The sequence below is a fragment of the Paenibacillus sp. HWE-109 genome (genome assembly GCF_022163125.1).
In the GTDB taxonomy this organism is placed as follows: domain Bacteria; phylum Bacillota; class Bacilli; order Paenibacillales; family NBRC-103111; genus Paenibacillus_E.
The window spans coordinates 2,537,547-2,595,217 of the sequence record NZ_CP091881.1 but is presented as its reverse complement, the minus strand read 5'-3'; the positions used below and the strand labels follow the sequence as shown (position 1 = coordinate 2,595,217).

Below are 57,671 nucleotides of genomic sequence, written 5' to 3'. Positions count from 1 at the left end.
TGATTTTCAGAGAATGGCCGAAGCGTTCTTTCAGCATTTTCCCCAGCTCAAATCCGTTCAAATACGGCATCGAGATGTCCATGACGAGCACGTCCGGCCGGCAGTCTCCAATTTTCTCCAGCAGCTCGCGAGGATCGCCGAACGTTTGCGGGACCTCGATGTCCGGCTCTTTTTCGAGTCGATTTTTCAGCCCTTCGAGCACAAGGGGATGGTCGTCGAGTAGCACGACTCTTATTGGGTCAGGCATGGGCATGCGCCTCCGTTCCAAGTGGCAATTTGATCGTGACGACCGTTCCGTTTCCAGGGGAGGAGTCGATGTCCGTATCCCCGCCGAGGTGGCGAATTTGGCTGTGCACGGACAGAAGGCCGAAACTTCTTTCCCCCTCAGGAGAAGGATACAAAACCGACGCGATGTCGAATCCTTTGCCGTTATCGGCAATTTCACAGCAGATTGTTAGCCGATCCATCCATAATCGGATGGTCATGTCGGTCGCTTCGGAATGCTTGAAGGCGTTATGGACGATTTCGCGGATAGCCCGGAATAAATTCGTTTTGATCAGCTCGTTGGCCGGTTCTCCGGGAGAAAGCCCGTAATCGAGTTCCATTCGGATATCTCCTTTTTCCTGCATCGTGCGCATGAGCCAATGCAGCGCCTCTTTCAAATCGCCTTTATCGATAATATGAGGATACAAATCGTCGCATAGCGTTCGAATATCGCGCTGCGAATCGTAGACGCATTTCAGCCAAACGGCGATTTGCTCTTTGTCCGCTGTCCCCGTATCGTGCAGTTCCTCCAGGTCACGCGACAAAAAGATCAAATTTTGCAGCAAATGGTCGTGCAAATAGTACGTGGTGCGAATGCGTTCGGACTGCTGCGCCTCGAGCAGGATTCGATTGTACGGGATCATGTCACCCTGTGCATGCGGTTTGATCCCTTTCTCCGCTAGCTGCTTATATAGCTGAAGCTTTTGCCGTTCCAGCCATTCTGCTTGCCGCTGGGATTTGCGCCGATAGCGCTGCAAGCATTTCTGATAACCGAAAGTTAGCAGGGCGAACAGCACAAAAAGCAGATAGAGCGCGACAGCTGGCTCTTTGGAAGCGAAAGTGAACAGCGCGAACGAACTGCCCAAATACATGCCGTGAATGAGCAGCCGTGGAAAATAAAGCCGGATATCGAGCATGCTCCTGTCGATGAGCAGGTAAGTGATCGCGCCGGAAAATGGAATGAGACCGATGAGCGTATATTTGATGAGAACGATAGGTTCCTCCCCGAGGAGTATCGGAATGGCGTATAGAAACGTGTATGGCAGCAGGCTTAAGAACAGCCCGCTAAACAGGACGAGCAGCTGGTTTTGCTCTTGCCGGCCGAACGTTTTCCAGTAAACGAAGGTGATACCCGCCAGCAGCAGGAGTGTGCCGACAACCGTCAAATTGAGTATGTTCACGACCCAATTGTACACATCTTGGCCGACCGCGATAAAGTAAACGAGCGATAGCGAGAGGACGATCGAATAAACCAGATAGCCTGCAAGCAGCTTCTTGAACCGGGTAAGGACCGTTCGGAACACCAACAGCAAATAAAAAGAAAGAAGCAGATGCGGCAGCCAAATCGAGCATAAAATGATGATCAGTTCAGACACCGTTTTCTCGTCTGAAAACTGACTCAGCACGCATAGCGCCATCAACCCGTTCAGCATGTAAAACTGGCGGATAATGCGCGATTCCGGCTTCATCCGGACGGCAAAGACACCAATGCCGAGCAGCATCACTTCTAAGCCGGCCGAGATCATCATCTGGACGATGTCGCTCGCGCGTGGCGTGCTTCGGAACTCGAGCCGCGTTCCATCTTGCTTCTCCACATCGATATAGCCCGCTCTGGTCAAGAGGGTCCCCGAATCGGTCTCGATCAACTTCGGACGGGGATTTCCATCCATAGCTACGATCTTGTCGCCCGGCCGGATATTCCAAAGCGCCGCCTTGCCGCTTTCGTCGATCGATTCGACGGGCCATCCGGTACTGGAGGATTGCCCAAGCTCAATGCCGAGGTAAGGTGCATTGAAAGAAACGATATGTATGTAAACGGCAAGCATAAGGTAACAAACGATGGTTGCGGCAATCCATCGGCCATTTTTTTGTTTTGTCTGCAAACGTTTAAGTCCGTTCATTGTATGCGATCACCCGTTTCAAGTATAGCATGCATGTCGCAAGAATAGAGCAAGCCTCGCCGTCAAAGGGAGGTTTGCTCTATGTCAACAACGACAGCTTTATGGAAACCGATAAAACATAGCGGCCGCTTCTTTGCGCAGCATCGGCTGTTTCGACCGGTAGTCAACCGCGCCGGTTGCATCCGGAACGACCTCCGGGCCGTAATAGCCTCTGGCGACGACGGTTTGCACACCTTCCAGCGCCCAGTCGTCGGTCTTTCCTTGCAGCGCAGCTTCGAGCGGAACGGCTCCGGCCGAGCCGAAGCCAAGCAGCAGAGCACGCGCCATGATGACAGCGGCTTCCTGGCGGATGATCGGCCGGTCCGGTTCGAAAGCGTCGCCGGTCGTACCATTGACGAGGCCTAACGCAAGAGCCGTCTGGATTTCGGACGCATACGGACTTTGCGCGGTGTCGGCGAACGACACTGGTTCCGGGGACAATGGGATATCCGATAGTTTCAACAACTGCCCGACGAATTGGGCGCGGGTGATCGGCTGGTCCGGGTTAAACACCAGGCTGTCTTCTTTCCCGAGCAAGCCCTGCTGCTGAACATAGTAGATGAATCTCGCATAGGGGTGATTGTCTGGCACATCGGAGAAAGGTATCGGGCCAGGCAGCTTCTCTGACCAGCTGTCTGCTTTATTATAGGAAAAGTACAGCTTGCCTTCGCCGCCATCCTTGAAAGCCGCTTTTCTGCCGTCAACATCCTCGAACAGCAGCTCCTTGATTTGCTTCAAGCGATGCGTCCCGTAAGAGTCAGTGATAAGCAGTCCGCCGACTTGTGCGACTACATCGTAATGCCACATCGGAAGCCTTAAATCGCGGTAAAAGCCTTCCAGACGCCTAAGCTGATCCTTCGTTTGGCTTATGGGGGACACTGTTTCTTGCGGCGGGTTTGGCGATTCCGGAAAATAATGATCCATGAACGCTTTGAACAGCTGAGAGCGGATCGTTCTCGCTTGCTGCGCACTGTTCAAAGCGATGAACAATCCTGTTTTGCGTTCGGGCAGCAGCCACATTTGCGCTTGAAAGCCTGAAGAAACGCCGGCCTTATCAACGACGGTTTGCCCATTCGCGTACTCTGGGAACGAGGATTCGAAGCCGTAGCCGACGCCAGGAATGTCGGGATGAATCGATACGTCTAGCTGCTGCATGTCGCGAATGGACTGCGCGCTCAGGATAGACGCTTCTCCCAGCTTTCCGCCGTTTAGCTCAGCCTGCATGAACCGGGCCATATCGGCGCCTGTCGATATCAGGCCTCCGTCTGGCGAATTATTCGGAAACGTAGCGTACTGCGGAAGCGGTTCGCCGGCTCCGTCATGCGGAACGGCAAGTCGTTTTTGCACGTCCGGTGTGAGGGTTAAATAGCTGTCGGTCATACCGAGCGGCGTGAATATGCGATCAACGACGACTTCGTCGAACGGTTTGCCAGAGACATTTTGTACGATAAAACCCAGCAGGTCGTATGCGTAGTTGTCGTAACGGAACGCTTCTCCCGGCTTTCGGATGACAGTAGGAAGGTTGTCTTTGACGAAGGCTTCCAGCGGATAAACATCCTGCGGAGCGCCCTCGTCCGTTTCCGCCTCCGTTTGATCGAATCCGCTCGTATGCGTCATCAGATGCTTAAGTGTCAGCGGAGCGCCTGTAATGTTCGGAATCCGGAGTCCGTTCAAATAGCCGCCGATATCGCGGTCCAGATCGACTTGGTGCTGCTCGGCCAATTGCATGACGGCGGTGGCGGTAAACGTTTTGGAAAGGGAGGCTAGACGGAACAGCGTTTGGTCTGGATCGACTGCTGTCTGACGCTCCGCGTCGGCGTAGCCGTATCCTTTGGCAAGCAGCGTCCGATCGTCCTTGACAACGGCGATAACCGCACCCGCGAGTTTTGCTTGAATGTCCGCCCGGTTGAAGAAGCTATCGATGAACGCCTCCGTCTCTTTTGGATCGGAAGGTCCGCCTTTCTGCTCGGTCGCATAACTGGCTGGCGGGATGAACAGTGCTGCGTTCAACAAAGCTGCAATCAATAAAGCCAAAAGCGATTTGCGGATCTTGGAAGCGGAGAAAGCTGAGTGAATGTACATAGGTATCTCCTTTGCCTTGAGATAGGATAGTGACTTAACGTCCATCCTTACCGTAGCACATTCTCTCAAGTGACAAATCCGTATCGCTGCGCGGTATCCGCGCCGTTCACGCATTTGTATTGCGTGATCGCGCCAAACTAATGGAGTATGAGACTGGATTCACGACAGACCTCAATTTTAATGCTGCTGGCTACCTATAGGGCTGCGGACGGTTTACGAAGAGTCATTCTAGCTGCCTTGAGCGGAGATGGAGGGAACTACAGTACGCTATTTTAGCAAAAACTGGCATTATCGCGAGGTTGGGGGAACTACAGTACGCTATTCTGCTGTTTCATGGGCAATTTCAGCGTTTTTCGTGGAAATAAGACCCTGTAGTTCCGCTATGTCCTTCGCATCCCTCTATTTTCCTAAATAACGTACCAGAGTTCCTTTTAATCGGGTTTTTCGCTAATATAGAGACCGATTCCTCAGGCCGGCAAAGCCGTATTTCTCGGAATTACCGGATTTTCTTATTTTTCTCATCTTCACTCATCTTGTCTCGTTTTTTCGTCATTTCTCATCTTCACTTGTCTTGTCTCGTTTTTTCGTCATTTCTCATCTTCACACGTCTTATCTCGTTTTTTCGTCATTCCCCCATCGTCCATTCTTGCCCTTTTCGCCCTTTATCGTCCATTCCTGCCCTTTTTCACCTTTATCGTCCATTCTTGCCCTTTCGCCCTTTATCGTCCATTCCTGCCCTTTTTCGCCCGTTCTCGTCCATTATTGCTCATCTTTCACCATTTTCCGCTTTTTCGTCTATTCTTGCCCTTATCCGCCCATTCTCGTCTATTCCCACCCCTTCTCGCCTATTCTTTGAACCTCTCTTTCTTATCCTCTTCTAACAAATCCTTCGTTCCCTGTCTAAACTCTTTTATCGTTGTGCCGAGAGCACGGCCTAATTGCGGAAGCTTCGTAGGGCCAAATAACAGCAGCGCAACAGCAAAAATGATGATAACTCCTGATACACCGATGCCAGAAAGCATGTTTTCATCATCTACCTTTCATGTTTTTTAGAATTTGACCATTAAGGCCGTCACATACATAATGAGAATTCCAGCTGATAAGCCTCCAAAATTCAACCAAGAAACGGGAGAAAGTCCCTTCTTCTCCGATTCTTTAAGAATCATTTTAGAAATCACATAAATGACCTGTAAAATAGCACCAGCACCTATGCCAAAGAATAACGCAGCCAGTGTATCGTTAAATATGAATCCTCCGGCCCAGGTTCCAATAATGGCAGGTCCACCAGCTATCAAAGCTAACTTAACAAAGGTCTTCCAATTTGGACGTTCTTTAAGTAGTGGCGACGCAATTCCTACGCCTTCTGTGATATTGTGCAGGGTAAATCCAATGATGAGAAATGTGCCTAAAGCTGCCTCTCCAACTGCAAATGCAGATCCGATCGCAAGTCCTTCGCCTAAATTATGCAAGCCAATGCCTGTGGCAATTTTGGCAGCCACCCTTCTTCCATCGCTTTTATTGCTCAACTTGCGCTCATTGGACTGATCCACAGCAATCAAGAAGAGACAACTAAGTAGTGCTCCAAACCATACTAACCCAGTCCCTTGAAATACGCCTGGCGCTTCCGTAGCCATTTCAAACCCTTCTTGAAAGGTATCAATAACTAGAAAGAATAACAGGCCAATCGTCATTGCGAGAATTGCATGCATTCCTTTAACTGAAAATCTACGTAAGAATGGATACCAGAGTAAACCAAGTCCAACAGGAATAACCCCAACATAGAACCCAATTAAAGCATACTGCCAAAAGAGTTTGCCACTCGGTTCCGGCGTTGCGGCTGCTGCAGCCACTTCCCCCGTGAAGATTAAACCGTTCGAGGTAATAAATTTAATTTCATGAGGATCCCCTTGTACCCATGGGTATGGAATTTTCACAGTTCCTTGTTCAAACCTCTTTAAGGTATCACTTGGTGAAAAACTTGCGTTCCAGAAGGCTCCATCAACGACAACTTGAGCAATGGTTATTGCCTCAGGTCCTGAGTTTAAAACTCTAACTTGAATGCCCTCGTCATTGAGAGTGATTTTTTCAACATTCAAGACTTCAATTGGAGCAGCAGGCTCACTTTCAATTCCAGTCCCTACTTTGGCTATCGTTATGATAATTGCAATTAATAATACCAATGGAAGAATGCCCCAAAGAATCGCTTTTAACTTGTTAGAAGATGTCTTTTCTACGATATCATTGTTAATACTCATAGCAATCGTTCGCCTCCTTTCTTATTCTGCAATGAAGAATCCCATCCATCCGAGCTCTGCAAATTCACTTTGATGGGCATGAAACATATATCGTCCCGGTGCTGGGAAAACAATTTCAAGGATGCCACGTTCACCTTGACACTGCATAATCGTATCCGTGAAATTGGGGCGTGCTTCTGGATCTGCTCCAGTTGCATAATAGTTAAAGAAATTGGCATGCAGATGAAAAGAATTAATGAGATCAAACTCCGTTAAATTACTTAGATAAATACGGACAAGTTCTCCGACTTTCACTTTGATCGGCTCTTGCTGATATGCAAAGGCATACCCATTCACGGTATAAATTTCATTTTCACCATCAAGGTCAAGATCATAGCCATTCATAAGCATATTGAATTCCTTGGCAACAGCTCTTGGTTTCTTAGGATCAATGATGAAGTTTCCGTACAGTCCTTTATGAATATGTCTGGCAAGAGGGGCTACATGACAATGATAGACATGCATGCCTGCTGGTTTCGCTTCGAATTCATATGTAAAAGAGTCCCCTGAATTGATCGCTTCCAGCCCATCCATATTCGTAGGGTGCATGCCATGGAAATGGATCGAATGCGGATGGCTCGTTGCGTTGGAAAAATTCACGCGAAGGACATCCCCTTCTGTACAGCGAATCGTTGGGCCAGGTATTGTACCATTAAAAGTCCAACCGGGGAATTTGATCCCTTTCGCAATCTCAACGTTTGCTTCATAGGCAGTAATCTCATATTCCCGCAGGGTTCTTCCGTCCGGCAGCTTGCTCACCTTCCCATAATCAAATGTGGTGAGTGCTTTCTGCGCTGCTTTAAAACCCTCCGTCACTTCACCACTGGGTACATATCCATGCTTCATGCCTTCGTGCAGTTGTCCCTTCATAGCCTCATGAATGTCATGCTTACCCGCCGCTAATGTTGATTTACCAAACAAAGAGGACGGATTCAATAATGTACTGCCAATGACAGCAAAAGCCCCTGCCGTTCCCATCTTCAGAAGATTGCGTCGCGATACCTTTTTATCTTGTTTCTGAAACATCTTTTGGCCCTCCCAACAATTATTGCTTGTTTACAATTTTTTTGACCTAGGGAAACATTTAGCACAAAAATTTGTTTCCAATGGGACAAAAAGTTTACCAAAGGAAACAATGTAATTTAACTATAAGCTGAAAGTTATGGTTTGTAAACCTATTTTTAACTTGGAAAAGCACATAAATTTTGAGCATCCAAAAACGCTGCGCGATAGGAACCTATCTAACTTCTACAACAATTGGATCAAGCAATCGGCCATGTACATATGGCAGCAAACGCCAACGTCCAACTTCTGGCATCATCATCATCATCGTAGGCGCATGACGATCCGATCCGTTTAGTTCTCCAGCCAATGGATTTGAAGAGAAGACATCGATAATCTTATCTGAACCTTCGCCTGCTCTTGCATTTGGCTGAGGAGCGATAGAAAACAACAAACGTCCATGATCGTAGTATTCTTTCCGCTCACTCAAACTTACATTGGCCTTATGTTTATTCAGAAAACCAGTACCTACTGTCAAAGCTTCATCTAGTTAAAAAGCTTTCTCTATTCTGTAAAAAAATGACGTACAAACTGTTGACAGTTTGCACGCCTTTAAGGCAACTACATCATTCGTACTTACTCGTACCGTTGCAGCATGAAGATTTTGATGTTTTTAATTGGGGCGCTGGTGAACAACAAGTATTGGTGACATCGGCTCTAATACTGCATACCCCTGTTTCCGGCAGTCTAAGTTCCACTCTCTCTGCTGCTTCGCGATCTCCTGCAATATAGGAGACAACGGAACGCACTTGTTCATACCCTGTGGCCATCAAAAAAGTTGGTGCTCTGCCATAGCTTTTTGCTCCGACAATGTAGAGGTCCTTTTCTGGTTGACGCAGTTCCTTCTCTCCATGTGGTCTCACAGTACCACAACTATGAACATTCGGATCGATCAAAGGTGCCAGTTCCATTGCACTTTCTAGACTAGGATCTGCCAAAACCCTAACTTCTCTTAGAAAGGAGAAATCTGGGCGAGAACCGGTATTGGCAACAATTTCATCAATCCCATCGATCCGTTGAAATTCACCATTCAAAGTTCCGATGACTTGAATTTTATCTTTATTCTTTTTTACCTCTTGCACATAAAATGGCGTTATTACTTTCACATTGCCTGTTCCGACAAGTTTTTGAATCCGTATTCCAAGTTCTCCTCTTGCCGCAAGTTGATCTTGCTCCCTTCCTCCGTAAACATCCTCCAAGTTAGATTTTCTCAAGAGCCAGACAATTTCAGTTTCCGGTACTTGCTCCTTGAGCTCTCCAAGTTCTAATAATGTATTAATCGCAGAATGACCACTGCCCACAACAAGCACTTTCTTTCCACTATAACGATCTTTATGCTTATGAAGAATATCAGGTATCCCGTAGGATATTTGCTTACTGAAAGCTTGTTCTTCTGTTGTCCATACACCTTCAGATCGGATTGGATTGGGATTCGTCCAGGTCCCGGAGGCATCAATGACGGCTTTGGCCTTTACGATGCTACGTTCACCATTCATTTCAACGTGCAAAACAAACGGAAGATCCTCCCGGCCATGCGTTTTAACTTTGTTTAAGCCTTCACGGCTCACAGCAACCACTTTGGCACTCAAGTATAGGAATGGTTTAATTTCGGGCAATTCAGCAAAAGGTGTCAAATAGTCTTTAACCATTTCTAATCCTGTGGGAATATCTAACGGATTCGGAACATTCCAACCGTGTGAAATAAGCAATTGTTTAGCTGCTTTATCGATATTGTATTCCCATGGTGAAAAGAGGCGTACATGAGCCCATTGAAGGATGCTAGCTCCCACCGCATGACCAACATCAAATAGTACAAACGATTCCCCACGAGTAACCAGATGGGCTGCCGCGGCAAGACCTACAGGTCCAGCACCTATAATGGCTACTGGCAGTTGTGCTTTGGACAAACTAGAATATTGATTCATCATACTACCTCCAGGTTATAATTCAGTTCTATTAATCAAGAAAATTTGATTTATTAAACAAAAAAAATTAAGATCCGCTCGGTTTAAAAATGCAGCACAATTGTTCTGAAAGCAGTGCATTAACTTCACTCGAATGGATTTCATAGTAACTCCAGGTGCCGATGATTTCTTTTGTAATAAGATTGGCATCCAACAAGATTTTTAAGTGATACGATAATTTGGATTGAGCCATCTCTACGATATCGCATAGATCACAAACACATGTTTTTCCACGTTGCGTTAGCTCATACATAATCTGCAGTCTCTTGCGGTCTGCTAACGCTTTAAACTTTGCTTCAAAGGTTTCGAATAATGCCTCATTTGAAGCAGTTTTGACTGTTTCCTGATTTAAAGGAATGACGGTTTTCATTATTCGCACTCGTTTCATTAATCAATTTTTTTTGATATAGATACAATATATCCCACTCTACACTCAAATGCAATCTAAATTCCGGATTCCCTTCCCCGCGATTCGTTGCCAAATAACGGATTAAGGATCCGGTTTACACTGTCCTCAACAAACACACGTTGTCGAAATATGAGAAAAGCGGCATTGCCGACCTAAGAGATAAGCGTCTTCATGACGGTTTTCAACAATCTAGCGGATTGTAGTTCCCTTTGGGCTGTGCAATGACAGAGAGCGTCGTGTGAAAAGGAACTATGATCCTCTATATGGCAGGAAATGGGGTAAACGTAGCATGAAAGGGAACTGAGATCCGCTATTTCAGCGGAAACTGCTGATTCTAGCCGGGAAATGGTGGAATAGCGGACCGTAGTTCCCTCTGGCGTGTAATATGGCGGTTTTCAGAATGATAGCGTACTGTAGTTCCCTCAAACTCGCTATCCTGAGACATTTTGCTAGTAACGCGGTTTGACGTTCCCTATTCTCCGCGCGATAGCAAAGCTAGCGGATCTCATTCTGCCAAATAGCTTATTTATACCTCCAAACCAGCAGCCACTCGAACAAATACGTACGTTTACAGCTACCTTGTTCTCGTCACACCGCATCAAACCACTCCATCGTGCTGGGGCGGCCTACAACCCAAGTCTGGAGACTGGCGTCAATCTCCAACATTTCACTTCAGCGCAAGCTTCACTCACCCCAACCATCGACATGTCTCTTAAACCTTCGTCGATGGTCAAGATAACCTGTCGATAGTTGACTTGACATACGTCCACAGACAACCCCCGGCTCCACTCTCCCGTTTCTCCGCATGAACACGTCGTGCAGAAACGTCCCTTGCACCGATAAGGCACCACCTTAAGATCGTGGCACACCAATCACATGCAAGCAGCATATATCCTTTCTTCGGGTCTCCCCAATCGCGAAATGCAGTGGGGCGCAAATAACATAGACCTAGCCTGCGGCTAGGTCCATTAAATACAAGTGCTCGATGATGATTTAGCAAGCTAGTGCTTATTTCTGCTATCGACACAAAGTAATCTCGTCATTGAAATTAACTTAATACATATCCGCCATCGGGAAAGAGCGTACTCCCCGTCGTATAGCGGTTAGTCATTAAGTAAACAACGGAATGAGCAACGTCTTCGACATCCCCCACTCGCTTCAACAGACACATCCCTTTATAGGCCTCGTAGGCTTCCGTCCGTTCTTTCTCTGTTCGGATGGTGCCAGGAGCAACCACATTAACCCGCACTGGAGCCAGCTCAATGGCCAGCGCTTTGCCCAGACTCTCAATGGCGCCATTACAAGCTGCATAGGAAGCAGCGCCAGGAATGGGTCTTTGCCCGGCTGCGCCTGACATCAGCACAATAGAACCACTCTGTGAGATATAGGGAACCGCATGTTTGGCAGCATAATACTGTGGCCAGAACTTCCCATTGAAACTGCTCTCAGCAATGTCCGACTCTGCCGTTATAGGTCCGAGTACATACGCGGCTCCAGGTGTGAACAGATGATCGAAATGCCCCACCTTTTCAAAAAAAGCTTTAAGCGCTTCCTCATTCTTGTTATCCACTTGTATCACCTGAAGAGCATCACTATTGATTTCTGCTTTGGCTTTCTCCAATTTCTCTAACGATCGTCCTGCAATGACAACACTGGCGCCTTGCTCTATAGCTGTCTTAGCGGTCGCCAAACCGATGCCTGTGCTTCCGCCGATAATAATTACGCGTTTGTCTTTCAGTGTCATTATGATCCTCTCCCTCACTTGTATGCTCTGAAACTATAATTCAAATATAACAAGAAGGGCCCTGCCCTCCTATGGAGTAGGACCCAAAATAGATGGCCTCCATTTGGGCAGCGTCACAAAAAGCAGCGTGTTACTTCCCTCTTGCCCGTTTCAACTTCCAAAACCGAATCGCTAATACAAGTCTCAAATGAACCTCGGCGTCACTCAGATCTTTTTGCAAAATCTCTCTAATGCGCTCCAAACGGTACAAGACCGAATTACGATGGATAAATAGCTCTTCGGCCACTTGTTTCGTATTACTTCCCAATCTTAAGTAGGCTTCCAAAGTAATTAATAAATTCGCTCCGAATTCCTGATCATACACTTCCAATGGTGCAATGAACTCTTCATACAATACGTTTAATACGTGGTGATCAGAGGTATCCATTAGCAATTGTTCGACTAAAACATCCTTAATATGAACAACCATTTGCTTAGGCAAACTGATCTCACCGATGGCCAAAGCCTTCTGAGCCTCTCGACAACTGTCAGAAATCTCGCTAATCTGCTCCCGGAAACTCCCCATTCCGCAAACGAAACGTATATCTTCATTGAAGCCATGATGATTCGCTTTGGTCAAAAGGTCCTTGACGAACTGTTCGGTTTCTTTGCGCTGGTTATCTATGTCCTTATGAACCAAGTGGCATAAGATCAAGAGCTGCCCGTTAATCTCTATCCCTTTGCGCGCAAAGCTTCCCGGGTTGTTAATCTCGCGCAGCAGCCAATGATTCAAATTATTGATCTTTTCATTGTCCATAGCTATTGAGCTTGAATGCTTCATGACAATGACATAAGGAAAGGGGCCAAGTGGGATACCAAGGCGTTTGGCCCGATAATTCAGCAGCTCTTCCTGATGATTGGACCCCGACAACAGCTCGACTAGAAAAGCCTCCTGTTCCCGCTCCAGATGCAGCTGCTGGGATTGCCGTATTGTAAATTCCAGAGCTAATACGGTAACCGCATGTTCCAGACAGCTTATCTCGAAATGATCCTGCTCTCCCAGCTTGCGCGTGATGGCCAAATACCCAAACTTACGACTGCCTACGCGTACATCATGCTTCTCTGCTATGTTCGCTTTGGCAAAATGGAGCGTGCCGCTTTCTATTTCTTCCTGGCTGTTGACTACCGCGGCTTCGCATTGCAGGAGCTGACCAATCAATATAACAAGTTCAGTCGTCCTTCGATTCAAAACTAAATTCGTAAACTGCTGATTCACTTCACGCAGTTCGCGAAGCATATAAGCTTGTCGCTGAAGAATCTGATCTAGAATGGATCGAGTCATGTCCATGAAAGGAACTTCAAGTGGAATATCAAATAATGGAATGTTATATAAATTGCTTTTGTAAATAGCTTCCTCAGGCACCTCTTGAAGAAACCGCCTCGTCTTAATGCCAACCGCAGAGCCGCCGACCCTATGCATCTCATCAAGCAAACCGCACAGCATAGTTGGCTCGTGACGGAAAGAATATCCTGTCGTGAGGATAAGCTCATTGGGTCGCAGCCAACCTGTCAGATCCGGCATCTCCATACTATCGATATAATAAATTTCATTCGTTACGCCGGCTTGCCCACCGATAATTTTGGCTTCTCGGAACAAGGGCATTTGCAGCAAATGCTGCACAGTAAAAGGGGTGTTCTCCATACGCTCACCTCAAGTAAATGGTTAACTCGATGTTACCACACTTTCAATAGAAAGCTAGATTGATCCTATTGGCGGGTGAGCAGGTTGGTCAACGCGTTGCGATTCCTTCCGAATGATAAACATTTATGGGTTTGCCAATAACCTCTTCAATTGATTGCAGCAAGTCAGGTTTACTCATTGTAGTGCTTAGAAGCAGCTTACTTTTGGGCGCATGAATGATCGCGACGGCTTGGCCCTTGGTAATGGCTGCAGAAACAAGGGGTCTTGCCGTATTCGCATCAAGCGTCATGATTAAATCGGGAAAAGTCGCTAGCCGCTGCCCCTTATGTTCCAACGTCATATATTCGTTCCAAAATGTGAGCTCCCAATGATCCTCGATCGTCACATGCCCAACATCGAAGCCTCCGTCGGTCTTCAGTGTAAAGGCAGTTACAGCACCTGACATGATAACCGTTCCGCCCAGTTTAGCGCATACAGCCTCAATGGCAGATTCACCCTTATGGCTCAGAAGTGTTTCACCCAGTTCAATCGCCTGACTGATGGCTCCTGGCGCGCCGTTTGCTGTCGCATAACCTACCGTCACCGGATTACGTGCGACAGCAACTAGTCCACCCGCGTCAATAGATACTCTCCTAAGTAATGATGAGGCTTGCTCGATCGTTCCTGACACGACTACCTCCGTATAACGGTTAGCCCACCCACCAACAGCTGCTTGATGGGAAACATATCCGAGTCTTTCGTGAAGGTTCATTGCTCCCATGATCGAAGTAGGATGAGCGCGGCCATTACATGCCAAATCGACAACTGGAAGCCCTGTCACGACCGCCTGAAACCAACCATTCACTGTCGTGTTAGCGCCATTCTCGTTGGTGATGATGCCGTTAATCGGCTTTTGAAGCCTGCCCGACATTAGTTCCATAGCCCTGACATAGTGAATAGGTTTCACAAATTTCTCCTTCGCAGCCGGCGCGCCGACAAGCGATGTCGTAAGGAGCATGTCTTCCTCCATCAGCTCATCTACTGAGAAAAGTTGGGGTGAGCCTACTTCAAGTGCCAATTGTCCCAGTTTCAGACCGTCTTGGATCCACCCGCCTCCGCCTCCGCCAAGAATAGCGCCGCCATATACAGCGAATTCCATCATCCGTTCATCCAAATATGTCTTCGCCATTTGTTTTCCCTACTTACTTTTATATTTTTGAAGCCAACGACTGTATGCCATCTAAACGATATTAACAACCAAACAATAATCACAACCAAACTATATCAAAAGCCATCTTTCCTTCCTATGGAAAGCCTCCCAAATGCAAGACCTCCTTTTTAGGCGTCCCCACAATGACCAAGAGCCTGGAAACTGTGCAGCCGCACAAGTGAACGTAACTACGTTTGTTCGTTACAATATATTAAATTGTTCACACAAATTTTATAATTCAGAGGAAACTACAAACGCTGGAGGATGATTGTAATGACCCAACATGCCCCTAAAACAGATGACTTCTCTCTTGTAAGGGTACCTGCCCATGCCAGATTGCCGATGTGGGAAGTTCTGCTTGTTCGAATTGGCGCGCTAACTTGTATCTCTCAATTCATGCTTGGCGCTGCCCTTGGTTATGGTATGACATTTTGGCAAGCTTTTTGGGCGACTATGTTTGGCAGTATCATCCTGCAGGTCGTTAGCGTACTGCTTGGCATTGCAGGAGCCCGTGAAGGATTGTCAACCAGTATGTTAGCCCGGTGGGCTGGATTCGGAAAATACGGCTCGGGTTTAATAGGCGCTATATTTGCCATCAGCCTCGCTGGCTGGTTCGGCATTCAGAACTCCGTATTTGCCCAAGGCGTCGATCAAGCCCTGGGAGGCAAGCTCGGATTTCCTTTATCCGCTGCCCTAACTGGGCTATTTGTAACCATCATCGTTATTTTCGGCTTCAAATGGCTCAGCTGGACAGCGAAAATTGCCGTCCCGGGATTTCTGCTTGTGATGGCCTATGGTATTTACAAAGTTTTGGAAAACCACTCCCTTTCAAGCCTGATATCCTCGCCAGCTCCAGGTCCCGCACTATCGATTAGCGCAGCTACAACGATCGTTGCTGGCGGCTTCATCGTAGGCTGCGTCATCACCCCCGATATCAGCCGATATTGCCGTTCCAGCAAAGATGTATTCGGAATGACCGTGATAGGCATCTTCCTCGGTGAACTGGGTGTCAATATGATCGCCGTACTTATGGCCCATGCCATAAAAAGCAATGACATTATGACAATCGTTCTCCAGCTAACCGGCTTGTTCGGCGCCGTTCTGGTTACTTTTGCAACCATCAAAATTAATGACATTAACCTTTACTCCTCTTCGCTCGGCTTCACCAATGCCATCCATACCTTGTTTAAAGTTAAATCTAACCGAGCCATCGTCACATTAGTCGTAGGGATATTTGGAACCGCTTTATCAATCATGGGAATCTTGGATCAATTTATCGGCTTCTTAATCCTGCTAGGTATATGTGTCCCTCCCATTCCTGGAATCATAATAGTCGACTATTATATTCTCAAACGCAGTCGCAAAATTCTGGACGAGAGTCGCCATCTAGGCACATTGCCTTCAGAATCTGAGAACTTCCATCCAATTATGCTCGTGGCATGGGGGATTGGCATCCTGGCAGGATATTACATTGACGCAGGTATTCCATCGGTCAATGCTATCCTGGCCACTGGATTATCTTATTACATCGGCATGAAGCTGCTTCAAGCATTCAATCAAAGCAAGATCAAAGTAGAAGAAGTCGTTTAGCAGGGACTGCAAGATTGTTGACGCGAAGAGGCTGTCTCACGAGGTTAAAAACCAAGGAGGCAGCCTCTTATTCTTATATCCAAACGATTACGAGTCTTTAGAAGCTCTTATACGTGCCAAAAGCTGCTCATATTGGGGAATAGGAGCCTTTGGGGGCTCTTAACTCCAACCAATACACTCAAAATGCCCCCAAACGAAGAAAATAAAAGCCCCTAGCAGCTCTTATACACGCCAAAAGCGGCTCATATTCGGGAATAGGAGCCTTTGAAGGCTCTTAACTTTCATTGTGCTAATTCCAGAGCACTCACCAGCATCATTCAACCCAGGATTCATCTTTTCGTTCATAATAAATGCATCTTTCAAGCAAACTAATTGCAATGACTTCTATTTCTATTTCATATTCGCTCAACGATCCGTTTCGCACGAACAGCAACTTGCTTTAAAAGCTCATCTTCATCGATCGTCATTAATTTCCGGTTTCTCATAAGCACTTTTCCATTAACTATCGTTGTATCAACGTCGGCTCCATTAACACTGTAGGCAAGGAGCGATCCAACATTATGAATAGGCTGTAAATGGGGTTTGTTCATATCTATGAGTATGATGTCCGCTTTTTTCCCAATTTCAAGTGTGCCGACTTCATCTCCAATGTTTAACAACGAAGCACTTCCTGTTGTCGCCATTTGCAAAACTTGTCTGGCAGGCAGCACAGTTGGACTTCCATAATCTAATTTCTGCAACCAAGTAGCTGCCTTAATCTCCTCAAACATATCGATCGTTGTGGCACTTCCTGCGCCGTCCGTTCCCAGACCAACCGTAATTCCCTGATTCATCATTTCAAGCACTGGTGTTATCCCGCACCCTAACTTTAAGTTACTTACTGGGTTATGAGACACACCTCCACGCATGCCTTTCAAGAGTCTAATATCCCGACGGTTTAGATGTACACTATGAGCTAACAGAACATGTAATTTTGCAAAAAGACCTTCATTATATAAATACTCTGTCGGCGTTTGGTTATATCTTTCCTGAATTTTTATTACTTCTTCTTTTGTTTCAGCCAGATGGATATGTATTGGAAGCTTGAGTTCTTCCGCAATATTCACAATATTTCTTAATGCTTCTGGCGGACAAGTGTATGGCGAGTGGGGTCCCAACATGGTTGTGATTCTACCATCAGCTTTACCATTCCACTGTTCAACCAGTTCCAGCGCTTCTGTTAACCGTTTGCCACCATCGTCTTGAAGAAAAACCAATCCTCGCGTTAAAGAAGCACGCATACCAACTTCTTGAACAGCTAAAGCAATTTCATTCATCTGGATATACATATCAGCAAAAGCCGTTGTTCCTGACTTAATCATTTCTGCCATCGATAGTTTGGCACCCCAATATATATCTTCTGGCGTCATTCTGGCCTCTGCCGGCAGCATTTTTTTCTCCAGCCAATCCATTAACTTCAGATCATCGGAAAAGCCTTTAAGCAAACTCATGGGAGAATGTTGATGAGCATTAATCAAGCCAGGCATCGCAATCATGCCTTGGCCCTGTATCACTTCATCTACCTCATCCGTAATTGGATTCCCTAACTTTCTAATCTTGTCATCTTCAACGAGAATATCGCCTGTGATTGGTTGCTCCTCGCCGACCATCGTAAGGATAATTACATTCTTAATTAATATTTTCATAAAAAAAACCTCCTAATATGATTGATAATAGGAGGTTAAACTATGACGTAAGGTGAATGTCAATCGTTAGCAGATATTTTTTTGAAATAATAACTTCGTTTGGCATAGGGGGTAAATCCATTTTTCTCATACAAATTAATCGCTTTAGTGTTAGTCGAACTGACACTTAGGATTACTTCTTTAGCACCTGCCATTTGTAACCTATCTATGATTTCCAAAAGTAAATATGTTCCTATACCTTGACTTTGAGCATCTCGTCTAACAGCAAGCGTTGGAATTTGGCCTACTTCCCCAACTAACTTCGCAGAAATGAACGCCACAGGTTCACCCTTCATGTTACATGCCAACACATACAATTTAGAATTAAAGTCAGAACTATTAAACTCATGAACCACACTTTCAGTCGTTTTTTTGCCATTAAATGCATCATTATAGATTGCTGCCCATGCCGCTGCATCCTTAATTGTAGGTGAACTAATGTAGCAGCCACTCTTTAAATGAGAAAGATTAGGCCTAGTGAGTTCTTTATTACTGAGTACCCAATAATTTGCTCATGGCTGACAGCTACAAATGTATGGTCTCGACTCCTGGCTCCAGGATCATCTAAATATCGTTCAAATTCTTGGATGGTCATGCCTTTTTGCAAATTATATTCATCTTGATTGATCAAATTGACGATGGGCGCGGCGTCGGAACTGTCATATTTACGTATAGTTATATTCATCATTTTTCACATCTCATCATCTTCATCGCTGAACAAATCATTCAGAACCGATTTTCTGTTTTCGAGAAAACGTCTTGTTAGGATGTAATGCAACGTGTCCTCATAGCGTATTTCAGCAACAGGATCTACATCAAAGTTAATAATCTGTGCATCCGGAAATCCAAGAAGTATCGGGGAATGCGTCGCAATGATGAACTGAGCTTCTTTCTCTAAATCCTTAATTACCCGCATTAATGCCAATTGCCTGGCAGGTGATAATGCCGCTTCGGGTTCATCGAGCAAGTAAATCGCCTTTTTCCCAAAACGATGTTTAAAAAGCGAAAGAAATGCTTCACCATGCGATTGCTCATGCAAAGAACGGCCGCCATAATACTGCAGGCTTTCGGGCAAAGTATCCAAATGAGAAGCAAAATGGTAAAAGGTTTCAGCTCTTAGGAAAAAGCCATTTGTGATCTTAGGCATCCACGAAAGTCGTATGTGATCCCCCAGAATGGAATGGGCAGCATCCACATCATAGTAGTTGTTCTTCCCGCCGCCAGCCGTATTAAAGCCGCTTTGATAGGCGATTGCTTCAAGAAGCGTTGATTTGCCCGACCCATTTTCCCCAACAAGAAAGGTGACATTTGTTCGAAATGTTAGTGTATTCAAAGATTTTATGGCAGGTATGGAAAATGGATACGTTTTCGGATTCGTTTGTTCATTTTTTAGTATCTTAATGCTTCTCAAGTACATGAATTTCAACTCCAGATAGGACTTTATAAATTAAATTCTTGTTCTTTTATTGTTTAAGTTTCTTTATGGATGTTGATATCTTATCGTAAGTGTTTACTGGAAAATCGTAACTCCATCTTTCTTTAAACTCTTCCATTCCTAGATCCTTCATCTTAGTTAATTCTCTATAGATCATTCTAAGTAATTTAATAGTATGTACATGTTCACTTATTAATAATTTGCCTTTAAAAAGTTCTTCAGAACTGAAATTATCATCCATTTCATATAACTCAAATAGAATCAATTCTCTCGAGATCTTTGAGTATTTAATTCGGTATTCTCCAGGTTCAGTCTGTATGGATATTAAAAATTCATTTGCATGTTCAAGCAAATTTGACGTTTTATCCGTAAGATCACTTATCGCGTCAGATAAAAAAGAAGCTGGAATCTCAATCTCAGTGCCTTCATTACTAGTGATAACAATATCTAACCATCCGTGAGGTTCAAGACTCATTCTGAAATCCATCATTTCACCTTACTTTTGCATTATTCTAGGTTTCTTTCGCATCTTCTCTTAATTATATAAACTTCAACACAACTATGTAAGTAGTCAAACAGAAAAACCAGCAAACCATTGGGTTTGCTGGCACTATTTCAATATAATTAATTACTGATAAATTCCTGAACCCACTCACCATTGTAATAAGCGACACCTATTTGGGTAAAGTTGGGGCTTAGGATGTTTTGACGGTGACCCGTGCTGTTCATCCATGCTTTCATGACGGCTTCAGGCGTTTGCTGCCCTTTTGCGATATTTTCACCTGCATAGGAATAACGAATGCCATAAGTGCTCATCATATCAAAAGGAGAGCCATACGTAGGCGAGGTATGATCAAAATAGCCATTATTGTACATATCCTTCGCTTTATCCAAAGCCATCGTTGTAAGTGCGCTATTGCTGGTCAAAGGACTAAGCCCCGCCTTCGCACGCTCCTGATTCACAATAGTAACGACCTGGCTAGCAAATGTTGCTTGCGATGGTGCTGTAACAACCGGTGTTTGGGGAGCTGGGGTAGTGCTTGGGCCTCCAGGTATGTTCAATTTCATACCTGACCAGATCACATTGGGATTGGCAACCTGAGGGTTAGCCTGAATGAGTGATGTTAGACTGATCCCATACTTTTGGGAGATTAGCCACATCGTATCGTTGCCGGATACATGATAAGTCGATGATGCGGCCATCGCCGCGGTCGAACCCACTAGAAGGCTTAATCCTAATGCGCCGGTTACCATAAATTTTTTGTAGCGTTTCAACATACATCTCTCCTTTTTACGGCCTGCGAGGTTAGCTGTCGGATTCGGATCAAAGAGTAATCACCCGGTCGCTCACGCGACTTCACCCCAAAGAATGGTTCCCCCGTGCTTCATACTAAAGCTTCGGCCTTCTAAGTTTTTTTGATCCAAAATGGATCCTATAAATTGTAACACGTGAAAACGATGAAATCATGATGCAATATTTCCCATTAAGGTTGTTTTTCATTCTTATAAATGAGAAAACCCTCTCATATACAGCTTTAACGATGATTTGCAGCGTTAATGCCTCGAAAAGGTTAATCTCCAGTATAGTTCCCTTATGTTAACGTTGTTTTTCACCCTTACAGATACGAAATCTCTCGCTTTTACAATTTTAACGATGATTTTCAACGTTATTGCCACAGTTTCTTTTCTGTATAACGACGACGACAGTCGTCGAATTAACTATGCCCAAGCGCCTCTAGAACGAAGCGGATATGCACGCCTGCGCCAATGATAAGGGCCGACTCGTCCACATCAAAGCGAGGATGATGCAGCGGATGAACAATACCAAGCTCTTCATTGCGTATTCCCAGGAAAGCGAAGGCACACGGGATCCGCTCTGCATAGAGCGCGAAATCTTCCCCTGCAAGACTTGGAGCCTCCAGCCACTCAACTTCTACGCCTCCGGTCACCGCTGCGTTTGCTGCCATCTGTACGATTTCCGCATTATTCAGGAGTGCCGTGCCTAGGCGGTAGCGGGAGGTGTACGTCCCTCCGAAGGATTGGGCGACGGACTCGGCACGCGTTTCAAGCAAACTTTTCATCCGCTGAACAGCTTCATTGCCAAATGTGCGGAAACTGCCCGTCACTTTCCCCGCGTCAGCAATCGCATTCAGCACCGTTCCCGCTTGCATCGTGCCGAATGAAAGCACGGCTGGGACCAGCGGATTCCACTGTGTGGCTGCTGCTGTCTTGGCTTCGATGACGAACTGTGCTGTCATCACCAAAGCGTCCACCGCCAGATGCGGTGTAGCATGATGACCCGAGAGTCCGTGGAACTCGTATGTAAAATGCGAAGAGGCGGCCATGATATAGCCTTCCTTAAGCCCGATTGTCCCAGTGGGAAGGTCCGGCCAGACATGTAAAGCAAAACCTAGCTCAACTTCGTCCAATACGCCGTCGTCGATGAGATCCCGGCTGCCGCTGACGAGGCTGCCGTCTTCGGGACAGGGCCGAGCGCCTTCTTCGGCAGGTTGGAATACAAAAAACACAGCTCCACTCAAGCTCTTCGCTTCCCTGCTAAGCGCATACGCGGCGCCGAGAAGCATCGCTGTGTGCGCATCATGCCCGCAAGCATGCATGAAGCCATCTCTAAGCGAGCGGTACGGCGTCTCCGTTTGCTCCTGGATAGGCAAAGCGTCCATATCCGCTCGCAGCATAATCGTGCGCCCGGGCAGTCCGCCTCGGAGGATGCCGACAACCCCGGCCTTGAAGCGCTTGCCAACATTGCGTCTTACCTCAAGTCCCCATTCCTCCAACTGTTGTGCGACAAGTGATGCGGTTCGTTCCACATCGAACATGCTCTCGGGATTACGATGCAAGTCGCGCCGTACCGTAATCATTTCGTTGTCCCAATTGTCCAAATGCACTTTCAAGCGCTGTGAGAGATTCATAGGTGAACCTCCTCTGCTCGGCTTAGGTAGCTGTTGGTTGGAATCGCAAGCTCCAAGTTCCCCCGCAGAGTGTCTTTTTCATACTCAGTTCGGTAGATGCCTCTCTCCTGCAAAATGGGCACGACCTGCTCAACAAACGCCTCCAGCGCCTTAGGTGTAACCGTTTGAATGATGAAACCGTCCGCGGCACCTTCCTCGTGCCAATGCTGGATCAGATCAGCGATATACAAAGGTGTGCCGACGAACTCGCCAGGCGGAGTTACAGCGCGAAATGCAACCTGCCTAAGCGTTAATTTCTGTTCCTCAGCCATACGCTTGATTCGCCCGGTGATACTTTGGTAGCTATTGCTGCCAAGGTCGCCCAGATCAGGGAACGGCGCATCCAAAGGATACTGTGAGAAGTCGTGATGCTCAAAAAATCTGCCCAGATGGGCGATTGCGCCTTCAATTGTAACCAGATTCGCTATTTCCTCGCGTTTACGCTCTGCTTCTTCCTGGGTTCGACCTATAATCAAGCCGATGCCATGCATAATAGCAATATCATCTTCCGAGCGTCCATAAGCCTTGGCTCGAGCTTTTACATCACGGTAGAACTCCTTCGCTTTCTCGATGTCCTCATGCTCAGTTAACACAGCATCGGCTGACTTGGCAGCCAGATTTCTGCCAGCTTCCGACGAGCCTGCCTGGAAAATGACGGGCTGACTATGGAACCCATCTTCCCATGTGTTCCACAATCCTCTAGTTGCCTGCAGATGTTCCTCCGCTATGCGATAGCGCTCAGCATGGCTCGGGTGCTGTCCTTTGTTGAAGTTGCGGGCTGAACCTTCAAGCGGTGAGGTGACGACATTCCACCCTGCCCTGCCTCCGCTGATATGATCAAGAGAAGCGAACTGCCTGGCTACGCTGAAAGGCTCGCTGTAAGAGGTTGACAGCGTGCCAACTAGTCCAATTCGGTTCGTCACAGCTGCTAGTGCTGAAAGAATCGTAATCGGCTCGAAGCGATTCAGAAAGTGAGGAATCGACTGTTCGTTAATATAGAGGCCGTCAGCGATGAAGACCAAATCAAATTTCCCTGCTTCCGCAATTTGAGCTTGGCTCTTATAGAATTCCAGACTAACGCTGGCATCCACCTGTGCGTCCGGATGCCGCCATAAGCCAATATGGGCGCCAACTCCTTGTATCAGGGCACCGAATTTGAGCATTTTTTTCTTGGACATTTGTTCCCACGCTCCTAGTTGATATGACAGATCTAACTATTTTCGCCCTTTAACTTACTTATCCTATGAAAATAATAGGAATAATACTTTGCCTATCTTAGCACCGCCTCTTCGTTGCGGTCTAATCGATTTTTTTATTTAAAACTTGAAAAATAATCGAAAAATTTAATGATATTTTTAAAGGCAAATACGCTTAGATAATTTTTATAGTTAAGTTAAACCATTCATATACCTTCATATATGTATGTTACATCGGGACATTATTTTATAAAATTATTGGTTACGGTTTGTTTCTATATGCATCAAAAAAAAGCCATCCATTGAGCAACACCAGCTCATCGGATAGCCAATCAACATTTAATAGGAACTCTACTTAATTTTTTGCCCCAAGTTTTGCAAGATTGGTGAAGCTGATCTCCAGACTTTCAAAGGGATTGCGGTCATAACAGTCATCCTGTTCGACCGCTGCCCACTCTACGCCAATCTCTTCACAGGCTTGAAGAATACCTTTGAAATTCATATTGCCTTCACCAACTTCTGAAAACCGCTGTTTCCGATCCGCGGTCACAATCATATCCTTAAAATGCACAACCTTCATACGCCCGTCCATCTTGCGAATCCACTCGATGGGATCGGCGCCTCCAGCTTGCACCCAATAAACGTCCAACTCGAAATCCACGGCGTCAGGATCTGATTCCTCGAATAAAATCTGCATGCCGGTTTTACCATCATATTTGGAAAACTCAAAATCATGGTTATGATAGATGAACGTTAATCCTGCACTTTTCAGTTGTCTGCCGAATTCAGAAGCTTGCTTCGCAAATGCCGCATAACCTTGGCTATTTTCACGGAATTTCTCGGGGAGTCCGCCTAAACCAACGTATTTGCAGTCCCATGCTTGATGTTTAGCAATAACCGAATCCATATCATTCAACAGGTCATTGTACCCGATGTGCGTCGCGCAGATTGTCAAACCTTCTTGATCTGCAAGCGCTTTAAATTCTGCGTCATCGATAGGCCCAACTCCAGAAGCCTGGATGGCCCGATAACCCATTTGTTTGACTTTTTTCAAGCTATTGCCAATGTCTTGGTGGGTTCCCAAAAAGTCGCGTAACGTATACAATTGTGCGGCGATTCTCATTCATTTCACTCCATTTCATGATATATATGAGTCCTATCATATATATCATGAAATGGAGATTAGAACCATCTAAAGTTTCTATTTCGCATCATGAAAAATAATCCCTAAACTGTATCTCGTACCTGTCTTCACAGTACTTACACCATGTCGGAGTGTAGTTTTGTAATACCCGCGCGTTCCTAATAGAGGGCGATGATTCGTAGGAAAAACCAGCCCCTCTCCTTGTTCCAAGGTGATGACATGGCCCCGGCTTTGCGCCCTCGGCCTTTGCTCCACCAGTAAGAATTCCCCGCCTGTGAAATCTATCTCTCTTTGATTCAGAGCGAAAACCACCTGAAAAGGAAAGCACACATTCCCGTATAAATCCTGATGCAAACAATTGTATCCGCCTGTTTCATATTTCAGGATCAGCGGGGTTGGCCGATTCTGTCCTTCTAGATGACATAGATCAAGGAATTCTGCTAATGTTGCCGGATACGTAGCAGGTTGGCCCAATTGCCCCAGCCATCGGTTAGCTGTTATTGCAAGTTCAGGGTATAAACCCTCTCGAAGCTGCTGCAGCAATGGTGGCAGCGGTGTATTGTAATATTTGTACTCTCCAATCCCAAAACGGTACCTTGCCATATCGATGGTCGTTCGAAAGTAATCCTCTTCCTCATATCCGCTGATGACATCCTCACAATCCTGTTTATTTAATAAAGCAGGCAATTTGACATATCCCTGTTCATCCAGCGATTGTTGGATTGAGGGCCAATTCAGATTTTCTAAACTTGTTTGCAGTTGCTTAGGCATGTTGCTTAACCCCCAGTTTAAGATCAGTTTATTAACTTCTGGGATCAGTATAACCGCAGCATGAAGCTTTTGTACGCTTTCTCGAATGGAAGAGCAAGATAATGAAAGAATGACACTTCGGTTACGCTGATTTTTTCTTATTTTTCACGTTTTGATTAAGAAAATGGATTAGTGCTTGATAAAAATCGCGTTCGTTTTCCACCTTTTGAAAACCATGACCTTCATTCCGCTTGAGCATATAAGGAACGTCTACATCCAGCTTGCGCAGCGCTTCAACCATTTGATCAGATTCTGCCCTATTCACCCTGGGATCATTCACGCCTTGTACAATCATCAGCGGTGATTTAATTTGACTCGCGTGAAGCAAAGGTGATACCATTTCGAGCTGCTTCCTATCTTTTATGGGGTCACCTACCTGTTGAATCATCTGGGGGCGATTTAGTTCCCAATAAGGGGGAATCGTGTTCATGAAGGTTAAGAGATTCGAAGGCCCTACGTAATCAATACCTGCAGCATACAAATCAGGCGTGAAAGTCATGCCAGCTAGTGTCGCATACCCACCATAGGAAGCTCCATATATCGCGACGCGTTCAGGGTCAGCTGTCCCCCTCTTAATCAGCCAGTTTACTCCGTCGGTAATATCATTCTGCATGGCTTTGCCCCATTGTTTGTCACCGGCATGCAAAAAGGCTTTCCCATAGCCTGTGGAACCGCGGAAATTCAATTGAAGCACGGCATACCCTTGGCTGGCCAGCAGCTGAACTTCCATCTGATACCCCCATGAATCACGAGCCCAAGGTCCCCCATGTGGATTGATAACTACAGGAAGTTTGTTGGGAACAACGCCTTTGGGAAGCGTTAAGTAACCGTGAATAATTAAGCCATCCCTACTTTTAAAAGAAATCGGCTTCATATCAGCCAGCTTAGACTCATCGATTTTCGGATGAATGTCATCTATTTTATCAAGCTTATCCGCCTTGCGGTCATATAAATAATAAGTGCCATATGATTTATCACTACCCGAATACAAAAGCAGTAGATTCTTATCCGGCGATCCGACTAGATTCCAATGGCGAGTATTCAGCTTGGCTTCAATTTTGTGCGACAGCTCTTCAAATTCTTTGTCCAAGTAATGCATTTTCATATCATCCGTCTCATAGTATACGGCAAGAATCGCTTTTTTCTTGTAGGAAACGATAAAATTATCGATATCGACTTCGTCATTCTCATAAACGACTTCTGTCTCTTTCTTCGTAATCGGATCAAATTTCACTAAAGCTTGCTTATCGCGTCCAACGTTCGAAGCAGCGTAGATTTGTTCATTATTAAAGGAGAACATGACTGGAATAAAGGTATCTTTTGCGTCAAAAGTAGTGATTTTGTCAAAATCTTTGTCCTCGTCTTCTCTGTAAAGCAGGCTGGTCGTATCGCCGTCTCTGGCAATCGCAGTCCGAATTTCGCCCCAATTATCAGTCTGCCAGTACACGACGTTCCCGGGGTTCTGTATCTGCAACTTGGTATCTCCGGTACTTAGCTTAACCCGATATACATCCATAACTTTGGGATCACGTTTGTTCATTGTAAGCAAAAGCTCAATGTCGCTTTCATCCTTTGCTGGCAGAATGTCAAGCAAATCTGACTTTACGTTCGTATAAGGAGTTAGGTCCATATCTCCCGAACCGTCAATGTGAACAGCGCGAATATGCTGATTTTCCGTTCCGCCGCTATCGACTGTGTAGATGAGAATCTTGTCGGTAATCCATATTAAACTGTGAATGTTCTCATCCTTGGAGCTGGTGATTCGCGTGCTTTGCGTCTCTCCAACCTTTTGGATATGAACATTCATCCGATTCTCCCATGGCTGCAAGTAAGCCAGCGTTTTGCTGTCAGGCGAGAGCCTCATTGAGACCTTATCCGGCATTCGCAAAAAGTCTTCCAAAGAAACAGGACCTTGCGCTGTTTCCTCCTTTTGAGAAAGGGTGCGATAAATAAATAAGACAAGCTGTGCACGGGTCACCTGGTTTTGCGGCATAAATTCCATCTGCTCTGTAATGAAATTCTGCTTTAACTTCATGACATCGTCGTGGTGAACTTTGCCGATCGTTGTTTCATCTTTGAGCCATGCCTGTATGCCGTTATCTCGGAGTTGAAAAGCGCGAACGAGCAAACTCGCCATTTGTTCACGGGTTAGGAGAGAATCTGGCTCGTACAGCCCCTCATTGCCCTGCACAATGTTCTGCTCCTTCAAGGCATTGACCGCCTCAGCATAAGGACTCGTCACTTTCACATCCGTAAACGCGTTTAACGATTTGGGTTTATTCAGCTTGAGCGCCTTGCTCAGCCATAAGGCCGCATCTCCCCGTGTAACTGCGTCATCTGGATGAAAGCTTCCATCCTCAGCAGCACTAACGATTCCTTTCTGCTTTAGCACCGTGATTTCTTGGCTTGCATAATAGTCTGTAGGCACATCCGGATAGGCGGTTGAGTCGCTGTTGGCCTGAACACCGGTTGGCAGCACAATAGCGGCAATCCAGACGGCTGCCACCATATGAGCTATTCGTTTTCTAAAAGAAACTTTCATGTAAATCCCCCTGTAAAGTTGATACAACATATTAACACAATAGATTCCATTATATACCAGAAGCTGCTAGAATCATAGACTCATAGATAGCGGATCGTAGTTCCTTTTCATGCTGCGCTTTCTGTCATCGCACAGCCCAGAGCATTCCTGTAGATGCTAATATTTTGGTTTTGCAAAAAACAAGCACCCTCTGTACATTAAGATCATGTCACCGGCCAGTGACTAACATGATCTAATAACAGGAGAGTGCTCACTATGAAGTTTAAACAAAGACATTCGGAAAATCAACGGATCGAACGAATTACCACGAATCATCTTATCGTTGGTGTAGATATTGCCAAAGAAAAACACGTTGCTCGGGCTGTCAACTTCCGTGGGATCGAAATCGGACGACCTATTTCGTTTGAAAACGGAAGAGAGGGTTTCGAAAAATTATTTCGCTGGATTCAAAATTTACTAGCCCAAAAAAATCTCACTTCGTTCCTCATTGGACTCGAACCAACGGGGCACTACTGGTTTAATCTTACTGACTGGCTAACGCAAAACAACCATGAAGTCGTTCTGGTCAATCCCTTAACCACGTATAGAAACAAAGAGAATCGAGACAACAGTCAGTCCAAAAACGACTTCAAAGATGCTTTGGTTATCGCAGATGCGGTCTGTCGGGGATTTTACTTTCCTTATTATCAGCATGGGGACGTTTACCAGCGCATACGTATGGTCATGAATGACCGGGAATACTGGGTGAACCAGCAAACAAGCCTAAAAAACCGCATCTTCCGCTTACTTGACATCCACTTTCCCGAGTACTGCCGTGTTTTTGAGGACTGGACAACCGTCCGTTCCCTGGCCTCACTCAAGATCTTTCCGTTGCCGGCAGACGTAAGACTATTAACGCCGCTGGAGATGGTATCTTTATGGAGAGAAAAAGGCGGAATGAAGCGAGCTGGGGGTAGAACCGGCATGGAGATTGCTACCAGACTCATCGCAGCAGCCCGCAATTCCGTCGGCAGTAAAGTAGGGTACGTGGAAGCGCGAAATGATCTGAAAAGGCTTCTTGAGGACTATGAGCGCTTGGCTGAACGACTGCGAGAGTTCGAACAAGAGCTGGAAGGGCTGCTTGAACCACTACCGGAGGTCCCCTTACTACGGAGTCTGAAGGGTTTGAGCACGTTGATGATCTCGGCATTGTTGGCAGGGTGCGGGGACCTAAGCAAGTATGCGCACGGTCAACAAATCCTCTCGCAAGCCGGGATGAACCTCGTGAATCAGAGTTCAGGCAAGCATCAAGGTAAAGTGACCCTTTCAAAACGTGGAAGGCCCCAATTGCGAAAATATTTGTATTTAGCGGTACTCACACTTGTCAACAATCATCCGAGTTTTCAGCAGTGGCATATCCACAATGTACAGGTCATGAAGATGAAAAAGCACCGCTCTATTTTTAAATTAATCGGTAAATTAGCACGTATAATCATCGGTATGGTAAAACGGCAAGAAGAATTCAAATCGGACATGGAGCAGCAGCAAGCTGCTTAGTTTATCCTGGTCATTGTTTATTGTGCTCCGCTGGAGTGTCAGAAAGTTGAAGGAAGCAACGCTTTTTAACTAGGGGCGTATGTTGGCCCATTCGTAGGATCACGCATGACGAAAAGCACGGAAGTACCGAGTAGTAGTTCCCAAAGGGCACAGACCCGTTACTAGAGCATCTCGGCCTCCACCTCTTGGACAGGTATAACGAAGGAATGTAAGGGCTGCGACCCGTTGAGTCATGGGAGGGTAAACCACCAAGAGACCGTGGAATCAAACGTGCATATATGGGAAAATGAGGAATTAATAGCACATCCTCTATTCCCGTATGCCCTCTTGATGATTTTAGAGAAACAGCTCCCTTATCTTCTAGAGAACCCTGCTTCAAGAATGTTGTATTCCTACGAATGGGCGAGTATATGTAAGAAAAACGCTAAGAACAGAGGGAGGGAACTACGATCCGCTATATTGCTGAAAACCACCAGATTACACTCCAGAGGGAACTATGGTCCGCTATTTCACCATTTCCCAGTCAGAATCAGCATGTTCTTCTTTATTAGCGTACCTCAGTTCCCATTCATGCTACTTTTGCTCCCGTTTCCGCCAATTAGCGGATCGTAGTTCCTTTTCATGCTGCGCCTTCTGTCATCGCACAGCCCAAAGGGAACTATGATCCGCTATATTGCTGAAAACCACCAAATTCCACTCCAGAGGGAACTATGGTCCGCTATTTCACCATTTCCCAGTCAGAATCAGCATGTTCTGCTTTATTAGCGTACCTCCGTTCCCATTCATGCTACTTTTGCTCCCGTTTCCGCCAATTAGCGGATTGTAGTTCCTTTTCATGCTGCGCTCTCTGTCATCGCAGCTAATAACTCGCCCATCACAATAGCAGAAGGACTGCTTCAACGAATTGGAGCGTGAAACCCTTATGGAAACAAAACCGCGAAATATCAATCCCGAGGGAATTATTCTCGCATTTGATCCTCCAAGCAAGCTCGTAATGAGTTGGCGGTTTCTCTCTTTCCCTGATGAATTCGCACAGGCTGCCAGCACCGCTGTAATTCTGGAAAATGGTTTACCAATCGTACTTTCAGGAATGAAGTCCTTGGTGGAGACAGGTTCCTCATTCACGTCAATATAGGTGTATTGGGTCATAGAGGATGCGAATCGAGGGTACATCAAGGTGGCTGTCCCTGAAGGTTTTACCTTGGGGGCAGCCATGTTTAGCAAAACTCGTTAATCTAAACGCTTTTGCGAAGAACATCTGGCAGCACGTTCAGCAGGCGTTCCAGCGTAATTGAATCATCATAATTCCATTTGGCATCCATGAGGTAAACAAGATTATTTTGCACAGGTGCAAGCTCTCGCCATAACGGACTAATGATTAACAGCTTGGCTGAATCCAAGGAGATCTGGTCTTCGCCCACGAGTAAAAATAACCGATCCCCGGCATAGGCTGCTATCATTTCAGCCGAAATCTCCTGATATTCAACCCCCATTTCCATCATGGCTCTGACTTTCTCTGAAGGTTTAAAGGCCAGAGGATGATGAAGTGTGAAGGAGAGTCCATGGTTCCCCATGACATACAGCCGCCCATCTACGATAACAATGACAGTTACCGTTTCATTCGCTTTGATATCTAGCCGATATTGGTTCCATAATGCCTTGGATTTGGACTTATAGTTCTTAATCCATTTCTCAGCATGAGGTCTCTTGCCCAATACGGCCGCCATTAATCTAAGCTGCTCGAAGTTGGCATCTTCTCTGTCAAGAACCAAGGTCGGCGCAATCTGGGAAATAGGCGTTGCTGCGGTTTCAACCGTGTTGCAGTAAAAAATAAAATCGGGCGCGAGTGCCTTTATTCGCTCCAAATCCTCTCTGGGTCCAATATCCATAATATGTTGGAGTTCATTGCGATAAACAACCTGTTTGCCGATTACCGTCAAATCAGCGCCGACTGGCCTCACGCCAAGCGTAAGCAAATTTCCCAAGGCATATCCAATCACAACAATCCTTGAATTCTGCAAAGGCAGCTCAATCTGGGAACCTAGCTCCTTCTGAATCATGACATTCCTTGGATGTGTACGCGCATATTGCTTGGGGGAAATCCCCATAGATTGCCGGAATCTACGATTAAAATAATATTCATCCTTAAATCCTACCCGGTGCGCGATGTCTCTGAGGGGCGCATTGGAGAGCAGCAACAGTTCTTTCGCGCGCTTCATTCGCACTTCTGTTAAATAATCCAAAGGTTTATAACCTGTGATAGCTTGAAAAATAGAACTATATTCCCAGCGCCTGACACCCGAATGCTGTACAAGCTGTTCAACCGTAATATGTTCAATGAAGTGCTCTTCCAAATAGGCAACAGATTGTTCAACTGCCTGTATGGAATCTGTAGCAGCACGCTTGGCTTGATGACTTTCCAGCATCAATAGCAGCAATTCTTGCAAACGAATTTGCTGCTTGTAGCTCTCAAATGGCCCCCCATCTTCCCCTTTATGGACGATTTGCTCCAGCAGGTCCACGCATTTGATGAATGGTGTTGGGGTTATTGGATACCCAAAGGGAACGTGCGGGTGTATAGGAAGAGGACGATTCGTACCCAAACAGTGCATACTGAAAGTGACCCATAACCCCGTTAGGTCATCACCTTCTCGAGTATCAAACACTAATTTAGTTTCAGCGTGTGCAATCAGGCATACTCCCTGTTTAATAGGCACAGTAATCCCATCAATCAGGAGAGAACCGCGGCCTTCGGTAAAAGCAATGATCCCATGTCGCCCTTCCAATGGGCTTACATCTATCGATCCGTCAGTGCTATTCATCGAACCAACGCCACATATGGAAAATAATAGATCATGAAGGATTTGGGCTTCCCTGACATCTTGATTCAATGGTGATCCTCCTGAAAAAGCTATTTGAGAATGGTTATCAATATCAAGTTAATTGTACAGAAAAAAAAGAAGCTTATCAACTTGAAGTTGAAAGCTTCCCACCTAACGAAGGCTGATAGCTCTAATTATTTCATTATCTTCGGAAGTTCATCCAATAATCGGTCCTTGGTAATCGGATCATCGAAGTTCCATTTCGTTGGGATGTAGTACACTTGTTTGTTGACAACAGCTTTAAGGGATTTAAAAACCGAAGCATTCGTAAAAGAATCTGCCGCAGCTCTGGCTGCTTCATTATCATCCGTTAATACAAACAGATAGTCCCCTGCAAATTCGGGCAGAACTTCGTTGCTTACATCACTGAATCTTTCATTCTTATCAATTAAAGTTTGCTTAACTTTGGGAGCAGGCTTGTAACCGAGTGTATCATATAGGATCGTAGAAAACCCGCTATTCCCCATCACATAGAATTCTTTCCCTAAGCGTATGAAAACAGTGGCCGTTTCACCCTCTTTGACAGTTAACTTCCCTTTCATTCCAGCAACTTTCCCTTTGAAATCTTGTATCCATTTCTCTGCTACTTGTTTCTTTCCGATAATATCACCGATGACAAGCAATCGTTCAAAAGTAGGCAGCCTGTCATACGTTACCGTTGGTGCAATCTTATTAAGCGCGTCATAATCTGTAGATTTATAATAAGTGCCTCCACTGTCCATCAGGATCAGATCCGGTTCAAGTGAGAGAACCTTCTCCAGATTCGCTGACACGTCTCCAATATCTTCAATACCTACTAACAAATCCGGATAAGCAACCTGTTTGGCAATAACTCCTAGTGTGGCACCTGCTGGCTTAACGCCTAATGCCAACAAATCTCCCAAGTCACTGCCTGTGTATACGATTTTTTTGGCTTGCGTTGGGATGACTACTGTATGACCTTTGGAATCTGTTATCTTTCTAGTAGCTGGTTCTGCTTTAGATTGTTCTGTGGCATCCTTTAGTGTTGATTTTTCAACTTTAGTTCCACAAGCTGCAACCAAAGCGATCATCAGAGTTGTTAATGCTAATAGGATGACAAATCTACGTGCGGTTCTCATCTCGCTCTTTTTCCCCCAATAGTGAATTTATGAAGACAATGATAATCATTATCGTTGATAAGCATAATAAAGTTTGCTTTTATTAGCAATGGAGAAACCTCATGATTTTTTTGGCACAAACCTCAGTTTATAAATAAAAAAGGCTCAATTCGCATCAAGTGCGCATGAGCCGTTCCTGGTTACTCGTCCTTTGATTCAATTGGGCCAAAATGTTTCAATCTAGTTAACAAATGAGCTATATTGTAGATGGAGAAGTAGATACAAACGTCATATATATATTTCCAATTTTTCGGATTATAGAAACCCGTCTTCGTAAAGAAAGGTTCAATTAGATACGCGCAAATAAGTCCTAAAATAATTCCTTTAAGAATTGGATTTAATTTCGGTTTTATTTGAATGGCAAACATAACGCCAACTGGAAGCATTGAAAAGTGATAAGGCAGAAATGTCGTTCCCGAGCAAGGAATAAACTTGATCGGATACGACCATTTCCCCATGGACAAGGCAAACATATCGATGATTTGACCTAGTAGAATCGAACAAAGACCAGCTAAAAACAGTCTATTTGAGCTATCCTTCTTCTTATATTTCAACCAAATCAGCCATGGCACAATAAACAAGGCAATGCCCAGCCACCATCTCCATGTAAATAAAAAGCTATGAATAATAGCATCATTAATCAATGTATTGGCTTCAACGATTTCCTGCTGTGCTTGTTCGACTTGATTAATTCCATCTTGTATCGTCATGCTAGTTACATCCCTTCTCCAATTGGACGCTATCCTCAAGCGTACATGTATTAGAGGATAGTTTATCCAGTTGAAGAGAAGATGATACTACCTTACACATTTGCTATGTTACTTATTCAACACTATGATACTGGTTCATCAAATCCAGAAATTTAGCTGCGGCATCGTCTCCGAAAGTAAGCTCGAGATTGGCTTGTGATTCCTCCGCTGATTTGGACGAATAGACGTACATTTTCTCCTCGTATGCTTGAATTGCTTGGTTGATATCGGCATGTTCAATAATAGACAACGCAAGTTCTGTAGCATCCAGCATCGCTAAGTTTACGCCTTCTCCCGCAAAAGGAGACATTAGATGCGCTGCATCACCGATGAGTGTAATTCCCGGTTTACTGGTCCACTTTAATCCAACAGGCAGCATATAAATGCGTCTTGGGAACATCGGACCTTGGGCAGAGCGGATATAATTCTTTAATGATTCGTCCCAATCGTCGAAATGTTGCAGCAGCAATCCTTTGGCATCTTCTGGCTGATCGAATGAAATGCCGCAGGTATTCAGCCATTCCCGTTCAACTTGAAAGGCCAAATATACGCAGATTCGGCCATCCCCATTAAGCTGCCCCAAGATCCCTTTATGATCCGAGAGGGCAAACATTTTGCCTCTTCCGTTCAAAGCTGAAATTTCTGGATGATCGACCGCTGCATTATTCACATAAATCTCAACCATACTAAGTCCTGAATACGCAGGAGTAGATTCCGTGAGAAGCGGCCGTATGCGTGAAAACGCGCCATCTGCAGCTACAACGAGATTAACGGTATCGATATGTCCGTTCTCGAAATGCAGCTCATGCTGCCCATTCTCCAACGGAACCACGTGGGTTAAATTATGCCCCCAACGAATGGCAGCGGGGTCAAGTGACTGTATCAACAGCTCACGCAGAACGCCGCGGTCGATTTCAGGACGATCCCCTTCCTGGGGCTCTGCCACCTCATCCAGATAAATTTTGCCGGTTTTATCAAATAAGCGGAAATCCTGTCCTTCATACCGGGCGAGCGCTTCGAATTGGTCGATTAAACCCGCCTCTCGCAGTGCCTTTTGGCCAGAATCATGATGAATATCTAATGATCCGCCCTGCCCTCGGCTGCTCGGAGATTGTTCTCGTTCATAGACGACGCTCGCCACACCATGCTGCTGTAAAATACGCGCCAATGTCAGCCCTCCAGGGCCTGCCCCCACGATAGCGATGCGTTGTTGTTGTTTTGTATTTGCGATTGTTGTTGTCATATCGATTTACACCTCGGAGTTAGATTTTGAATGTCTTGATCTATTTATAACACAACGAACGGTGTTCGTAAAGGACGTAGTTCGTAAAGGACATAGTTCGCGACGGGTGCGATCTATAGTAACTTTCAAATCTAATCTAAACTAATCAACTCCAATGAGACTCCGATTATCCCAATTAAGAAACAACCGGACTTTGATCCCTGCGAGATGAGCCTCCTACCAGCGAGAAATCCTGTAAGAGAACTCTAATCCGCTATTTAGTCAAAAAGCAGGCATGTTTGGACGATAGCGGAACTACAGTCTCTTATATCAGCGAAAAGCGCTGAATTTCCCTTCAAACAGCAATATAGCGCACCATAGTTCCCTCAAACTAGCTATAATGTCACTTTTGGCTAGAATAGCGGACCATAGTTCCCACAAACTAGCTATAATGTCACTTTCGGCTAGAAAAGCGAACTGTAGTTCCCTCAAACTAGCTATAATGTCAATTTTGGCTAGAATAGCAAACTGTAGTTCCCTCAAACTAGCTATACTGTCAATTTTGACCAGAATAGCGGACTGTAGCTCCTCCAACCTCACGATAATGTCACTTTCAGCTAGTATAGCGCGTGACGTTCCCATTTCTCCGTACGTGGCAGCCGGGGCAACCTCTCGATCACTCCAAAACATGACAAAAAACCTAGCCAGCGGCTAGGTTCACCAAGTCCATGTACCTTGAGGCAAGCCCCAAACCACTAACGAACTCAATACCCTTTATTCCGCTAAAATCGCCCATTCTGAAAATCTAATGAACTCCAGATGCGCTATCTCAAGCAAATGATCACCATTCGGCCAATAAAGTGCTCGTTAGCGCCAACTCCGTTCATTAAATCTCCAAAGTAGCCATTTTCACGTATATAAGCATCGTACGGTTCATTAGAGGTTCTTTGAGACCAAAAACCGCCGTAGCAAAGAAGTCTGTGGTGGACGCCAAAAAGGGATAAGCTTTGCTCACCCCAAACCCAAAACATATAAAATCTAGCAAAAAACCTAGCCAGCGGCTAGGTCAATTATGAGCGAAGTGATAAATACGATAGCCGCTAGGGCTTCCCCCCAACTTCTCAGTACCGTATTCACCGAGCAACGCCCCCTTAAATTTTGTTTAATTAGCCAACTCTTTATTGCTTGTTTTCATATCATTCGTTTTCAGCTTCATGATTGCTACCTGAAGGGTATTATAGGCAATTGTATACGCTGGAGCCCCGGTTCCTGCGTCAGTTGTATCTATCCCATGCAGTGGTTTATTCGTTATTATTTGGCTATTCTTAATGGTAAAACCCTTCACTTTGGAAGGTTTTGTTGCGCCTGCAATTGAACCCACTTTTATTAACGGTGTTTTGGTAGCCGTGAGATTAGTAGCATTAAAAATACTGCCTAGAATGGATAGCTGCTTCACCCCTTGAATATAAATGGCTGCCGCGTAGCCAACATCATTGGAAATCTTAAAGTCAGCATTATTAAAAATGACATCAGGTTCCCCATACATTTCATTAATCGTGAAGATCTTACCCAAAGAGTGGAAAGAGCAGTCATTGAAAATATATTTGCCAGCTTGATTAATACCCAATCCAATAGACTCATTGGTTGTCGATGTGAACTTGCATTTATTGTAAGTACCAGCAGGCAGTGTCGTCCCGTTGTAGGCATTATAATCTTGCACAACTACTTGATCATAGATGTTTTGATCCGTTCCTTTACCGCCTATCGCAGAGAGTTTGGTTAACCCCTTTATGGTGACATTGGAGAGTCGAACTGGACGGTTGCCAACATTTAAGGAAGTAGAAACGGAGGTATCCGTATTGGTCATTGTAATTTGATCTACTTTGGAGCCAAAAGGATCTGTATTATTCAAATTTAAATTACTATTTACAAAAGTTGAATTAGTTAACGTATTGCTTGTTGCCAGTAGATTAACTTCGGCGTTATGAAAAGTGTTTTGATCTGCAACGCCTGTACCCGCCATTGTCAGTCCGCCTTGATGAAAAGTGTTGTTTTTAACGACCGTATTGGGAAATGCCTTGTAAATATACACATTTATATTGCTCTCAAATAGATTATTGCTTATTGTCGCCGTGTCTCCGTCAGCGAATACAATGTCTCCACCTTTATTATTGTGAAAGTGATTATTGTTTATCGTAATGTTCTTGTTAGGGAAAAAGCCTCCTGCCTCTGAATCAATGCCATATTGAGGCGCTGTACCTTGGATATCATGAATTTTATTGTTCGTGATTTCAATCCCATCTACGCCTACAAGTGAGATGCCTTGTCTTCTGTTAAATGCGGATTCCGAGTTTTTAATCGTCACATTTCTTGAAACATCATTACTGAACAATTTCACAAAAAAATTAGCCAAATCCGTTGAACTGAAAACAGGGTAAAAGCTGCTAGCATTAGTTGGGATTTGAACGAGATCAATGCCAAATCTGATTTGTTTAACGGCAGAAACATATTTGCCATCTTTATTATAGAAATAGACATCATATAGGTTACTTGAAACAGCTTGAGGCTGTTCGTAAGCAAAATACGCTCTCCCTTTAAATAATGGATTAGTGAGATCCACGGCTGTTTTACTTCTAATCTTCGATGTAGAAGGAATAAACTTGCCTAACGGATCAATATCTCCTTTAAGGTAGCTCTTCCCATAAGTACCTTCAATGCCAACGATAGATCCGTTGATCGATATGCCATCCCCAGTAAAATGAGTGGTTCGAACACCGTCTATGGTTAATTGGTATGCTCCTTCCGAGGAGATTCCACTGCCAAATTCATGAGTCCCATAACTCGAGGAGTTGTCTTTTTTGCTATAATTATGAGTATCTTTGTCTCCTTTCAATGTTCCGCCTTTGATTGTTGCGTTATTCACGCCATAGCCCACATAGAAAGTTCTATAATTCTCAAAACCATTCGATTCTTTTTGAATTACCGCTGCATCATTCAGTAAGAAAGTCATCTGACTAACCATGTTGATTTGAGCTTGCGAGTCATTCGGACTAGTTCCTTTACTGATTAAATAAGTGCCCGCTGGTACTTTGAAAACTTGATATCCTTGTTCGTGCGACCATTGCAGCGCTTTATTGATCCCTGTCGTCGTTTCGATTGGGTGAGTGCCGTCGTTATATATGTGCCATCGGGCAAGCTCTAAGTTGTACGTTCTGGGGTTCGTAATTTCTTCTGAAGATGCATTAACCATAAAAATTTGAAAAGAAAACATAACGAGCAGGAATATGGATACCGCTTTTTTAGTCATTTTTTCACCATCTTTTTGGATTTATGTCGAGACCTGTTCTATTATACATGATTAAATGGAAAATAGTTGGAAGAAGTCTCAAACTGTATCCTATTCGTGAAAAAAACACAATTGAAGTCGTGTTAGCCGATAACCTCCACTTGTTTCCGGTAATGTTGGGGTGTACAGTGATACAGCTTTTTAAACATTTTCGAAAAATAGGAAAAATTACTATAGCCAAGCGATTTGGCGATATCCGAGATTGGAATCGTCGAATTTCGAATCAGCTCTTGCGCCAACTTCATGCGTTCAATCAAAATATAGTCTGTTATCGATTCACCCACCTCTTTTTTGAACAAGCGAGATAAATAAGCTGGGTTCAAATGGACATAATCAGCCAGTTGCTCCCTTGTAATCATTTCGTTGAGATGATCTGCGATGTAGCATTGAATTCGTTGAATAACGGAGTCATTTTGATGCAAATAGTCGCAGACCACAGCGATTAATTGCAACGCCCATGACTGAAGCTGTTCTAGCGAACGTGGTAATTTGCCATTGAAAATATCCTGATGATCCTGGAGAAGTTCATGGGCAGATAAGCCATTTTTATGCAAGATGTAATGAATCATTTGAAGAAATCCATGATAGAAAGCATGCAGCGCATTGGCTCCATATCGCGGATCTTCACGAATCTCTTTCAAATTGCGGGCAATCTCTCTCTCCATCTCCCCCCGTTTCCCCTGTTCAATAAGAATCGTCCAGGCGGAGAACTCAGGAAGCTTCGGCATCAGTTGGTTAGCTTGATACTCGTGCTGCCAGTAAATCTTGTTCGATTTCTGCAAATTATTATATTCCATGTCGAGCAATTTGATATAGGTTTCACGTATCCCAACTAAATCTGAAGGCTCGCCTATATAGCAGGAAATGCTGCAGCTAAAATACTGCTTGCATGAAGCTATGTAAGTTAAACATTTGTCATTAATGCTCGTATAGTCCATCTGCTCTTCTTGTTCCAAAAAGAATAGCACGACATTTACACCTTGCTTGGTCTGAATCACTTCCCCTTGATAGCCGCTTAGCAGGACCTCGGAAGCTGCATTGCGGAGCGCATATTCCAACAGTTCCTCGTCGCCTGTGTCCAAGTCGCGATCCCAGGACTCGACACTAATCACGATGGGCAAGATGCGTGACTGCGCGGTGAGGGGCAAATGATGATCCGCAATAAACTGTGACACCTCATGTGGTCTGCAAACCATTTTTTTGGCGAATAATTGATTCCAGAAAGTATCGCTGAGCACCGCTTTATTCTTTATCCAGAGCTCATAGTAAGGCTTGTATTGCTCCCTTAATTGGTGGAGTTCTTGGTCATGCGCAATAGATTGCAACGCTTTGGCAATGGTTGCTTGCAAGACACTAAACTCGATTGGCTTGAGCATATAATCGAAGCTATCGAGCTGAACGGCTCGCTGAACGAAACTGAAATCAGCATGTGCGGTAAGGAAAATGGTCTCTGTTGCCGGTGAATGAACATTAACCCATTCCAGCAGCTCAATCCCTGTTCCCTTGGGCATTTCAATATCGCAGATCAGAATATCTATGTTCGTTTGCTCAAATACTTTCATCGCCTCACGAATGTTATAAGCTTCATACACTTCAGAAATATTCAGTTCTTGCCAATTCAGACCACTTTTAATGCCCATTACTGCATAGATCTCATCATCTACAATAAGTGCTGTTCTGTTCATGGATATCCTCCTTCAAAGCCGCTTCGACTAGGCAAATGAATCCAAATTACGAATTGGCATGCGAATTGTGATACAGGCACCTGAATCTGGCAAATTGGTAAATTGAAGACTTGCTTCCTGTCCGAAAATATACTGGAGACGATGATAGACATTCCATATGCCCAAATGTTCATCACTCTGAGAAAGGAAATATTGCCCCGATCGCAAGTGAGCTAGAATGTCAGGGTTGAAGCCGCTCCCATTGTCAGAGATCACAATCTCCATGATGTGCGAGTGTTTCTCCGATGCAATCTGAATATCCAGATGAAACGGATGCTCCATGAAGTCGAAGCCGTATTTCATGCTATTTTCAATGAATGGCTGAATAATCAATGGGGGAATACACCTGGATTGCAGCGAGTTCTCTACTTCAAAGTTATACGTTATGCGATCTGGGAAACGCAATTGTTGGATTTTGATGTAACTTTCCATATGCTCCAGCTCTTCAGCAATCGACACGACGTTGCGATGAGTTTGGGTGGTAAATCGAAAATATTTGACTAAATTCAAGCTCATCAATTGGATGATATCGTATTTCTGAATTTGCGCCAGATTATAGATAATATTGATTGAATTCAGCAAAAAATGCGGATTCATTTGAAGCTGCAAATGCTTCACTTCTGCTTTGTGCAGTTTAATTTGCTCCTCATACACGTGAATTTTTAAATCATGGATTTGTGCTGCCATTTCGTTAAATGTTTCATTAATAATCGTGAATTCTTTGGTTTGCGAAGGTGCCAGACGCGTGCTCCAGTCGCCATGTTTAATCTTCCGCATCCCCCGAATGAGATTGTAAATCGGTCTCAGAATCATTTTATTCAAATAAAATACGTAAAAAATCAAGACGATAGCCGCCAGAAATGGCAGCATGAAAATAAAGCCGCGAAAATAGGTTAATTTTTGAACCAATTTTTTTTCTGGAATAAAAGCGCTTAACATCGTGTCTGTACCCTTAATCGGATTGGAAACAACGATATACTTTTTATCGTCAATAAGGACTAATTGGTAGGTATCTTGACTGCCCTCTGGCTCTATGGCAAGCGCTGTTGACATCTCTTTATTCGAAATAATCTTCCCTTCGTCCGAGATGAACGAAGCAAATCCATCGGAACCTAATTGAATTAAGTCCAAAGGAATCATCAAGTTCTTTAATTGAACGGAAGCACCCAAATAATAGCCTTCTCCAGTATCTACCAAGCGGACTAAAGCGTACTGATCCCCGTATTTAACCGCTTTCCATTTTTGAAAATAGATACTCCCAGGCTTTGCTTCTCTTAACAATTCTTCTAGCGTCGTTTGAATCGTAATTAACTCTTCATAGGATTTGGTTTTGATTGCTGTATTAAAAATATCTTTATTTTGAACGGAATAAATAAACTGGAAATCGACGCTGCTGTCAAAGCGGTGATAGCGATTCAGCTCATTAATAATCCGCTCCTTGGTGAGGATATACTCGGTTGGATCATGGATAACACGGGACAAAAGTGAGATATTAGGGTCTTCGTAAGCCAAATTATATAAGAAATTCGTTTCACGGTTTAGTTCTGCCTGTAATTGATTAGAGTACAGTATAATCGCATTTTTGTTCGATTCAGCCACCTGCTCTCGGACTGTGCTCGATGCGAATAAGTTATTGAAAAGCAGTAAAATCAACAAAGGAATAGCAATGGTAATAAATCCGATAATCAGCTTGAATCGAAGAGAACTCGTCATCTATTCAGGTCTCTCCTAACCAATGGGAATACAATCATTATAGTTAGTTTAGTGAAAATAAGGAATCCCCACCCCTATGGCAATTACATAGAGGTAGGGTTTGCAAGGAGCCTATGCGAACTATTTTTGTGTAGCTGACCATTCTTTCAATTGTTTCTCGACTTCTTCCTTCACACGAGCAAAACCAGCAGCAGCCCTCTTCTCTTTCCATTTGGCGATCGTCTTCTCAGCATCTACAGCGCCGGTATAGAGAGATTTGAATTCATTTTCGACATTCGTAATGGAGGCCATCTCCGACTTCACAGGCTCTTGATTGAACGTAAAGCCAAGCGCAATCGAGCGTTCCGAACGGGCATTGAACTCTTTGAACAGCTTCCATTTGTTCGGATCTTCATTGGCAAATAGATAGGAATTGAATTGATTTCCGAACATCCAGCCGCCTGGATTCGGGTATGTTTCTGTATCTGCCGTCATGCCTGCCGGATAGTCGATAATCGTATCGGATTTTTTCACATAATGCTTGTTCTCAAGTCCCCAATCCAGCATATTCACCAGTTTGGCATCCGTATATAGCATGTTGAGGAACATCATGACTCTCGCTGGATCTTTGGACGTTCTTGAAATTCCTAGCATAGCGCCTTGCGCATCGCCAGTTGTTGTAAATGGTGCAGCCGTTTCGATTTGAACAACTTCGGTGCCTGATGTAAGACTCATCTCTTTATCTTTGCCAGGCTTCAAGGATTGCGCGACGGCAAAGCCTTTGCCGGCCTTAATCATATTCATCGCCTGATCCGAATCCGAGGTGAGGACGTCTTTATCAAACCAGCCATTCTTGTACCATTGATTCATACGTTTGTAAAAATTCAGGACATTCGGATCCTCTAGCGTATCTATAACTTTAAGCTCTTTGCTTCCGCGAGGAATGGCTAAGCCGGCAACGAGTCCGTCATAGTTAGCCGCATTCCAGATATTAGAGAATTTACTGCTTATGATTGGTGTTACACCTGGCTCATTGTCTTTGATGTTTTTAAACATCGCTTCCAACTCGTCCATAGATTTGATACCTTTGGTATCGATGTTGTATTTATCAACTAGTTTTTTGTTCAGCAAGAAACCAAAGCCTTGACCGAATTCCTTATTCGTAGGCAGTGCGAAGAGCTTGCCGCCAATGCGTGAACCTTTGATGAAGTCTGGTCCCAGAACGCCCGGAATATCTTTGCCGTATTTCGACATGAGATCATCCAATTCAAGGTACTGACCTTTGGCAGCATCCCTTGGATAATAGTACCAGCTAGCCGTAAACATAAGGTCAAATGGTTCATTGGATATTTTCATTAAGTTCGTTTTGTCGTCCCATGAACCCCACTCGATAGGCTTTAATTCAATTGTTGCGTTAATTTTCTCCGTTAAATATTTGCTCATTTCCGCTTGGACTAGAGCTAAATCTTTCGGAGCGGAAGCCGGGTACACAAGTGTAATTTTGTATGGAGCTAACGTTTTGGATCCAGAATCTGCTGCCGTACTTGCAATTGGAGCTGCTGAGGTTGACGGTTCCGCTTTATTCGTGTCTTTGCTGCATGCCGACAATGTGAATGTGCTGCCGATCAGGAGTGCTGCTGTGATTTTGAAAGTCTTCTTCATGGATCTATGGTCCCCTCTCAATGTAACTGTATTGTGAATAACCTTTCCTGCTTGCAGTCAGCCTTACCCTTTTACGGCTCCGCTGGTGATTCCACTAATGTAATATTTCTGAAAGAACGGATACGCCAGTAGCAGCGGGCCAATTCCGACGATAGCTAAAGCCATGCGCACGGTTTCTCTTGGCATTTTGGCTAGCAGTTCACCGGCTTGTGCGGATGAATTGGATTTCATGATGAGATATTGAATATTTGTAAGCGTCTTCGTCATTAAATATTGAATATTATAAAGTGCCGGTTTATCTATAAAAAGCATGCAATTATACCAATCATTCCAGTAAGCTAACGTTGTAAACAATCCGATGGTTGCCATAATGGGCAGCGAAAGTGGAATAACAATTTTCGAGAAAATTTGAATTTCGCTGGCGCCATCAATCGTTGCCGACTCAATTACCGATTCCGGGATGGAATTTGTGAAAAAAGTACGCATTAACAGAATGTTAAAGGCACTTAACAGCATACCCGGGATGATCATAGCGAGCATTGAATTTTTCATAGGCAACAGATTCACGAATGTCATATACCATGGCACCATCCCCCCACTAAACAACATTGTGAAGAAAATGTAGAACGCTAAACTTCTCCGAAACGGTAAATTTACTCGTGATAACGGATACGCCATTAGTGTTGTAATAAGTAAACTTAACATAGTCCCGATAATCGTGCAAAAGATTGTAATTCCATAAGCCTTGGTAATTTCAGAGAAATTAAAAAATAGAAACTCATAGGCGGCGAAGCTGATTTTGCTCGGAATTAAGGAATAGCCGTTAGATTCAATAGACGATTCGTCCGAGATGGACACCATGAAAATAAGGAGAAACGGCAGTAAGGAACCAATGGTGAATAACCAGAAGAAGACATGAATACTTGTTTGACTGAACTTGTTCGTCTTTATCATCAAAGTACACCCTTTCCTAGAATAAAGCTTCTTGTTTATTCACTCTACGCACAGCATAATTGGCTGCTAGGATGAGGAAGAAACATACGAGAGACTGATAGAGCCCTGCTGCGGATGACATGCCGATATCCCCTAATTGTCCCATGGCTCGATACACGAACGTATCAATCGTATTGGTAGTCGAGATCAAAGCGCCTGTATTCATCGGAACTTGATAGAACAAGCCAAAGTCGGATCTCAGAATACCACTGACCGCTAATAGGGTCATCGTTGTGATTATGGGCGTAATCAGCGGTATCGTGATTCGTGTCATCTGTTTCCACTTATTCGCGCCATCGATCGTGGCAGCTTCATAGTACTCTTTATCGATGCCTAGCATCGCAGCAAAATAAATGATGGATAGGTAACCGACATGTTTCCAGGCATTGACGATAACGAGAATATACGGCCAATAACCTGCTTCACTGTACCAGGAAATAGCTTCTTTCTGAAACCATTTGCCCATCAGTCGGTTGACGAGACCATTCTCCATATTTAGGAAGCTGTATACCAGATAGGCAACGACAACCATTGAAATGATATGCGGCAACAGAAACGTACTTTGATAAAAACGTGAGATGACTTTGTCTTTGATTTCATTGATGAGAAGTGCGGCTAACAAGGCCAAGATCAAATTGAGAATAATGAAAACGACATTATATAGAATCGTGTTGCGTGTGATGATATAAGCATCTGGTGAATTAAACAGAAATTTGAAGTTATTCAAACCCACCCATTCACTGCCCCACATGCCTTTAGCAAAATTATAATTTTTGAAGGCAAGCACTAAACCGTACATCGGAATGTAATTGTTGATGAATAAGTACAGTACGCCTGGCACCGTCATCAGCAGCAGCCATTTGAATTTATTTAGTTTTCTTAGCCTGACTTGCATTTTTCTCTTCGCTGATGTTTCGTATTTCGGTTGTATTGAAACGGTTTCAATTCCTTTCATGAGCCCACCCTTTCTGTCCAACGATCGCTTACAGTGCCATTATAGTACATCCAAAATCGCCCCGACCACTAGGATCATGACTTGGTAATACGACGATGGTGACTTGTTAATTGAAACCGCCATAGCGATATTGACAGTGGAAATAGGACTCTTTATGCTAAAAACGAATTGATCTTTCTATAAGTAATAATGCTGCTTTCACTTTCAAAATACGGAGGTTTTGCACAATGTTTATTCATCCTGTTGAACGTGTTTTTATCCTAGGAATGGACGGTGCTGGTTCGTTTATTCAACACACGGCTACGCCACACCTGGATGCGTTTCTGGCTCAAGGAGCTTTCACGTATGAGGCTCAAGCAGAATCGCCTACGATTAGCGCGCAATGCTGGGGATCCGTCCTGCATGGCGTGCATCCAGAGAAACATTTACTGACTAATGACATTGCGGCCAGCGAACGTTATTCCGCGGATTCGCCCTACCCTTCCATCTTTCGCTTGGCTAGAGAAGCGTGGCCGGAAGCCAAATTAGCCTCCTTTGTTGGGTGGTCGCCCATTAATGAAGGAATCATTGAAGAAGGTCTTGCTATTCATAAAGTGTCTCTGCCGGATGAACAGCTTGTTACTGCGATTGAGCAATATTTGATCCATAATCAAGATGTCAAACTACTCTTCCTGCAATTGGATGAACCAGACGGCTCTGGACATAAGCATAGCTATGGGCCTAATTCTCCTGACTATTTGCAAGCGATTACCAACTGTGACCGCCTGATAGGAATGGTTCTTGCCTCCATTGAACGTTTGAACTTACTAACAGATAGTCTAGTTATTGTGTTAACCGATCATGGCGGCGGCGGTGCTGATGCCTATAATCACGGCAGCGACCATCCGATGGATAAACAAGTATTCTGGGGATGCGTGGGGCCGGGCATTGAAGCCGCTGCGGTGCTTCCAGCCTTGTCGATCATGGACACAGCGGCAATCGCTGCCTTCGCACTAGGCTTGGAAACTCCTTCAACTTGGGATGCGCAGCTGCCAGAATCCTTGATTGGCCAATCCAGAAAGAGGTGACGACAACATGATCTATCAAATTTTTAGCGCGAATGAATGGCTCTATCCAGATCAGGTTATTAACGATTCCTGTGATCAACGAATTTCACTCGCTGTGGCAAGAGGAACCCGTGCAGGCTGTCAAATTCTGATACAAGGCTTGGCGATTGGTAACAATCTGATATGGAGCTATCATCCTAGTACGAAGACTGCCTCAGATCAAGACAACCTCATTGAAGTATTTCGAATGAAAGACGTACTCGTCAATGAGAACACAGGTCCGCAATACTCGACCATCCCAGTAGGGACGCCCGCTGACTATGTAACTCGTCTGGCCCCTTTTCGCGTATATGACGCTTTACAACGAATCGATCAAGCTTTTATTGTTGATAGTTCAACGGAAGCTCTATATGTTTCATGGCATATTCCCTCTCGGATCACGCCTGGCGTTTATCCAGGAGAACTACATATCCAAATCGACGAACATCAGATCATCATAGAAGTCGCGCTCGAAGTTTTCCAGGCAACCGTACCTGAACGAGAAACACTTGCCATCACGAACTGGTTTTCCAATAACAATGCAGCCACCTATCATGGTCTAGAGCTTTGGTCGGAAGATCACTGGCAGATGATCCGCCAGTATGGGGAAGCCATGCGAAGAACACGCCAAACCCATTTTTTAGTTGATTTAGCGCTTGTTGATGTGTGTGATCATGCGGGAACATACACATTTGATTTTGCTAAAGTCCAAAGATACATCGAGCTCTTCCTGTCCCTTGGCTTCTCCGGCATTGAGGCTGGACATCTGGCAAGCAGGCTTGGCTGGGATGATCCCGCCTTTGTGCTCAGCTACAAGCCGGAAATCCAAGCTACCTCACCAGCAGGCTACGCCTTCCTGGCTCAATTTCTACCGGCATGGCACCAATTTCTCAAGATCAATGATTGGTTGGAGCTAACCATTCAACATGTGGCCGATGAGCCGATTCAAGAATCTGCGAGCGATTTCCGTATTCTATCCAGCATCGTACGCAAGTTCATGCCAGGGGTCAAACTCATTGAAGCTATGATCTATCCTCATATCGAAGGCTCTATCGATATCTGGGTGCCGACGAATGAAGGATTCGACAAACATCAAGAACATTTCGAACACCTTAAGCGGCTGGGAGAAACCGTCTGGTTCTATACGTGCTGGAATCCCGGAGGTCATTACTTAAATCGTTTCTTGGATCTGGCGCTCCTCAAAACGCGTTATTTGCATTGGGGCAATTACAAATATGGCTTGCAAGGCTATCTTCATTGGGGTTTCAACATGTATTTGGAGGACCAAAATCCATTTGAATTGACCTGCCCCTTCCTCGCGCCAGGTGTGCATGCCAAAAGAGTTCCTGCCGGAGATACGCACATCGTCTATCCAGGTTCAGACGGTCCCCTTCTAAGCATGCGGCTAGAAGCAATGCGCGCTGGAGTGGAAGATTATGAGCTTTTTCAATTGCTTGCTGAAGTCAATAAGCCTTTGGCCGATGAGATTATTCAAGCTTGCATGACAAGCTTCACGGAAGTGAATACGGATAGTGTCAACTTCGAGGACGTTTATCGGCGATTGCTCGAAGCCGTTTCGGCCAGTTGTCACCCACAAGATAGAAATGAGGTTGCACTATGAAAAAACAACTGCGATTTCGCGCAGACGGCACCTTCAAAATTGTCCAATTCACCGACGTTGAATTCAGCGATAGTCAAGCCGATGATGAAATTAAAATGAGAGCGATGATGCAGCGGATCCTGCAGTCTGAGAAGCCCGATCTCGTTGTGTACACGGGGGATGTGATTGCAAGCGGCGGCAGCTCCGACGTCACTCAATTATTCCGCAACGCCGTGGCGCTGCCTGAACAAATGGAGATTCCGTGGGCGGTCGTTTTCGGGAATCACGATTCCGAGACCGTCAACATGACGCGTGAGCAATTGCACGCGCTTCAGTTGACTCATCGGTTTTGTTATGCGAAACCCGATCCGCCACTCGTTGACGGAGTAGGCAATTACGTCATCACCATTCAAGATCGGCATAATGATCCAGCCGCAGCGCTCTATTTCCTTGACTCGGGCAGTTACTCTCCGCTTGAGTATTCGCGATTAGGATTCTATGACTGGATTCGCAGAAGCCAAATCCAATGGTATGTCGATCAATCCTATCGATTAACCGACCAGAATGGCGGGCAACCCTTGCCATCTCTTGCCTTTTTCCATATTCCTTTGCCGGAATACAATGATATATGGGATTTCAGCACATGTTATGGACATAAACTGGAGAGCAGCTGTTGTACGCCGTGGATTAACACAGGATTTTTCGCGGCTATGGTGGAAATGGGTGATGTTATGGGGACTTTTGTGGGACATGATCATGGCAATGACTTTTGGGGGACCTTGCACGGGATTCGCCTCTGCTATGGCCGAACGACACGGAATGCCTACTTGAATCGCCCCTTCCTGACCGGAGCCAGAGTCATTGCATTAACGGAGGGTGTCCGTGATTTTCAGACTTGGCTCCATCTGGAGGATGGTTCCATCATAAACGCGCAGCCGGAGCATCTGCCTGAGGGACGCGCACTTCGCGTTTAGTTACATTTTGTGCGCAGGCAATGTTCTTTTGCCTAACGAACTCAATAAGCCTTATTTGAGCAAAATGCGTGAAATTAAAATCTTTACGAACTCCTGAGGCGTTATTTCCCTAAAAACATCCCCATTCTGCCTATATTTCATGCCATAACGCCTCTTGAGTTCGTTAGTTAAATTGAACAGCCATTTTATCGTATATAAAGACTGTTCAGTTCGTTAAAGCAATGCTAGCCTATATAAAAACCCAGCCTGTACACCTTTTGGTGTTTTGACTGGGTTTTTAAATAAACCGGGCGGCTTGCCGATCGCTGTTTGGGTCAAAGGATAACTGCAATCACTCTTGCCTTGCTGCTGATATTATGGTTCCCTCTCAGCTATACCTAACACTCGCTGCTTGCTTTGATCATTGGAATCTTCCTCCTTGATCTGGCGGAGCAAGCCGTGCATGTCACAAATCAGAGCTTGGTCTTTAACATGCGCCCAGAGACGTGCAGTCAACTCACAGCCTGCTACATGATTTTCTACTCCTTAAGCAGCGCCATCGGTGCAATTGCATCGACCAGTTTCTATGCTTACGCTGGCTGGTTTCAAGCGACAACCCCTATTAAGGGAACTCCAGGTCGCTAATTGGGCAAATGGCAGGGTTACGAAGGCGCAAGCGGAACTACAGGGCCTTATTTCCACGAAAAGCATGCAAATTTCCCTTCAAAAAGCAAAATAGCGAACTGTAGTTCCCTTAAATTCACTTTTTTTACACTTTTCACTAAAATAACGCACCATAGTTCCCCCTGCCTAACGATAATGATACTTGTTACTACAATAGCGGTTGGACGGTTCCCTTATCTCCACGCAAGCAGCAAGGGTAACTCCTCGATTACTCCATAAAACTTAAGAAAAGACCCCGAGGGAACGCTCCCTGCCAGTCGCTTAAACACATCATTATGGCGCTTTAACGGTATCCGAGAGCTGGAACCGCCGTTCCACCCGTCTCAACTTCCGTAAACCAGGCTCATACTCGAGCCTGGTGAACTGTAACCTAGGCGCAGCACAGGCCATTTGATCGCATAAACGTTGTATCGATGCAGTGATTCGTTTGGACACATTGTCTCTTAGATGCTCGTCTGCTGGTTGAAGTCTGAACGAGATCTGTACGGTATCGGCCGTGTGTTGAACAGCCAGATATTCCAACACTTCTTCGGCAGCTGAGATAATGCAGCGGCTAATAAAATCAGGATATACAACAACAAGCGCTTCACCCTGTTTGGCAGGGAAGTAAAACAAATCGTCGCAGCGACCCTCAATTCGCGCCAAGGCCATATGGGGCGAACCACAAGGACAGGGTTCTGTACGCTCTGTCAAAATATCATGCAAACGGTAGCGTATAATCGGTTGAGTCGTTCGCGAAAAGTCCGTAATGATGGGGACGAACCTTCCGGAGTCAGCATCCAAGTACTCTTTCTGTACGGCAACGATATCTTCGTTGATATGCAGAGTCCCGTGGACGCATGAACTTGCCAGAAATCCCTCTGTGCATTGATAAATCTGGTGAATAGGCAGGCAGAATGCGGCTTCAATATGCTTGCCATCCAGGGGATCGAGCACCTCTGCAACCGCGATAAGCTTGCCCGGCCGGATATGCAGAATGCCTTCCTGCGAAGCCGTCGCCAGCAGCCGCAATAGGGATGGCGGCGCTGCAATAAGACTGGGTTGTTGCTTGTTCAATTGATCTATATGCGCTTGGAGGGGATTGAGCAGATCATAGAATTGGAACTGCAGCCTGCGGCTTCCAACACTGCCATAGAGATTGCTGTCGGCGCGGAGAAAGAAGGCAATTCGCTCGGGATGCAGCAGCGAGTGCGGCAACACTTTTGCCAAAATCGTGCCTGCCCATGCCAGCCGTTCATTACGGCTCACAAGAAATAACCCCCTGTTGCCGGACGTACCGGAAGACATTCCAATGGTAACTGAACCTAGCATCGGAGTGAAGTCACGGGTTTGCTCAGCATGCAGCGCAAGCTCGAATGCCTGCTCTTTCTCTATTCCTACGGTATTTAACTGATTAAAATGTGTCATCATGTCTGATTTTTCAATTATTGGAAATTGTCTCCAGTTTGAATCAGGCAGATTCGCCCAAAGCTTTCGGTAATAGGGTGACTTCTTGCGAACAAAACGGATATGGCGGCGAATACGCTTCTCCTGCCATTGCTCGGCGAGAGCTCCCCCTCTTCGCTGCATGCGATATTTGGTTTTCAAGTAATGCCCAACCATGATTAATTTCTCCATCATGATCCGCCACCTCGGGGAACAAGCTCCTCCCACACCTCACTGCAATGCGATGGAATGATTCTTATATCTGGGTATTGCTTATGTAATTGGTAAATTCGCGCAAAGCTTTCTTGATATTGATGGCGATCAGTCATGATGATACCCGCCAACCTGTGCGGAAGCACATGCTCCCGATATGCGCGGCTGCTCCACACCGCGTCAGCGCATAAGAAATAAGTTTCAGATCCCGTGGACAGCAGGAGTCCAATCTGACCTGATGCATGTCCAGGAATATCAACAGCGATCAGACTTCCGTCTCCCAAAATATCGAGTCCCCTGCTGAATGGAAATCCCTCAGGCAGATCTATGAGCTGCGTTTCATCAAATGGCTGCGATCTCGCTTCGAAATCGCTCGGTAATAAACCCGGCAAATAGCCCGCTATCACCGCTTTCCAGCCTGTTCGATGGCGAACGGCATCATAGGCTTCCTGTAAATAAAGAAAGCGGGCATTCGGAAAATCCTGCAATCCGGCAACATGGTCTGCATGGAAATGCGAGAGGACGATATAGCCAATGTCTTCAGGCGCAATCCCCTGTTGGCGCAGCTGATACGCTGCACTTTCTTCCGTCTTATAAAAAACCGGCGTCATCCTTGCATACAGAGAAAATGGCAATTTGCTCGTTTCATGAAAGAAGCGTTCCGTATAGCCAGTATCGAACAAGATATACCCTAAGCGCGGATGCTGAATAAGTGCGAATAACGCAGGAAATCTCACGGTACGCAGGCTGCCGTCACGGATTGTAACTCTTTCAGTATGCGTGCAATAACCAGCCGCCATGAAGGAGCACTGGACATCAACCTTAACGATGTTGCTTTTTATACCATGCTGCATAGATGTCAATTCCTTTCTTGATGGATATTTCCGGCTTGTATCCCAACTGCTCTCTGGCGGCTGAAATATCCAGCGTCTGGTTGCGTCCGAGAAGCCCTACACTATATCGGGTTAGCAGCGGCTCCTCAGCACTGCCAGATAATTTGGCAGCCAATTCCATCATTCCAGCGATCCAATAAGCCAGTTGATAGGGAACCGTTCTACTCCTAATCGGTTCTTCCAATCTATCGAATAACTGGATAAGTACTTCGATGAACGACGAAGGTTCTCCATTCGTAATGTTGAACTTGCCCCCTAGTATAGTGGCCGGTGCCTTCATACATAACAGCAAGGCATGAATCACATTATCGATATAGGTTAAATCAATGATGGCGCGTCCGCTTCGAATGAGCGGAAGCTTCCCTGCACGGTTCGCCTCAATCAAGCGCGGAACAATAGCTTGATCACCTGGACCAAAGATAGCGCGTGGGCGAATAGTAATGACGGGCAATCCAGATTGAAAAGCTTTGTCCACTTCCACCTCAGCCAGTCGTTTCGTCTCTGCGTAAGCATTGGCTGAGCGACGTGGAAGGCGTGCTGATTCATGAATATTGAGCCTGTCTCTATAGTCAAAATAAATACTTGGTGTCGAGACATGTATAAGCCGCTGCACCCCGCTCCCCAAGCATCCATCAATGATATTGCGAGTTCCAATGACATTGCTGTCATAAAAATCGGTATAACTGCCCCATAGAGATGATTTGGCACCGCAGTGGAACACGATGTCTTGCCCTGAACATCTCTCTAAAGTCGCTGTCCGATCTTCCAAATGGCCTGGCAAAAAAATGATTCCCTGCTTCGCAAGTTGCGCTCCAATCTGCTGATTTCTGCCTGTTGCTGTTACGTTATGTCCAAGATTGTGCAAGGCTATTGCCAGGCTTTTGCCTAGAAAGCCCGTTCCTCCGGTGACTAAAATGTTCAGAACATTTCACCCCCATTCCATTCGATATCCATCGTCGAGGCTTCCATTACCGAAATGCGATGCCGCACGCCAACCCGCCAATTCCAGTGAATGAGCCGAAACTGCTGCCAGAATGGCTGGAAATCGCGGGAGCGAAATACGACATCTTCACTGGAAAAGAGAAACCGCATCCACGCTGTAATCTTTTTCCACGATCGGCCTTTTAGGCAATTGGCAGCCCCAAAGCTTAACATGGCTAAAGTAATCATTGCCCTTCGTGAAGGGCGTGGTACGATCCGTGTCGGCAGTGGTTGATCCGCTTCCACAAGGAAAGCACGGTCCAACCGGTCTTCGGGGGTGAACAAATGAATTCCGCTAGTCGCTCGCGGGTTGCATTCCAGCGGATAAATCTCGTCCTCATCTGTCACGATGAAATCAAAGGCAATTTGGCCTGTGAAGCCTTCCTCCCGCACGAACCGTTCAACCCATGCATCAATCTGACGATGCTGGGCTGGCTCGAAGGCTATGCAGGCGCCGCGTCCGACAGTGAACCCGACGGGATATACGGCATGTGCCGTTATCTCGCCTTGATGAGCTACGCTGTAGCTGCAAAAGCCTGTTCCCTCTACGAATTGCTGTGCGATCCACGGTGTCGCCGCTGATAGGTCCTCGTCTCCCAAGTGAAAAGTCGTTGTCCAGCCATTTGCCGTGACCTCCGCCAAATGAACTTTACTCGAAAATCGGGAGAAGACCGGTTTGAATACCCACTTGCTGGATGCCTTCGCATTGTTCACCGCTGCTTCCATGAAAGCCAAACCTTCTTGCTTGGATGAAAGGAGATGGGTGCCAGGAACAACCAAGCCAAGTTTTTGCACTCGAAGGATAAACTCCCACTTGCTATGAAGCCGTCTGAGTTTCCCAAGCGGCTCAACGAAAACATGGCAGTACGCGCCTAAATACGCTAGACCTCCCGAAATATAAAAGAGTTCCTCGCACATCGGTATTAACCACTCTATTTGCTCCGTCTGAATAATGTTTCTTATCTCATCAAGATACGCCTGCGGATCGGAAACAGGTTCCTGCACGAGATAGCTTCGCTTGACAGCGCGTGAGTGCTGACACAAATGTTCCTTGCAGCTCTCTGCCACGAAGATTTCATGTCCGTTGGCCGCCAGCTGCCGCGCCAGGTCAAGCGTTGCCGGAGCTCTCCCGCCAGTCAGCAGAATTCTGCTGCCAACTGAATTAATCTGAGCCTGCTCCCTAATAATCAAGAATCATCCCTCCGATAGATAATCCCGCTGAAGTTCCCAACAGCATCAATCGCGCCCCCCGTGTGATGCGCCCTTCGCGAATCGCTTCATGCAGTCCCATTGGAATCGAAGCGGCAATTGTGTTGCCATGTGTAGGCGTAATAAACATCAATTGCTCTTCCGAAATTCTCAATTTTCTACTGATAAGTCGCATAGCCATGGCACTTCCTTGGTGTGGAATAACGACCTGAATGTCTTTCATCGCACAGCCCGCTTCCTGCAGAAGCGAAGCAACGAAACTTGGCAATAAGCGCGAAGCCATCTTGTAAATCTCCGGTCCGTCCATCTCAAAAAGGAACGCTGCTTCCTCCTGCGTGGATAAAGCCGGCAGTCTCGTGCCGCCGCCGCGAATTTGCGACAAATGAGCCCCTTGACTGTAAGTCTTCATAGCTGAACTGAGAATACGTGAGCCCTCTTGCTCACTGGAAGCCTCAATAACGACGGCTGCCGCTCCGTCTCCGAACAAGGCTGCACTTTCCTTATTCGACCAATTCAAGCCGAGCGATGCAATCTCCGTAGATACTAGCAGTATCCGGTGGTATCGTCCTGAGGTCACCATATAGGACATCACGTCAAGAGCGGTTAAAAAGCTTAAGCAAGTCGCATTGATATCAAAACAAGGTACCCCTGATTTCTCCTGACCTAACGCTCGCTGAATTAAGGAAGCTGTGCTTGGAATGGGCTGCTCCATCGTACCGCTGGCACAGACCAGGCAGTCGATGTCAAGGAAGTTGAGATTAGCCTGCTTGAGCGCTTCTAGTGCAGCGAATGCTCCCATCTGAGAAGCGCTCTCATCTTCAACGAAATGTCTCCGCAAGACATTTGATTTCTTCTCGACCCAGCCGGCGGGGACCCCAAGCAATAAATCCATCTCTTGGGCGGTCACGACTTTTTTCGGTAAATATTTGCCAGTGCCTGTTATTCGAATATGTCTATTATGCATAGTGAAATCTCCTCAAACCTAAATGTCGAATCTTGTAATATCTATTGTAAACGATTCTTTCCTTACGAACAGTACTATCTTTATCTACTACCTGATCTCCCTTATTCCAGAATAAATCGTTATACATTGCACACTTTGACATATACTCAAGTAATCTTTCGTACGTAACAGGTCGGGATGGATCTTTCCAAAGGGTGAGGCGAAGCTAATGCTGAAGAAGCTGGAATCAGATGCGGACCTATTTGCCGCAGCGTTGTCGCAATCTTCGGTTTCCGTGTGGCAGACGGATATAGACGGTGTTTATTGCGAAGTAGATCGAGGTATCATCGACAGGTTCACGAAAAATTCAGTAAGGTTAACTACCATCCAAGATGAGATCGCTTATTATTTTCGTGATGATGGTACCTTGTTTCGTGTGGAAACTTGAATGATAAATAAAAGGCTGCTTGTCAGGTTTTTCAACCTTATGAGACAGCCTTGTTTGTTATCTGATTGAGTTGTTGGCATCAAAACTTCCGTTGCTCCCCACTTTTCACTTCCACTGGCTGACCGTCAACACTTAACCACACGCTAAGCGCCGTTGGATTATAGACAAAATCCATAGCAGCTGAAAACTTCAACTGTTCAAATGCTTTCGTATAATCAACAATCTCGATATTCGACGCATACCAGATGTCATCTTTCCCACCAATACATGTACAAAATTGTTCAATCAATTCCCAATTGTTGTCCAGATCGAATTCATAACTATGCCCCCATACGTACATGAGGTACAAGTATTGCGTCTTGTTCAGGTTTAGAAACGTTTGGGCATGTTTCATCAAATCACGATTATGATGGCAAGTAGGCTGCCACTCCAGCCAGTCATCGGGCATCCCATAATGATCAGTGCCTGCAACTACTCTTGCATATTCGATACCTAATCCAGGCAATAACTCCTTGATCCTGCTATTGTAGGAACCATTCGGATAGGACATTCCCCTTATCGTGTAACCTACAATCCGCTCCAGATTTTTGCGGTCTTCCATCACTTCATGAACGATTTGTTCGTTAGGACAGCGAGCAATAGTAGGATGAGTGAGCGTATGTGCTGAAACTTCATGTCCTTCGTAAAGGGTCTGCACTTCCTCTTCCGTCAATCGGTCTGGCTGATCGAATAAACCGGAATTGATATGGAAAGTTCCTTTTATGCCGTTTCGATTGAAAATATCTACCAATCTTCTATCCGCATTTCTACCATCATCATAGCTCATAGTCAGAGCCTTGTGCCGTCCCTCAGGATAACACATCAGTACTTTGGCCAAATGGATCTTCCCCTTTGCATAAAGTTGTCATGATGTATTCCTCTTCAACCATCAGAAATCCTGCTTAGGCTCGTGTTGCAGTGTCCTAGATGTGCAGCTTGACTTGCGTGGATTACACATGTAATATAGTGAGTGTATTACAGCTGTAATCCAAATAAACAAGGAGGTAAACCTGTGACAAGCGTCCCCCATATTTCAGATGCCGAGTGGGAAGTTATGAAAGTGCTTTGGGCCAAGACACCATGTACGGCTAATGAAGTCATTGAAGCATTAGCTGATCAAACGGATTGGAAACCGAAAACAATTCGAACACTTTTAAACCGATTGGCCCTCAAACAAGCCATTTCGTATTCACAAGAGAACAAAGTATATGCCTATTTCCCCTTGGTGTCCGAAGACGAATGTGTGAAGTCCGAAACCA

The 57,671-nt window shown here is 45.3% G+C and carries 47 protein-coding genes, 2 pseudogenes and 1 riboswitch (2 of these 50 cut by a window edge); of the genes and pseudogenes, 9 read left to right on the top strand and 40 right to left on the bottom strand.

Annotation, left to right across the window (positions count from 1 at the left end; genetic code table 11):
* From LOZ80_RS10625 to LOZ80_RS10560, 13 genes and pseudogenes are all read right to left on the bottom strand, one after another.
* Positions 1–247, bottom strand: partial view of a response regulator transcription factor gene (locus tag LOZ80_RS10625; protein WP_238171400.1) — the start only. Its footprint begins 377 nt before the window's first position; 247 of the gene's 624 nt are visible here — the first part of the coding sequence; its start codon is at positions 245–247; its stop codon lies off the left edge, out of view.
* A complete protein-coding gene (locus LOZ80_RS10620; RefSeq protein WP_238171399.1) occupies positions 240–2,165 on the bottom strand; it encodes a sensor histidine kinase in 1,926 nt (641 codons plus the stop codon). The genes LOZ80_RS10625 and LOZ80_RS10620 overlap by 8 nt, the downstream gene beginning before the upstream one ends.
* A gap of 99 nt (positions 2,166–2,264) precedes the next feature.
* Positions 2,265–4,286 (bottom strand): serine hydrolase domain-containing protein, encoded by a 2,022-nt coding sequence (locus LOZ80_RS10615; protein ID WP_238171398.1) that lies wholly within the window; start codon positions 4,284–4,286, stop codon positions 2,265–2,267.
* Between the two features lie 845 nt (positions 4,287–5,131).
* A complete protein-coding gene (locus LOZ80_RS10610; protein WP_238171397.1) occupies positions 5,132–5,308 on the bottom strand; it encodes a twin-arginine translocase TatA/TatE family subunit in 177 nt (58 codons plus the stop codon).
* Positions 5,309–5,335: 27 nt separating this feature from the next.
* Entirely contained in the window at positions 5,336–6,541 is a 1,206-nt protein-coding gene (locus LOZ80_RS10605) for a ZIP family metal transporter (protein WP_238171396.1), read from the bottom strand.
* A 21-nt stretch (positions 6,542–6,562) separates the two neighbouring features.
* Positions 6,563–7,606 carry a multicopper oxidase domain-containing protein gene (locus LOZ80_RS10600; RefSeq protein ID WP_238171395.1) on the bottom strand — a complete coding sequence of 348 codons (1,044 nt, stop codon included), beginning with the start codon at positions 7,604–7,606 and terminating at the stop codon, positions 6,563–6,565.
* 211 nt (positions 7,607–7,817) lie between these two features.
* Positions 7,818–8,120, bottom strand: coding sequence for a hypothetical protein (locus LOZ80_RS10595; RefSeq protein ID WP_238171394.1), 303 nt, complete (start codon positions 8,118–8,120; stop codon positions 7,818–7,820).
* An 88-nt stretch (positions 8,121–8,208) separates the two neighbouring features.
* Positions 8,209–9,570: an NAD(P)-binding domain-containing protein gene (locus LOZ80_RS10590; RefSeq protein ID WP_238171393.1), complete on the bottom strand. Its 1,362-nt coding sequence runs from the start codon at positions 9,568–9,570 to the stop codon at positions 8,209–8,211.
* A 64-nt stretch (positions 9,571–9,634) separates the two neighbouring features.
* The gene (locus LOZ80_RS10585) at positions 9,635–9,976 is read right to left on the bottom strand and encodes an ArsR/SmtB family transcription factor (RefSeq protein WP_238171392.1); all 342 of its coding nucleotides are present in this window, start codon (positions 9,974–9,976) and stop codon (positions 9,635–9,637) included.
* A 743-nt stretch (positions 9,977–10,719) separates the two neighbouring features.
* A pseudogene (locus tag LOZ80_RS39445) lies at positions 10,720–10,937 on the bottom strand (transposase zinc-binding domain-containing protein); the annotation flags it as partial.
* 126 nt (positions 10,938–11,063) lie between these two features.
* Positions 11,064–11,759 (bottom strand): SDR family oxidoreductase, encoded by a 696-nt coding sequence (locus tag LOZ80_RS10570; protein ID WP_238171391.1) that lies wholly within the window; start codon positions 11,757–11,759, stop codon positions 11,064–11,066.
* 130 nt (positions 11,760–11,889) lie between these two features.
* Positions 11,890–13,440: a PucR family transcriptional regulator gene (locus LOZ80_RS10565; RefSeq protein ID WP_238171390.1), complete on the bottom strand. Its 1,551-nt coding sequence runs from the start codon at positions 13,438–13,440 to the stop codon at positions 11,890–11,892.
* A gap of 88 nt (positions 13,441–13,528) precedes the next feature.
* Positions 13,529–14,608 carry an S-methyl thiohydantoin desulfurase family protein gene (locus LOZ80_RS10560; protein WP_238171389.1) on the bottom strand — a complete coding sequence of 360 codons (1,080 nt, stop codon included), beginning with the start codon at positions 14,606–14,608 and terminating at the stop codon, positions 13,529–13,531.
* Positions 14,609–14,902: 294 nt separating this feature from the next.
* Between LOZ80_RS10560 and LOZ80_RS10555 the strand changes: the two genes are divergently transcribed.
* A complete protein-coding gene (locus tag LOZ80_RS10555) occupies positions 14,903–16,219 on the top strand; it encodes a purine-cytosine permease family protein (protein WP_238171388.1) in 1,317 nt (438 codons plus the stop codon).
* A gap of 395 nt (positions 16,220–16,614) precedes the next feature.
* Here LOZ80_RS10555 and LOZ80_RS10550 read toward each other — a convergent pair whose 3' ends face one another.
* The 11 genes from LOZ80_RS10550 to LOZ80_RS10500 all read right to left on the bottom strand — a co-directional run bounded on the left by LOZ80_RS10550 (position 16,615) and on the right by LOZ80_RS10500 (position 28,039).
* Entirely contained in the window at positions 16,615–17,904 is a 1,290-nt protein-coding gene (locus tag LOZ80_RS10550; protein ID WP_238171387.1) for an amidohydrolase, read from the bottom strand.
* 59 nt (positions 17,905–17,963) lie between these two features.
* Positions 17,964–18,341 carry a GNAT family N-acetyltransferase gene (locus LOZ80_RS10545; RefSeq protein WP_283214783.1) on the bottom strand — a complete coding sequence of 126 codons (378 nt, stop codon included), beginning with the start codon at positions 18,339–18,341 and terminating at the stop codon, positions 17,964–17,966.
* Between the two features lie 56 nt (positions 18,342–18,397).
* Positions 18,398–18,631, bottom strand: a complete 234-nt coding sequence (locus LOZ80_RS10540) for a GNAT family N-acetyltransferase (RefSeq protein ID WP_238171385.1) — start codon at positions 18,629–18,631, stop codon at positions 18,398–18,400.
* Between the two features lie 3 nt (positions 18,632–18,634).
* Positions 18,635–19,360: an AAA family ATPase gene (locus LOZ80_RS10535; protein WP_238171384.1), complete on the bottom strand. Its 726-nt coding sequence runs from the start codon at positions 19,358–19,360 to the stop codon at positions 18,635–18,637.
* Positions 19,361–19,406: 46 nt separating this feature from the next.
* Positions 19,407–19,868 (bottom strand): hypothetical protein, encoded by a 462-nt coding sequence (locus tag LOZ80_RS10530; RefSeq protein WP_238171383.1) that lies wholly within the window; start codon positions 19,866–19,868, stop codon positions 19,407–19,409.
* Positions 19,869–20,002: 134 nt separating this feature from the next.
* Positions 20,003–20,653 carry a CAP domain-containing protein gene (locus tag LOZ80_RS10525; protein ID WP_443147058.1) on the bottom strand — a complete coding sequence of 217 codons (651 nt, stop codon included), beginning with the start codon at positions 20,651–20,653 and terminating at the stop codon, positions 20,003–20,005.
* Positions 20,654–20,658: 5 nt separating this feature from the next.
* A riboswitch (cyclic di-AMP (ydaO/yuaA leader) is annotated at positions 20,659–20,792 on the bottom strand.
* Between the two features lie 301 nt (positions 20,793–21,093).
* Positions 21,094–22,308, bottom strand: a complete 1,215-nt coding sequence (locus LOZ80_RS10520; protein WP_238171381.1) for a M20 metallopeptidase family protein — start codon at positions 22,306–22,308, stop codon at positions 21,094–21,096.
* Positions 22,305–23,525 (bottom strand): LLM class flavin-dependent oxidoreductase, encoded by a 1,221-nt coding sequence (locus LOZ80_RS10515; RefSeq protein ID WP_238171380.1) that lies wholly within the window; start codon positions 23,523–23,525, stop codon positions 22,305–22,307. The genes LOZ80_RS10520 and LOZ80_RS10515 overlap by 4 nt, the downstream gene beginning before the upstream one ends.
* Before the next feature lie 373 nt (positions 23,526–23,898).
* On the bottom strand, positions 23,899–24,666 hold the full coding sequence (locus LOZ80_RS10510; protein ID WP_238171379.1) for a sugar phosphate isomerase/epimerase family protein: 768 nt from the start codon (positions 24,664–24,666) through the stop codon (positions 23,899–23,901).
* 78 nt (positions 24,667–24,744) lie between these two features.
* On the bottom strand, positions 24,745–25,458 hold the full coding sequence (locus LOZ80_RS10505; protein WP_238171378.1) for a 2OG-Fe(II) oxygenase: 714 nt from the start codon (positions 25,456–25,458) through the stop codon (positions 24,745–24,747).
* 121 nt (positions 25,459–25,579) lie between these two features.
* Entirely contained in the window at positions 25,580–28,039 is a 2,460-nt protein-coding gene (locus LOZ80_RS10500) for a S9 family peptidase (RefSeq protein ID WP_238171377.1), read from the bottom strand.
* Positions 28,040–28,294: 255 nt separating this feature from the next.
* On the opposite strand from LOZ80_RS10500, the gene LOZ80_RS10495 reads away from it, so the two are divergent.
* Together LOZ80_RS10495 and LOZ80_RS10490 are read left to right on the top strand one after the other, a co-directional pair.
* Positions 28,295–29,575, top strand: a complete 1,281-nt coding sequence (locus tag LOZ80_RS10495) for an IS110 family RNA-guided transposase (protein WP_238167177.1) — start codon at positions 28,295–28,297, stop codon at positions 29,573–29,575.
* A 922-nt stretch (positions 29,576–30,497) separates the two neighbouring features.
* Complete coding sequence (locus LOZ80_RS10490) at positions 30,498–30,710, top strand: SRPBCC family protein (protein ID WP_238171376.1); 213 nt, start codon at positions 30,498–30,500, stop codon at positions 30,708–30,710.
* Between the two features lie 100 nt (positions 30,711–30,810).
* On the opposite strand, the gene LOZ80_RS10485 is transcribed toward LOZ80_RS10490, so the two are convergent.
* The 10 genes from LOZ80_RS10485 to LOZ80_RS10440 form a co-directional block, all read right to left on the bottom strand.
* Positions 30,811–32,466 (bottom strand): helix-turn-helix domain-containing protein, encoded by a 1,656-nt coding sequence (locus LOZ80_RS10485; protein ID WP_238171375.1) that lies wholly within the window; start codon positions 32,464–32,466, stop codon positions 30,811–30,813.
* Positions 32,467–32,591: 125 nt separating this feature from the next.
* On the bottom strand, positions 32,592–33,557 hold the full coding sequence (locus LOZ80_RS10480) for an ABC transporter substrate-binding protein (RefSeq protein ID WP_238171374.1): 966 nt from the start codon (positions 33,555–33,557) through the stop codon (positions 32,592–32,594).
* A gap of 179 nt (positions 33,558–33,736) precedes the next feature.
* Positions 33,737–34,306 carry a CBO0543 family protein gene (locus LOZ80_RS10475; RefSeq protein WP_238171373.1) on the bottom strand — a complete coding sequence of 190 codons (570 nt, stop codon included), beginning with the start codon at positions 34,304–34,306 and terminating at the stop codon, positions 33,737–33,739.
* 112 nt (positions 34,307–34,418) lie between these two features.
* Positions 34,419–35,588, bottom strand: coding sequence for an FAD-dependent oxidoreductase (locus LOZ80_RS10470; RefSeq protein ID WP_238171372.1), 1,170 nt, complete (start codon positions 35,586–35,588; stop codon positions 34,419–34,421).
* Between the two features lie 1,141 nt (positions 35,589–36,729).
* Positions 36,730–38,874, bottom strand: a complete 2,145-nt coding sequence (locus LOZ80_RS10465; protein WP_238171371.1) for a right-handed parallel beta-helix repeat-containing protein — start codon at positions 38,872–38,874, stop codon at positions 36,730–36,732.
* Between the two features lie 122 nt (positions 38,875–38,996).
* Positions 38,997–40,598, bottom strand: a complete 1,602-nt coding sequence (locus LOZ80_RS10460; protein ID WP_238171370.1) for a response regulator transcription factor — start codon at positions 40,596–40,598, stop codon at positions 38,997–38,999.
* 27 nt (positions 40,599–40,625) lie between these two features.
* A complete protein-coding gene (locus LOZ80_RS10455) occupies positions 40,626–42,350 on the bottom strand; it encodes a sensor histidine kinase (protein WP_238171369.1) in 1,725 nt (574 codons plus the stop codon).
* Positions 42,351–42,470: 120 nt separating this feature from the next.
* Positions 42,471–43,991, bottom strand: a complete 1,521-nt coding sequence (locus tag LOZ80_RS10450; protein WP_238171368.1) for an ABC transporter substrate-binding protein — start codon at positions 43,989–43,991, stop codon at positions 42,471–42,473.
* 63 nt (positions 43,992–44,054) lie between these two features.
* Positions 44,055–44,945 (bottom strand): carbohydrate ABC transporter permease, encoded by an 891-nt coding sequence (locus tag LOZ80_RS10445; RefSeq protein ID WP_238171367.1) that lies wholly within the window; start codon positions 44,943–44,945, stop codon positions 44,055–44,057.
* Between the two features lie 16 nt (positions 44,946–44,961).
* Positions 44,962–45,939 (bottom strand): ABC transporter permease, encoded by a 978-nt coding sequence (locus LOZ80_RS10440; protein ID WP_443147018.1) that lies wholly within the window; start codon positions 45,937–45,939, stop codon positions 44,962–44,964.
* A 227-nt stretch (positions 45,940–46,166) separates the two neighbouring features.
* On the opposite strand from LOZ80_RS10440, the gene LOZ80_RS10435 reads away from it, so the two are divergent.
* From LOZ80_RS10435 to LOZ80_RS10420, 4 genes and pseudogenes are all read left to right on the top strand, one after another.
* Entirely contained in the window at positions 46,167–47,006 is an 840-nt protein-coding gene (locus LOZ80_RS10435; protein ID WP_238171366.1) for an alkaline phosphatase family protein, read from the top strand.
* Between the two features lie 7 nt (positions 47,007–47,013).
* Positions 47,014–48,645: a DUF4091 domain-containing protein gene (locus tag LOZ80_RS10430; RefSeq protein WP_238171365.1), complete on the top strand. Its 1,632-nt coding sequence runs from the start codon at positions 47,014–47,016 to the stop codon at positions 48,643–48,645.
* Positions 48,642–49,598, top strand: coding sequence for a metallophosphoesterase family protein (locus LOZ80_RS10425; protein ID WP_238171364.1), 957 nt, complete (start codon positions 48,642–48,644; stop codon positions 49,596–49,598). Before LOZ80_RS10430 ends, LOZ80_RS10425 begins: the two co-directional genes overlap by 4 nt.
* A 288-nt stretch (positions 49,599–49,886) precedes the next feature.
* Positions 49,887–50,180: pseudogene (locus LOZ80_RS10420) on the top strand (MFS transporter); the annotation flags it as partial.
* 354 nt (positions 50,181–50,534) lie between these two features.
* On the opposite strand, the gene LOZ80_RS10415 reads toward LOZ80_RS10420, so the two are convergent.
* Genes LOZ80_RS10415 through LOZ80_RS10395 form a run of 5 tightly spaced genes read right to left on the bottom strand, consistent with a single transcriptional unit; the run spans position 50,535 to position 55,946 of the window.
* Positions 50,535–51,881, bottom strand: coding sequence for a F390 synthetase-related protein (locus LOZ80_RS10415; protein ID WP_337951014.1), 1,347 nt, complete (start codon positions 51,879–51,881; stop codon positions 50,535–50,537).
* The gene (locus tag LOZ80_RS10410; RefSeq protein ID WP_238171363.1) at positions 51,878–52,753 is read right to left on the bottom strand and encodes an MBL fold metallo-hydrolase; all 876 of its coding nucleotides are present in this window, start codon (positions 52,751–52,753) and stop codon (positions 51,878–51,880) included. Before LOZ80_RS10410 ends, LOZ80_RS10415 begins: the two co-directional genes overlap by 4 nt.
* Complete coding sequence (locus tag LOZ80_RS10405) at positions 52,722–53,714, bottom strand: NAD-dependent epimerase/dehydratase family protein (RefSeq protein ID WP_238172948.1); 993 nt, start codon at positions 53,712–53,714, stop codon at positions 52,722–52,724. Before LOZ80_RS10405 ends, LOZ80_RS10410 begins: the two co-directional genes overlap by 32 nt.
* The gene (locus LOZ80_RS10400; RefSeq protein ID WP_238171362.1) at positions 53,711–54,964 is read right to left on the bottom strand and encodes an ATP-grasp domain-containing protein; all 1,254 of its coding nucleotides are present in this window, start codon (positions 54,962–54,964) and stop codon (positions 53,711–53,713) included. Before LOZ80_RS10400 ends, LOZ80_RS10405 begins: the two co-directional genes overlap by 4 nt.
* Positions 54,954–55,946 carry a beta-ketoacyl-ACP synthase III gene (locus LOZ80_RS10395; RefSeq protein ID WP_238171361.1) on the bottom strand — a complete coding sequence of 331 codons (993 nt, stop codon included), beginning with the start codon at positions 55,944–55,946 and terminating at the stop codon, positions 54,954–54,956. The genes LOZ80_RS10400 and LOZ80_RS10395 overlap by 11 nt, the downstream gene beginning before the upstream one ends.
* 208 nt (positions 55,947–56,154) lie before the next feature.
* Between LOZ80_RS10395 and LOZ80_RS10390 the strand changes: the two genes are divergently transcribed.
* Positions 56,155–56,373: a hypothetical protein gene (locus tag LOZ80_RS10390; protein ID WP_238171360.1), complete on the top strand. Its 219-nt coding sequence runs from the start codon at positions 56,155–56,157 to the stop codon at positions 56,371–56,373.
* A gap of 79 nt (positions 56,374–56,452) precedes the next feature.
* On the opposite strand, the gene LOZ80_RS10385 is transcribed toward LOZ80_RS10390, so the two are convergent.
* Positions 56,453–57,250, bottom strand: a complete 798-nt coding sequence (locus LOZ80_RS10385) for a polysaccharide deacetylase family protein (RefSeq protein WP_238171359.1) — start codon at positions 57,248–57,250, stop codon at positions 56,453–56,455.
* A gap of 216 nt (positions 57,251–57,466) precedes the next feature.
* Here LOZ80_RS10385 and LOZ80_RS10380 point away from each other — a divergent pair, with 216 nt between their 5' ends.
* A protein-coding gene (locus LOZ80_RS10380) for a BlaI/MecI/CopY family transcriptional regulator (protein WP_373291158.1) crosses the window boundary here: on the top strand, positions 57,467–57,671 show its 5' portion. It continues 128 nt past the right edge of the window; 205 of the gene's 333 nt are visible here — the first part of the coding sequence; the start codon lies at positions 57,467–57,469; the stop codon falls past the right edge of the window.

Bases quoted from the DNA above. Each gene is read 5' to 3' on its own strand.
- LOZ80_RS10440 (WP_443147018.1), bottom strand. From the start codon at position 45,939: ATGAAAGGAATTGAAACCGTTTCAATACAACCGAAATACGAAACATCA.
- LOZ80_RS10610 (WP_238171397.1), bottom strand. From the start codon at position 5,308: ATGCTTTCTGGCATCGGTGTATCAGGAGTTATCATCATTTTTGCTGTT.
- LOZ80_RS10390 (WP_238171360.1), top strand. From the start codon at position 56,155: ATGCTGAAGAAGCTGGAATCAGATGCGGACCTATTTGCCGCAGCGTTG.
- LOZ80_RS10520 (WP_238171381.1), bottom strand. From the start codon at position 22,308: ATGAATCTCTCACAGCGCTTGAAAGTGCATTTGGACAATTGGGACAAC.
- LOZ80_RS10395 (WP_238171361.1), bottom strand. From the start codon at position 55,946: ATGCATAATAGACATATTCGAATAACAGGCACTGGCAAATATTTACCG.
- LOZ80_RS10445 (WP_238171367.1), bottom strand. From the start codon at position 44,945: ATGATAAAGACGAACAAGTTCAGTCAAACAAGTATTCATGTCTTCTTC.
- LOZ80_RS10435 (WP_238171366.1), top strand. From the start codon at position 46,167: ATGTTTATTCATCCTGTTGAACGTGTTTTTATCCTAGGAATGGACGGT.
- LOZ80_RS10540 (WP_238171385.1), bottom strand. From the start codon at position 18,631: ATGATGAATATAACTATACGTAAATATGACAGTTCCGACGCCGCGCCC.
- LOZ80_RS10515 (WP_238171380.1), bottom strand. From the start codon at position 23,525: ATGTCCAAGAAAAAAATGCTCAAATTCGGTGCCCTGATACAAGGAGTT.
- LOZ80_RS10450 (WP_238171368.1), bottom strand. From the start codon at position 43,991: ATGAAGAAGACTTTCAAAATCACAGCAGCACTCCTGATCGGCAGCACA.
- LOZ80_RS10535 (WP_238171384.1), bottom strand. From the start codon at position 19,360: ATGTACTTGAGAAGCATTAAGATACTAAAAAATGAACAAACGAATCCG.
- LOZ80_RS10460 (WP_238171370.1), bottom strand. From the start codon at position 40,598: ATGAACAGAACAGCACTTATTGTAGATGATGAGATCTATGCAGTAATG.
- LOZ80_RS10620 (WP_238171399.1), bottom strand. From the start codon at position 2,165: ATGAACGGACTTAAACGTTTGCAGACAAAACAAAAAAATGGCCGATGG.
- LOZ80_RS10590 (WP_238171393.1), bottom strand. From the start codon at position 9,570: ATGATGAATCAATATTCTAGTTTGTCCAAAGCACAACTGCCAGTAGCC.
- LOZ80_RS10470 (WP_238171372.1), bottom strand. From the start codon at position 35,588: ATGACAACAACAATCGCAAATACAAAACAACAACAACGCATCGCTATC.
- LOZ80_RS10605 (WP_238171396.1), bottom strand. From the start codon at position 6,541: ATGAGTATTAACAATGATATCGTAGAAAAGACATCTTCTAACAAGTTA.
- LOZ80_RS10600 (WP_238171395.1), bottom strand. From the start codon at position 7,606: ATGTTTCAGAAACAAGATAAAAAGGTATCGCGACGCAATCTTCTGAAG.
- LOZ80_RS10455 (WP_238171369.1), bottom strand. From the start codon at position 42,350: ATGACGAGTTCTCTTCGATTCAAGCTGATTATCGGATTTATTACCATT.
- LOZ80_RS10475 (WP_238171373.1), bottom strand. From the start codon at position 34,306: ATGACGATACAAGATGGAATTAATCAAGTCGAACAAGCACAGCAGGAA.
- LOZ80_RS10530 (WP_238171383.1), bottom strand. From the start codon at position 19,868: ATGATGGATTTCAGAATGAGTCTTGAACCTCACGGATGGTTAGATATT.
- LOZ80_RS10500 (WP_238171377.1), bottom strand. From the start codon at position 28,039: ATGAAAGTTTCTTTTAGAAAACGAATAGCTCATATGGTGGCAGCCGTC.
- LOZ80_RS10415 (WP_337951014.1), bottom strand. From the start codon at position 51,881: ATGATGGAGAAATTAATCATGGTTGGGCATTACTTGAAAACCAAATAT.
- LOZ80_RS10570 (WP_238171391.1), bottom strand. From the start codon at position 11,759: ATGACACTGAAAGACAAACGCGTAATTATTATCGGCGGAAGCACAGGC.
- LOZ80_RS10550 (WP_238171387.1), bottom strand. From the start codon at position 17,904: ATGAAAATATTAATTAAGAATGTAATTATCCTTACGATGGTCGGCGAG.
- LOZ80_RS10585 (WP_238171392.1), bottom strand. From the start codon at position 9,976: ATGAAAACCGTCATTCCTTTAAATCAGGAAACAGTCAAAACTGCTTCA.
- LOZ80_RS10565 (WP_238171390.1), bottom strand. From the start codon at position 13,440: ATGGAGAACACCCCTTTTACTGTGCAGCATTTGCTGCAAATGCCCTTG.
- LOZ80_RS10490 (WP_238171376.1), top strand. From the start codon at position 30,498: ATGGAAACAAAACCGCGAAATATCAATCCCGAGGGAATTATTCTCGCA.
- LOZ80_RS10510 (WP_238171379.1), bottom strand. From the start codon at position 24,666: ATGAGAATCGCCGCACAATTGTATACGTTACGCGACTTTTTGGGAACC.
- LOZ80_RS10430 (WP_238171365.1), top strand. From the start codon at position 47,014: ATGATCTATCAAATTTTTAGCGCGAATGAATGGCTCTATCCAGATCAG.
- LOZ80_RS10615 (WP_238171398.1), bottom strand. From the start codon at position 4,286: ATGTACATTCACTCAGCTTTCTCCGCTTCCAAGATCCGCAAATCGCTT.
- LOZ80_RS10480 (WP_238171374.1), bottom strand. From the start codon at position 33,557: ATGAGAACCGCACGTAGATTTGTCATCCTATTAGCATTAACAACTCTG.
- LOZ80_RS10425 (WP_238171364.1), top strand. From the start codon at position 48,642: ATGAAAAAACAACTGCGATTTCGCGCAGACGGCACCTTCAAAATTGTC.
- LOZ80_RS10555 (WP_238171388.1), top strand. From the start codon at position 14,903: ATGACCCAACATGCCCCTAAAACAGATGACTTCTCTCTTGTAAGGGTA.
- LOZ80_RS10495 (WP_238167177.1), top strand. From the start codon at position 28,295: ATGAAGTTTAAACAAAGACATTCGGAAAATCAACGGATCGAACGAATT.
- LOZ80_RS10410 (WP_238171363.1), bottom strand. From the start codon at position 52,753: ATGCAGCATGGTATAAAAAGCAACATCGTTAAGGTTGATGTCCAGTGC.
- LOZ80_RS10560 (WP_238171389.1), bottom strand. From the start codon at position 14,608: ATGGCGAAGACATATTTGGATGAACGGATGATGGAATTCGCTGTATAT.
- LOZ80_RS10465 (WP_238171371.1), bottom strand. From the start codon at position 38,874: ATGACTAAAAAAGCGGTATCCATATTCCTGCTCGTTATGTTTTCTTTT.
- LOZ80_RS10505 (WP_238171378.1), bottom strand. From the start codon at position 25,458: ATGCCTAAGCAACTGCAAACAAGTTTAGAAAATCTGAATTGGCCCTCA.